This is a genomic window from Opitutia bacterium ISCC 52, assembly GCA_014529675.2.
Classification (GTDB): domain Bacteria; phylum Verrucomicrobiota; class Verrucomicrobiia; order Opitutales; family UBA2995; genus UBA2995.
The window spans coordinates 3,633,302-3,690,972 of record CP076040.1 but is presented as its reverse complement, the minus strand read 5'-3'; the positions used below and the strand labels follow the sequence as shown (position 1 = coordinate 3,690,972).

The 57,671-nt window shown below is 49.0% G+C and carries 51 protein-coding genes (2 of these 51 running past the window's edge); 29 read left to right on the top strand and 22 right to left on the bottom strand.

Annotation, left to right across the window (positions count from 1 at the left end; genetic code table 11):
- Both prfB and GA003_15650 read left to right on the top strand, forming a co-directional pair.
- The gene (gene prfB / locus GA003_15655; protein ID QXD27437.1) for a peptide chain release factor 2 occupies positions 1–358 on the top strand; it begins 786 nt to the left of the window's first position. Within the gene, positions 1–358 belong to an annotated coding region that runs on past the window's edge; the region does not span the whole gene.
- Between the two features lie 15 nt (positions 359–373).
- Positions 374–1,777, top strand: coding sequence for a hypothetical protein (locus GA003_15650; GenBank protein QXD30460.1), 1,404 nt, complete (start codon positions 374–376; stop codon positions 1,775–1,777).
- Here GA003_15650 and surE read toward each other — a convergent pair.
- Positions 1,725–2,567, bottom strand: a complete 843-nt coding sequence (gene surE / locus GA003_15645) for a 5'/3'-nucleotidase SurE (protein ID QXD27436.1) — start codon at positions 2,565–2,567, stop codon at positions 1,725–1,727. The two genes, GA003_15650 and surE, sit on opposite strands and share 53 nt — an antisense overlap.
- Positions 2,568–2,744: 177 nt before the next feature.
- On the opposite strand from surE, the gene GA003_15640 reads away from it, so the two are divergent.
- Positions 2,745–2,972, top strand: coding sequence for a hypothetical protein (locus GA003_15640; protein QXD27435.1), 228 nt, complete (start codon positions 2,745–2,747; stop codon positions 2,970–2,972).
- A gap of 99 nt (positions 2,973–3,071) precedes the next feature.
- On the opposite strand, the gene GA003_15635 is transcribed toward GA003_15640, so the two are convergent.
- The 6 genes from GA003_15635 to GA003_15610 all read right to left on the bottom strand — a co-directional run bounded on the left by GA003_15635 (position 3,072) and on the right by GA003_15610 (position 10,235).
- Complete coding sequence (locus tag GA003_15635) at positions 3,072–5,249, bottom strand: polyribonucleotide nucleotidyltransferase (GenBank protein QXD27434.1); 2,178 nt, start codon at positions 5,247–5,249, stop codon at positions 3,072–3,074.
- 176 nt (positions 5,250–5,425) lie between these two features.
- Positions 5,426–5,698, bottom strand: a complete 273-nt coding sequence (gene rpsO, locus GA003_15630) for a 30S ribosomal protein S15 (GenBank protein QXD27433.1) — start codon at positions 5,696–5,698, stop codon at positions 5,426–5,428.
- A gap of 245 nt (positions 5,699–5,943) precedes the next feature.
- Entirely contained in the window at positions 5,944–6,972 is a 1,029-nt protein-coding gene (locus tag GA003_15625; GenBank protein ID QXD27432.1) for a 2-oxoacid:ferredoxin oxidoreductase subunit beta, read from the bottom strand.
- A gap of 32 nt (positions 6,973–7,004) precedes the next feature.
- Positions 7,005–8,858, bottom strand: a complete 1,854-nt coding sequence (locus GA003_15620) for a 2-oxoacid:acceptor oxidoreductase subunit alpha (GenBank protein ID QXD27431.1) — start codon at positions 8,856–8,858, stop codon at positions 7,005–7,007.
- Positions 8,859–9,058: 200 nt separating this feature from the next.
- Positions 9,059–9,463, bottom strand: a complete 405-nt coding sequence (locus tag GA003_15615) for a DUF721 domain-containing protein (protein QXD27430.1) — start codon at positions 9,461–9,463, stop codon at positions 9,059–9,061.
- A gap of 61 nt (positions 9,464–9,524) precedes the next feature.
- Entirely contained in the window at positions 9,525–10,235 is a 711-nt protein-coding gene (locus GA003_15610) for an HAD-IA family hydrolase (protein QXD27429.1), read from the bottom strand.
- A gap of 253 nt (positions 10,236–10,488) precedes the next feature.
- On the opposite strand from GA003_15610, the gene GA003_15605 reads away from it, so the two are divergent.
- Positions 10,489–11,151, top strand: coding sequence for a S41 family peptidase (locus tag GA003_15605; GenBank protein QXD27428.1), 663 nt, complete (start codon positions 10,489–10,491; stop codon positions 11,149–11,151).
- Between the two features lie 156 nt (positions 11,152–11,307).
- Positions 11,308–12,111, top strand: a complete 804-nt coding sequence (locus GA003_15600) for a hypothetical protein (GenBank protein QXD27427.1) — start codon at positions 11,308–11,310, stop codon at positions 12,109–12,111.
- On the opposite strand, the gene GA003_15595 is transcribed toward GA003_15600, so the two are convergent.
- Together GA003_15595 and GA003_15590 are read right to left on the bottom strand one after the other, a co-directional pair.
- Positions 12,081–12,359: a hypothetical protein gene (locus tag GA003_15595; GenBank protein QXD27426.1), complete on the bottom strand. Its 279-nt coding sequence runs from the start codon at positions 12,357–12,359 to the stop codon at positions 12,081–12,083. The two genes, GA003_15600 and GA003_15595, sit on opposite strands and share 31 nt — an antisense overlap.
- A 262-nt stretch (positions 12,360–12,621) precedes the next feature.
- Complete coding sequence (locus tag GA003_15590) at positions 12,622–14,748, bottom strand: hypothetical protein (GenBank protein QXD27425.1); 2,127 nt, start codon at positions 14,746–14,748, stop codon at positions 12,622–12,624.
- A gap of 45 nt (positions 14,749–14,793) precedes the next feature.
- Here GA003_15590 and GA003_15585 point away from each other — a divergent pair, with 45 nt between their 5' ends.
- From GA003_15585 to GA003_15575, 3 genes are all read left to right on the top strand, one after another.
- Positions 14,794–15,246 (top strand): ester cyclase, encoded by a 453-nt coding sequence (locus GA003_15585; GenBank protein ID QXD27424.1) that lies wholly within the window; start codon positions 14,794–14,796, stop codon positions 15,244–15,246.
- A 3-nt stretch (positions 15,247–15,249) separates the two neighbouring features.
- Positions 15,250–18,333, top strand: a complete 3,084-nt coding sequence (locus tag GA003_15580; GenBank protein ID QXD27423.1) for a DUF1549 domain-containing protein — start codon at positions 15,250–15,252, stop codon at positions 18,331–18,333.
- Positions 18,334–18,587: 254 nt separating this feature from the next.
- Positions 18,588–20,003: a DUF1501 domain-containing protein gene (locus GA003_15575; GenBank protein ID QXD30459.1), complete on the top strand. Its 1,416-nt coding sequence runs from the start codon at positions 18,588–18,590 to the stop codon at positions 20,001–20,003.
- A gap of 70 nt (positions 20,004–20,073) precedes the next feature.
- Here GA003_15575 and GA003_15570 read toward each other — a convergent pair whose 3' ends face one another.
- The 4 genes from GA003_15570 to GA003_15555 form a co-directional block, all read right to left on the bottom strand.
- The gene (locus GA003_15570) at positions 20,074–20,817 is read right to left on the bottom strand and encodes a ThuA domain-containing protein (protein QXD27422.1); all 744 of its coding nucleotides are present in this window, start codon (positions 20,815–20,817) and stop codon (positions 20,074–20,076) included.
- Positions 20,818–20,934: 117 nt separating this feature from the next.
- Positions 20,935–21,597, bottom strand: a complete 663-nt coding sequence (locus tag GA003_15565) for a DUF1080 domain-containing protein (GenBank protein ID QXD27421.1) — start codon at positions 21,595–21,597, stop codon at positions 20,935–20,937.
- A gap of 24 nt (positions 21,598–21,621) precedes the next feature.
- Positions 21,622–23,385 carry an arylsulfatase gene (locus GA003_15560; GenBank protein ID QXD27420.1) on the bottom strand — a complete coding sequence of 588 codons (1,764 nt, stop codon included), beginning with the start codon at positions 23,383–23,385 and terminating at the stop codon, positions 21,622–21,624.
- 70 nt (positions 23,386–23,455) lie between these two features.
- On the bottom strand, positions 23,456–25,015 hold the full coding sequence (locus GA003_15555) for a sulfatase (GenBank protein ID QXD27419.1): 1,560 nt from the start codon (positions 25,013–25,015) through the stop codon (positions 23,456–23,458).
- A 267-nt stretch (positions 25,016–25,282) separates the two neighbouring features.
- On the opposite strand from GA003_15555, the gene GA003_15550 reads away from it, so the two are divergent.
- A complete protein-coding gene (locus GA003_15550; protein ID QXD27418.1) occupies positions 25,283–25,702 on the top strand; it encodes a transposase in 420 nt (139 codons plus the stop codon).
- 128 nt (positions 25,703–25,830) lie between these two features.
- Here the strand turns inward: GA003_15550 and GA003_15545 are convergent, their stop codons facing one another.
- Together GA003_15545 and GA003_15540 are read right to left on the bottom strand one after the other, a co-directional pair.
- Positions 25,831–26,319, bottom strand: a complete 489-nt coding sequence (locus GA003_15545; GenBank protein QXD27417.1) for a 2,4'-dihydroxyacetophenone dioxygenase family protein — start codon at positions 26,317–26,319, stop codon at positions 25,831–25,833.
- On the bottom strand, positions 26,316–27,959 hold the full coding sequence (locus GA003_15540; protein QXD27416.1) for a PQQ-dependent sugar dehydrogenase: 1,644 nt from the start codon (positions 27,957–27,959) through the stop codon (positions 26,316–26,318). The genes GA003_15545 and GA003_15540 overlap by 4 nt, the downstream gene beginning before the upstream one ends.
- A gap of 223 nt (positions 27,960–28,182) precedes the next feature.
- On the opposite strand from GA003_15540, the gene GA003_15535 reads away from it, so the two are divergent.
- The 6 genes from GA003_15535 to GA003_15510 all read left to right on the top strand — a co-directional run bounded on the left by GA003_15535 (position 28,183) and on the right by GA003_15510 (position 35,967).
- Positions 28,183–28,596, top strand: coding sequence for a sulfotransferase domain-containing protein (locus GA003_15535; GenBank protein ID QXD27415.1), 414 nt, complete (start codon positions 28,183–28,185; stop codon positions 28,594–28,596).
- Between the two features lie 16 nt (positions 28,597–28,612).
- Positions 28,613–28,996: a sulfotransferase domain-containing protein gene (locus tag GA003_15530; protein ID QXD27414.1), complete on the top strand. Its 384-nt coding sequence runs from the start codon at positions 28,613–28,615 to the stop codon at positions 28,994–28,996.
- A 188-nt stretch (positions 28,997–29,184) separates the two neighbouring features.
- Positions 29,185–30,201: an alcohol dehydrogenase catalytic domain-containing protein gene (locus tag GA003_15525; protein ID QXD30458.1), complete on the top strand. Its 1,017-nt coding sequence runs from the start codon at positions 29,185–29,187 to the stop codon at positions 30,199–30,201.
- Between the two features lie 201 nt (positions 30,202–30,402).
- On the top strand, positions 30,403–31,494 hold the full coding sequence (locus GA003_15520) for a ThuA domain-containing protein (protein QXD27413.1): 1,092 nt from the start codon (positions 30,403–30,405) through the stop codon (positions 31,492–31,494).
- Between the two features lie 31 nt (positions 31,495–31,525).
- The gene (locus GA003_15515; GenBank protein QXD27412.1) at positions 31,526–34,753 is read left to right on the top strand and encodes a c-type cytochrome; all 3,228 of its coding nucleotides are present in this window, start codon (positions 31,526–31,528) and stop codon (positions 34,751–34,753) included.
- A gap of 242 nt (positions 34,754–34,995) precedes the next feature.
- Positions 34,996–35,967, top strand: coding sequence for an aldo/keto reductase (locus GA003_15510; protein QXD27411.1), 972 nt, complete (start codon positions 34,996–34,998; stop codon positions 35,965–35,967).
- A gap of 9 nt (positions 35,968–35,976) precedes the next feature.
- On the opposite strand, the gene GA003_15505 is transcribed toward GA003_15510, so the two are convergent.
- The 5 genes from GA003_15505 to GA003_15485 form a co-directional block, all read right to left on the bottom strand.
- Positions 35,977–36,324, bottom strand: a complete 348-nt coding sequence (locus GA003_15505; protein ID QXD27410.1) for a DUF3127 domain-containing protein — start codon at positions 36,322–36,324, stop codon at positions 35,977–35,979.
- A gap of 422 nt (positions 36,325–36,746) precedes the next feature.
- On the bottom strand, positions 36,747–37,592 hold the full coding sequence (locus GA003_15500; GenBank protein QXD27409.1) for a sulfotransferase domain-containing protein: 846 nt from the start codon (positions 37,590–37,592) through the stop codon (positions 36,747–36,749).
- Complete coding sequence (locus GA003_15495; GenBank protein ID QXD27408.1) at positions 37,589–38,002, bottom strand: hypothetical protein; 414 nt, start codon at positions 38,000–38,002, stop codon at positions 37,589–37,591. The genes GA003_15500 and GA003_15495 overlap by 4 nt, the downstream gene beginning before the upstream one ends.
- Positions 37,954–38,253 (bottom strand): hypothetical protein, encoded by a 300-nt coding sequence (locus GA003_15490; GenBank protein ID QXD27407.1) that lies wholly within the window; start codon positions 38,251–38,253, stop codon positions 37,954–37,956. Before GA003_15490 ends, GA003_15495 begins: the two co-directional genes overlap by 49 nt.
- An 18-nt stretch (positions 38,254–38,271) precedes the next feature.
- Positions 38,272–38,889, bottom strand: coding sequence for a TetR/AcrR family transcriptional regulator (locus GA003_15485; protein QXD27406.1), 618 nt, complete (start codon positions 38,887–38,889; stop codon positions 38,272–38,274).
- 514 nt (positions 38,890–39,403) lie between these two features.
- Between GA003_15485 and GA003_15480 the strand changes: the two genes are divergently transcribed.
- From GA003_15480 to GA003_15425, 12 genes are all read left to right on the top strand, one after another.
- Complete coding sequence (locus GA003_15480) at positions 39,404–40,135, top strand: hypothetical protein (protein QXD27405.1); 732 nt, start codon at positions 39,404–39,406, stop codon at positions 40,133–40,135.
- 112 nt (positions 40,136–40,247) lie between these two features.
- Positions 40,248–41,012, top strand: a complete 765-nt coding sequence (locus tag GA003_15475) for a hypothetical protein (protein QXD27404.1) — start codon at positions 40,248–40,250, stop codon at positions 41,010–41,012.
- A 66-nt stretch (positions 41,013–41,078) separates the two neighbouring features.
- Entirely contained in the window at positions 41,079–42,701 is a 1,623-nt protein-coding gene (locus tag GA003_15470; GenBank protein ID QXD27403.1) for a hypothetical protein, read from the top strand.
- 225 nt (positions 42,702–42,926) lie between these two features.
- Positions 42,927–43,376 (top strand): hypothetical protein, encoded by a 450-nt coding sequence (locus GA003_15465; protein ID QXD30457.1) that lies wholly within the window; start codon positions 42,927–42,929, stop codon positions 43,374–43,376.
- Positions 43,377–43,466: 90 nt separating this feature from the next.
- Entirely contained in the window at positions 43,467–43,868 is a 402-nt protein-coding gene (locus GA003_15460) for a hypothetical protein (protein QXD27402.1), read from the top strand.
- An 81-nt stretch (positions 43,869–43,949) separates the two neighbouring features.
- Positions 43,950–44,357 (top strand): hypothetical protein, encoded by a 408-nt coding sequence (locus GA003_15455; GenBank protein QXD27401.1) that lies wholly within the window; start codon positions 43,950–43,952, stop codon positions 44,355–44,357.
- Positions 44,358–44,476: 119 nt separating this feature from the next.
- Positions 44,477–44,905 (top strand): hypothetical protein, encoded by a 429-nt coding sequence (locus tag GA003_15450; GenBank protein ID QXD27400.1) that lies wholly within the window; start codon positions 44,477–44,479, stop codon positions 44,903–44,905.
- 281 nt (positions 44,906–45,186) lie between these two features.
- Positions 45,187–45,339, top strand: a complete 153-nt coding sequence (locus GA003_15445) for a hypothetical protein (GenBank protein QXD27399.1) — start codon at positions 45,187–45,189, stop codon at positions 45,337–45,339.
- A gap of 290 nt (positions 45,340–45,629) precedes the next feature.
- Positions 45,630–47,879 carry a HEAT repeat domain-containing protein gene (locus GA003_15440; protein QXD27398.1) on the top strand — a complete coding sequence of 750 codons (2,250 nt, stop codon included), beginning with the start codon at positions 45,630–45,632 and terminating at the stop codon, positions 47,877–47,879.
- 30 nt (positions 47,880–47,909) lie between these two features.
- Complete coding sequence (locus tag GA003_15435; protein ID QXD27397.1) at positions 47,910–49,487, top strand: twin-arginine translocation signal domain-containing protein; 1,578 nt, start codon at positions 47,910–47,912, stop codon at positions 49,485–49,487.
- A 134-nt stretch (positions 49,488–49,621) separates the two neighbouring features.
- The gene (locus GA003_15430) at positions 49,622–50,914 is read left to right on the top strand and encodes a Gfo/Idh/MocA family oxidoreductase (GenBank protein ID QXD27396.1); all 1,293 of its coding nucleotides are present in this window, start codon (positions 49,622–49,624) and stop codon (positions 50,912–50,914) included.
- A 25-nt stretch (positions 50,915–50,939) separates the two neighbouring features.
- Positions 50,940–51,308 carry a hypothetical protein gene (locus GA003_15425; protein ID QXD27395.1) on the top strand — a complete coding sequence of 123 codons (369 nt, stop codon included), beginning with the start codon at positions 50,940–50,942 and terminating at the stop codon, positions 51,306–51,308.
- A gap of 173 nt (positions 51,309–51,481) precedes the next feature.
- Here the strand turns inward: GA003_15425 and GA003_15420 are convergent, their stop codons facing one another.
- The gene (locus GA003_15420) at positions 51,482–53,752 is read right to left on the bottom strand and encodes a carbohydrate binding family 9 domain-containing protein (protein ID QXD27394.1); all 2,271 of its coding nucleotides are present in this window, start codon (positions 53,750–53,752) and stop codon (positions 51,482–51,484) included.
- 80 nt (positions 53,753–53,832) lie between these two features.
- The gene (locus tag GA003_15415; GenBank protein QXD27393.1) at positions 53,833–54,087 is read right to left on the bottom strand and encodes a hypothetical protein; all 255 of its coding nucleotides are present in this window, start codon (positions 54,085–54,087) and stop codon (positions 53,833–53,835) included.
- A gap of 512 nt (positions 54,088–54,599) precedes the next feature.
- Between GA003_15415 and GA003_15410 the strand changes: the two genes are divergently transcribed.
- Together GA003_15410 and GA003_15405 are read left to right on the top strand one after the other, a co-directional pair.
- Entirely contained in the window at positions 54,600–56,870 is a 2,271-nt protein-coding gene (locus tag GA003_15410; protein QXD27392.1) for a PSD1 and planctomycete cytochrome C domain-containing protein, read from the top strand.
- Between the two features lie 8 nt (positions 56,871–56,878).
- Positions 56,879–57,671, top strand: the 5' portion of a protein-coding gene (locus tag GA003_15405) for a DUF1501 domain-containing protein (GenBank protein ID QXD27391.1). 701 nt of this gene lie beyond the right edge of the window; only the first 793 of its 1,494 coding nucleotides appear in the window; it begins with the start codon at positions 56,879–56,881; its stop codon lies off the right edge, out of view.

Sequence of the window (57,671 nt, the reverse complement as noted above, 5' to 3'; positions counted from 1 at the left end):
CATTCGTTTAACTCACATTCCAACTGGAATTGTTGTTACCTGCCAAAATGGTCGTTCACAGCATAAAAACCGCGCCACTGCCATGGGCATGCTAAAGTCCCGAGTTTATGAAAAAGAACAGGATGAAAAGCGGGCTGAGTTGGATAAGTTCTATGGCGAGAAAGGTGAAATCGGCTGGGGCAATCAAATCCGTAGTTATGTATTTCAGCCCTACCAGATGGTTAAGGACTTGCGAACAGGTGTAGATACTTCCGATATTAAAGGAGTCATGGATGGGGATATTAATCGATTTATCTATAGTTGGTTGCGTGCCGGTTGTCCGACTACGCGCAATAAGGACATTCAGATGGAGGATTGATAAATGACCACTCCCTTGGAACAAAGCGGTCACTCATTCGAGCATCTCAAAGAAACCTTTGAGCAGACTCCACTATTCGAGGACAAGACCTGGAAACTATCCCCTCACGCTTGGCCGATTACTCAGAACCAGTTGCGTGAGATTGAAACTCTGGGGCAAGCGTGTCTCGATTTTCACAAAGCCCTAGAAACGCTTTATCTTCGCTGCACTGAAGGAAAGAATCTCCTCCGGAATAAGAATCTGATAGCTCCCTGGGTGGCAGATTACTTGGACCGAGGTAAGCCGCATCACCTGATCAAGCACGGACGTTGTAAAGTAACTCGTGGTCAATTGCCTTCTGTTATTCGACCGGATCTTTTGGTCACTGAAGATGGCTTTGCGCTCACTGAAATCGATTCAGTTCCTGGAGGTATTGGCCTGACCGCCTTCTTAAACCGACTCTACTCTGATGTGAGCGACCAAATCATTGGAGATAAGGATGCGATGCTCTCTGGATTCTATAAGGCACTCGCCACGAAGGCTCCGGACAAACACGCTCCGATGATTGTTATTGTGGTGAGTGATGAAGCTGCGACTTACCGCCCTGAAATGGTTTGGGTGTGTGAAGAGCTTCAAAAACTGGGAAAACGCGTCTTTTGTTTTCATCCCGATGAGGTATATCCGCTCGGTGAAGCCTTGAATGTATCTATCGATGGAAATCCCGAGAAGGTGGATGTGATCTATCGCTTTTATGAGCTTTTTGATCTGCCCAACTTAAAGACCCTGCCTTACTTCTTTGAAGCACTTGAGCAGGAGTTGGTGGAATTAACTCCGCCCATGCGCGCTTTTCAAGAGGAGAAGTTGAGTCTCGGCTTATTTCACCATGGTATGCTCTCTCAGTATTGGCGGGAGCATTTACCCAAGCGATCGTTTCGAGCTCTATCGAAAGCTATTCCGAAAAGCTGGGTTATGGACCATACCCCGTTGCCTCCTACTGCTGTATTAGATGGGCCTCTCGTAGGAGGAAACCCGATACGTGAGTGGACAGACCTGAATGAGGCCTCCCAAAAGGAGCGAAACTTGATTATCAAAATAAGTGGCTTCCATGAGACTGCCTGGGGCGCGCGTAGCGTGACTCTAGGAAGTGATTCCTCTCGCGACGACTGGTCGGAAGGAATTCAACAAGCGGTGGAGATGAGTGACAACCATCTGCATGTGCTTCAAGAATACCAGAAGCCTCAACGATTGTCCCATCCAGTCTACGCGGATCCAGAAACTACGTTTCCTATGCAGGGTCGAATTCGCCTATGCCCATACTTTTTCGTCGATGGAGATAAAGCTGTGTTGTCTGGTATCCTGGCAACCTTCTGTCCAGCTGACAAAAAGATCATTCATGGAATGCGTGATGCGGCCATGTTGCCTTGTCAATTGGTGGACTAGCTTTTTTTTCGAGAGAAAAGCGTTTACCGAGCTGATTGAAGTTCAGAACTGAAAGGCTGATATTGCCGTTGAGGAAAGTCTCGTAATCGCTGGGTAGTTCACGTGCCTCCGAACCTGGCATGCGTTCTTCGTACGCAAACCGAAAAGAGGTATCGTCATATCTCTGGAATAGACTCTTGAAATGGATCTTTCCGGGTTGGGTAGCGATCCAAGGAGAATCCAGCTTGGGACTCATGGGGAAGTTTACGTTATACACCTCACTATCCTCATTGGCTTCGCCCACTTTTGTATTGGAGAATTCCGCTCCAAGTTGAGCTGCTATATCGATACCGTTTCGCACGCTTTCGTCAGGGTTTACAGAGTCCTCTTTAATTTTTTCAAAATGGTCCTCATGGATGTACATCGAGAGGGCTACGGCGGGAATTCCCCAGCTTGCTCCTTCGAGGGCTCCTGCAACAGTTCCTGAACTATACAAAACCGGTACCATGGCGTTCCAGCCCACGTTGATACCCGATACGACTACATCTGGCTTATGCGGCATCAAATGGCCCAATGCTATATTGATGGCATCACTGGGTGTCCCATCGATCTCCCAGGCTTCGGTCGCAGGGTAATCTTCCAGTTTGCGAACGGCAATGTCGCGGTTTCGAGACATGGCACGCCCTACCCAGCTTTGTTCATTTTTGGGGGCAGCGACGTAGACCTCTCCAAATTCCAATAAGGCTGCTGCTAGTGATCGGAGGAAGTATATCTGAATACCGTCGTCGTTTGTGATTAGAAAGGAAGGCATGGGCGTTGAAATGTGCTTAAAACACCTGTGCGATTAGTTTTCTGCAATGATTTATGGGAAAAAATGCAGAAAACTTCCGTCACCCCCTGATAAGGGTATGGGGGATACGCCTAAATAGGGGGTAGGGGAGGCTTAATCGATTGAGGTGCTATGGGGAGGGAGTTTCACTTAAATCTCATGTTGAAGAATTCGATGGTCGGAAAACGTATTATAGCGGCAGGCTTTGCCAGTCTTTGTCTGTTTGCTACGAGCGCCTACCAGTCGAATGTCTCCATCGAAACCGACCCGGAAGTGCCTTCGTCTTTCATCGTGGTTTCAGGTGAGGAATTCCTTGATCAAATTTTTGAAGAGGAAAAGTCCAACCGCATCTGCCGCTTTATTAAGGTAAAGAAGATGAAAGCCTGACCCTTCCCCGGTCGGAATACTAATTTTTGTTGCTGTTAGTTCGTAATAAAAAAGCCCGCCAAATTGGCGGGCTTTTTTAAAATCTTATAACTGTGCGACTTACTCGTCTTCGTTCGCTGATTCTTCTTCAGGTTCTGAATCATCGTTGTCGTTGTCTGTTTCACGTTCAGCCATAGCAGCCTTGCGGCTCAGCTTTACACGACCCTTGTCATCGATACCGATACATTTGACCCAGATCTCGTCGCCGAGTTTGGCAACATCCTCGGTCTTGCGAACGCGGAAGTCGGCCAGTTCAGAAATGTGAACCAATCCTTCTTTCCCTGGGAGCGCTTCTACGAATGCACCGAAGTCTTTAACTGACTTTACGGTGCCGCGGTAGATTTCACCTACTTCGATTTCAGCTGTGAGCATCTTGATTTCGTTGTGGGCGATCTCCAGCGATTGTTTGCTATTGCTATAAATATAGACCTTACCGCTGTTGTCGTCATCGATTTCGATGTTGGCTCCAGAGACTTCAGTCATGCGACGGATGTTTTTGCCGCCAGGACCAATCAACAGGCCGATCTTTTCAGGATCGATTTGGATGGTTTGGATACGAGGAGCGTTGTCCTTAACTTCCGCACGTGCTTCTGGCATCGCTTCAGCCATAGCATCGAGGATCTTCATCCGCGCATCGAAAGATTGCGCGATCGATTCTCTCATGACATCGGCTGGAAGACCATTAATCTTCAAGTCTAATTGGAATCCAGTGATCCCTTCACGAGTACCACAGATTTTGAAGTCCATATCGCCAAAGTGATCTTCGTCACCGATGATGTCGGTCATGATGATCTTCTTGGTGTAGTTTCCGTCAGCATCTTTTTCGGTTACCAGACCAGTGGAAATACCGGCTACTGGAGCGATGATAGGAACACCTGCATCCATGAGCGCTAAACAACCGGCACAAACAGAAGCCATGGAAGTGGATCCATTGGACTCCATGATTTCGGATACGATACGCATGGAGTATGGGAACTCATCTTCTGCCGGGATTACCGGAAGTAGTGAACGTTCTGCCAATGCACCATGACCGATTTCACGACGGCCAGGAACACCAAACCGTCCCGTCTCACCTACAGAGTAGGGAGGGAAGTTATAGTGTAGGATAAATGACTTTTCTTTGCTTCCGCCTGTGATGGCGTCGAGAGACTGAGCGTCGCTCATGCCACCCAAGGTAAGCAGTCCAAGTGATTGTGTTTCTCCACGTGTAAACACGGAAGAACCGTGAACCGTTGGAAGAATATCAGTTTTGCAAGTGATTTGGCGAAGATCCAATGGAGCTCTTCCGTCGGCGCGTTTACCGTCGTTAAGGATACCCCCACGATAAACTTCTTCCTGAAGCACTTCCATCGCCATGTTGAGTTGGCTGGCTTCGTAGTTTTCTTCCCCTTGTGCTTCCAACATCGCTTCACCAGCTTCTTCTTTCAGAGCCTTGATAGCTGCACGTCGTTCAGATTTCTTCGCAGTATTAACTGCTTCCTTCAAACGGTCTGCGATTAGCTCGCGGACAAACTGAAGGTTTTCTTCTGTTACGTTGTAGAGTGGGAATTCACGCTTTTCCTTACCGGCAATCTTAGCCAGCTCACGTTGAGCTGCGATAATGGGTTGGATGGCTTCTTGAGCAAATTCCAATGCTTCGATGAATCGAGCTTCAGGAAGTTGATCAGCAGATCCTTCAATCATGAGCATCTCTGTCTCGGTTCCTACATAGATGAGGTCGAGGTCAGAATCGCACTGCTGCTCGTTCGTCGGGTTGACTACGAATTCACCTTCGATTTGTGCCAGGCGGATACATCCTACAGGTCCATTCCAGGGAATGTCTGAAATCAATACTGCGGCTGAAGCTCCGTTTACCATCAGGATGTCTGCGTCGTTCACCAAGTCGGTGGAGAGCAGGATTCCGATAACCTGGATTTCATTCATGAAACCCTTCGGGAAAAGCGGACGTAATGGACGGTCGCAAAGGCGTGAAGTTAGGATTTCCTTTTCACTTGGGCGACCTTCGCGTTTAAAATAGCCACCAGGAAAGCGTCCTGCAGCAGAGTATTTTTCGCGATAATCTACAGTTAGTGGAAACCAATTTTGGTCAGGGCGCAGTTCTTCGGCCACGGTGGCGCATACGAAGAGACTGGTTTCGCCAAGCCCAACGGTTACGGCACCACTGGATTGTTTAGCTATATCGCCGGTCGAAAACGTCATTCCGAGTCCGTCGACTGTAACTGAGTGTGTCTGTTTCATTTATGTATTTTCTCTCTGTGTTACAGGCGGGGACTTACAAGATGGAGTGATATGAGGCTTAATTGCCTGCGATCACCGAACCCGCCATTCTTCTGTTTGTACGCATAGATAATCCGCCTGCCTCTTTGGGGATAGGGGATGCATCCATGCAATGGGTTGGTTGGGTAATTACGAAATTAGCGACGGAGATTCAACTCTTCCAACAATTGCTTATACTTGTTGAGATCGTGCTTTTTTACGTAATCCAGCAACTTGCGTCTACGGCTCGCCATAGCAATCAGTCCACGACGGGAGTGATAATCTTTACGGTGAACACGCAAGTGGTCAGTCAGGTGTGCGATCCTCGCAGTTAACAGTGCGATTTGCACCTCAGAGGATCCAGTGTCAGCATCGCTTTTGCGAAACTTCTCAATGATGGGTTGTTTATCAACTTTTACTGTATTCGACATAATAATAATTTAGATATTCACGACGTTTGGCGTAGATGCCTGGACTCAGCCGGAGCCAAATCCACCGTTTTCCTTGGAAGGTGTCGCGGAGAGAGGTCCTTGTCGGAGGCCTCCGCCCTAACGGTAAGCGCGTAAAAATGGGCGTGCTCTATTTTGTTGGCAAGTTTTTTCTGCCCCCAAACTAATGAGTAAAATCAGGCCTTCCGGCCCTGATCGAATGTTAGGTGGAAGCGCCTTGGACGATACTAGATTGTCCAGGTATTGGCGCCGTTTACCAAGCCTTGTAAATCGGGCTTTCCGTCCTGGCTGTCTATCGCTTCTTGGACCTGATTTTGAATCTGTGCGTCATAGGTCGGTTTTTCAACCTGACGAAGGGTTCCGACCGGGGTTGGGAATTCAGGATGGGTCATTTCAGCCAGCATGGCGGGGTAAAGGGATCCAGGGCGATCAGGTGTGTGAATCATGACCCCTTTTTCTTCAGGAGATGCGTCTCCCAGGGGAATTACCTCTGGTTGATTGCCATTCCAAACAATACCTTTTTTCTCTTCTTTGCCGAAAACCATGGGTTCGCCTTCTTTTAAGAAGAGCATATTGTCGTCTCGCGATCGGCGTCCGTATACAGGGTCCCAGGTCTTGTTGTTAAAGATGACACAGTTTTGGAAGATCTCTACGAAGGATACACCGTTGTGTGCCTGAGCCGCTTTGAAGGTTTCGATCATATGCTTCGGATTGGTGTCAATCGTGCGAGCAATGAAAGTAGCTTCGGCGCCTAATGCAAAGAGGATGGGGTTCAGCGGATTATCAATAGAGCCGGTCGGAGTGGTCTTGGTGCGGGTGCCAACAGGTGAAGTAGGGCTGTATTGCCCCTTGGTCAGGCCGTAGACCCGGTTGTTGAAAAGGAGGATGTTGATATTGATGTTGCGGCGAAGCGCATGCATCAGGTGGTTACCACCAATACTGAGTCCGTCACCATCGCCGGTGATCATCCAAACGCTAAGATCCGGATTGGCCACCTTGACTCCTGTTGCTACCGTTGGAGCACGACCATGAATGGTGTGGAATCCATAGGTATTCATATAGTAGGGGAAACGGCTAGAGCAGCCAATTCCACTTACAACCACGTAGTCCTCCTTGGGGATTCCCAGTTCGGGCAATGTGCGCTGTAGTGAGTTCAGGATGGCGTAATCGCCGCAACCTGGACACCAACGAACATCATTGGGTGTAACAAAGTCTTTTTTGGTCAGCGGGTTTTCTTCGATCGTTTCAGTTGCCATTGGGTAGGATTCTCCGGGTAGTAATTCAGGCCTTAGTCTTGTAGTAGTTCGTGGATCTTCTTGGTCAATTCCTTCACTTTGAATGGCTGCCCTTGAACCTTATTGTAAGCAACAGTGTCTACCAGGAATTGTGAACGCAAAAGGACGTCAAGCTGACCCATATTTAATTCAGGAACCAGAATCTGGTCGAAGCCGTCCATGATGTCCTTCAAGTCATTGGGCATTGGATGTAAGTGTTTTAAGTGAACACTGCTCACTGAAAACCCTTCCGCTTGCATAGCGCTTACGGCCGCGGTTATGGACCCGTAAGTTCCTCCCCAGCTGAGAACGAGCACTTTTCCGCTCTTTTCTCCAAGGATTTGAGTGGGAGGGAATGAATCTGCGATACGTTTCAGCTTCTCTGCACGGATATGAGTCATTTCCTCATGGTTGTCAGGATCATAGCTTACGCTGCCTCCTTCGTCTTTTTCCAATCCACCGATCCGGTGCTCATTACCTTTTTGACCGGGAATAGCCAGGGTGCGAGACAAGGTCTTTTCGTCACGGGCGAAAGTGGTGTAGTTACCTCCTTCTGCTGCGATCGGCTTTTGGATCTCATCTATCCCGTCCACTGATGGGATTTTCCAAGGTTCAGCACCGTTCGCTAGATAGAGATCACTAAGGACGATAATAGGTGTAGAAAAGGTGAGTGCAATGCGCACTGCCTCAATAGCTGTTTCGAAACAATCGGAAGGACTGTTAGCTGCAATGACCGGTATCGGAGCATCGCTATGGCGGCCGTAAACAGCTTGGAGCAAGTCACTTTGTTCCGTCTTAGTCGGGAGGCCAGTGCTGGGGCCTCCGCGTTGAACATTGATAATGACCAATGGGAGCTCTGTCGAAGTTGCCAGGCCGATAAACTCCGCTTTCAAGCACATTCCTGGTCCACTGGTTCCAGTAATTCCCAGATTTCCAGCAAAACTTCCTCCGATCGCGACTCCAATCGCAGCAATCTCATCTTCAGCCTGCACCGTCTTTACACCGAAGTGCTTGTAGTTCGACAGCATTTCGAGAATCGAAGAGGCCGGTGTTATAGGGTAACCCGAGTAAAGGAGCTTGCGGTCTGCCTTTTCGGCTCCAGCGATCAAGCCGAGTACCAGTGCTTCATTTCCAGAGATTTTGCGGTAGGTGCCTGTTTCTACTTCGGCCTTGGCGACCATGTAGCGGTTGCGTGATGTCTCGGTCGTCTCCCCGAAGTAATAACCGGCTTTAAGAACCGTGATATTGGCTTCCGCGAGAGCAGGTGCCTTGCGGCTCCATTTTTCCCGGATGAAATCAATCGTGTTGTCAATCGGACGGCTGTAGATCCAATACATGAATCCGAGGGCGAAAAAGTTCTTACAGCGAAGCTTATCTTTTGCTGTGAGCTCAGTATCCTTGAGTGATTCCTGGGTGAAATGATTGATATCAACCTGGATCAGCTCGTACTTGCTTGTGAGCTCTGGGTCTTCGAGAGGATTGCTTTCGAAATCCGCCATTTTGAGGTTTGCCTCAGTGAAGGCCGCTGAGTTGACCACTAGCATGCCGCCCTCAGTCAGGTCACGCAGATGAACGGCCAGAGCAGCCGGATTCATCGCTACCAGCGCATCGGGAGCGTCTCCGGGGGTCAGGATCTCCGTGCTTCCGAATTGTATCTGGAATGCAGATACGCCGGGAATGGTTCCAGCCGGGGCTCGAATCTCTGCCGGAAAGTCCGGAAAAGTCGCCAGATCGTTACCGAAAGCAGCGCTGCTGTCCGTAAATCGTTCCCCGATAGTTTGCATGCCGTCACCTGAATCTCCTGCGAAGCGGATAACGACTGTTTTTAGTTCTTTAAACTCGTCAGTAATAGTGGACTCTGTGCCCATGTTTTTAGTAGTATGCGGGGATTGAACTTTGGGTAAAACGCGCCAATCCAAAATGTTATTTCCTGTTAGTCAACCACTATAGGTATTAGTTTTGATTACTCTGGGAGGAACTGAAATTAAATCCGCTTTCAGGCGATTTTGGGCGATCCAAAAGAAGTTCAATTGAAGGGATGCAGTTTGATCCTCCATGCTACTTTGAGTTACCCCGCTCGAAAAATGATCTCCTGGATTTTCTCGCACCCCCGGAGGTTGTTTAGCCGTTTCAAGAGGACCTTTTTACTGAACTGCATTTCTTGTTTAACGACTGGATTGCTTACTTGTACGTAAAGCGTCCTGCCACGTTCTAGCCGCCAAGGGTTTGCATACTTGGCATTATTCTCACCCACAAGGGATACCCATTCATTAGTGATGGTCTCCTCTGGCTGGGTGCTTCCAAGTTTGAAGCGGTCTACCAGCGTATCCATCACGTCATCCAGATCCTTCACTTTCTTGTTCCACGCCCTTGATCGGTCGGGGGGAAGTCCTCTGAAGGAAGCAATCAGGTTATTGGTCTTGCGGCTAAAATAGTGGCGCATGGAGCGGTCGCTGGTTAGTTGAACTGCCACATAGGTTTAAGTGACCGTTCCCACCTGTCGAGGGAATCCCGTTACACGGGACCTGATTCGCTCAAATATCCGCAACTACTGCTTGCTCTGACTGCAAAATCTCTGGCAGTTGATCTACAGAGCCAAGAACCGTTCCGGGCTCCATGCCATGAGGAATCCGGTTGTGCAGGAGAAGAGCGTTCCATCCAGATCTCAAGGCCGGTTTGTAATCATTGGCCTGACTATTCCCCACATGAAGTAGATGAATTGGATCCACTTTAATTTCTTCGGCGATTTTGGAGTAAAATGCCTCCGCTGGCTTTTCGACCCCGAGCTCGGTTGAGAGAAATACATGGTCGAAATGAGACAGTAGATTCAGTTGCTTAAGTATAGAATAAAGGCGCTTATCCCAATTGGAAGACAGCACCAGCTTAAACCCGGCTTCTTTCAATGAGGTTAGCGTGCGTAATACTTTGCTCTTCGTTTTCCAACGAAAGCCTTCTCCCATGGTTTGCCAGAGATCCTCAAAAATAAAGTCGGAGAAGTCGTCACCCAGAATTTCCGCTATCACATTGTGCCAGCGATTCTTTTCGTGCGCTTCATTGATGACGGGCATCGGGCAAGAGCGGGATTTGTGGAATTCCGCCATAAAGCGCATTTCCAGTTCAGGTTCGCTTATGAATACACCGTGTTGGTGCAGCACCTCGGCATAGATACCTCCAATGGATGGTATTGGGTCAAATAAAGTGCCAGTGGCGTCAAAGCTGATAGTATGTATGGAATCGAAGCTCATAAGTAACAATGATGGCTCGAATAAAGATTTGCTTAGGTTAAACCGCAAGTTGAAGCCTTTAGATGATAAACATTTGAATTTTACCCCCCGAATTAGGAGTCTTTTAACCCTCAAATGTATAGGAAGTTTAAATATTGTACCAGGACGGCCTTGTTGAGCTTTTTATATATAGCGGTCACTCAATCGGTTTCTTGGGGGTATTTGTCGCGGCAAGAGGCGTTTGAAGTCAATCCATAGACGTACCATCAAAGGCTTGGTAAAACATTTCGCGCGCAAACCGTTACCAGATAAGATCAAATCCTTTTATATACAGCGTCACCTGAACGAAGTTATCCAAGGAGGGACCGTAAAACGAATTCGAACCGATTGGTATCCTCCCGGAAAGCGGGCGCTAAAAGTCTACATGATGCCGACCGCCGATTCACGGGAGCTATCTGATTCTGTCGGTCACCTCCCTTCTCATCGTATCGAATTTGAACAGCGCTATTTGGAGAACGACATTCTATATGTCCGCTTCAACTACTTCGTTCCAAATTTGATGGCCGAAATTCGAGCAAGTATTGAACAAGCTTCCGAGCAGGCCCAAGGACTCATTATTGATCTTCGATCGAATCTCGGGGGCTTAACCGTAATGGCCACCGGGATCAGCGGATTGTTGGTGGATGAGCCAACCAACCTGGGTAAACTCAATTTGAAGAAAGGGCACATGACCTATCAGGGCTTTCCACAGAGAAAGCGTTTTTCGGGGCCTGTGGCCGTGCTGGTCGATGGCTCGTCCGCTTCGACCTCCGAAATGTTTGCAGCAGGATTGCAGGAGGTGGGTCGTGCACGGGTTTTTGGAGAATCTTCGATGGGCAGTCCTTGCCATCGTTGTTCAAAAAGTTGCCGAGTGGGGATTTATTTCAGTACGCGGTAGGTGACTATCATACCCCGGGTGGCTATCGAATTGAGAAAAATGGAGTGGTTCCAGATGAAGTGTTGGTTCCCAGTTTCGATCAATTAGAACAAGGAGTCGATCTGCCCATGACAGAAGCTTTGGAGTGGATGAATCGACAGCGGATGGAGGATGAGGATGCAGCCTAGCCGGATATTCCTGATCGGTTGGGCTGGACTGTTTGTCATTCAAGGTCTCATTGCTTCAAGTGCTTTAGAGGAGGACGAGAAGGTCGATGCGGTGTTGCAGGACTATGTGGATTCTCAAGGGGGGCGAGACCGACTCCTGACAATTACCAGTATTGAAGTAGATGGAATCATGAAGCTCGAATCGCAAGGGTTGAGGATTCCTATGGCCCAAAAAATGCAAGCGCCGGACAGGGTATACTCCATACAACACTTCCCTGTATTGGGAGAAATAAGGAATGCTCTCAATGGCAACCAAGCTTGGGAATGGCATCCGATCGCAGGTGAGAGACCCCTTCATTACACAGAAGTTGATGAGCTCCTGAACGATGCTAATCTTCAGCGAGATCTCAACTTGCGAGGTGAATATTCAAGCATCCGTTTAGGGCCTCCGGAAATCATCGAAGGCAATGAGACCATTCAGTTGATTTTCACCGATCAAGATGGAAAGGAAGAGCATTGGTATTTTAAATCGAACGGTGATCTCTTCCAGAAGATACATTTGGTTTCAGCGGGCCCCGAAAGTGAATTTGAAGCGACTGAGCGCTACTACGATTTTGAAGAGGAGGAAGGCTTTCGTTTCCCTCGAAAAATTCGGTATCTCAATCCTGCCTACGAGGCCGAGTTAACCATCACTGAACTGGTCATCAATCGCGAGATTGATCCGAGCTTTTTCGAATTGCCCATCTACGCAGAGGAAATGGGGAACTTGGCACAAGATGAACCTTATGAGCGTTCCAGCACGACGGTTGATTGATCGGCCTTAATTCGTTTCTGATAAAAAGATTCAAGAACGGAATAGTCTTCCAAAGTGACGCGTTGGGATTGCAGCTTAATTGAGCGCTTGACGAATATCGTGTTATCCTTGACTTCAAAATGGAGTGAGTAGCTGCCAAACGATTCGCTGAGCTCTACATCTTCTGGTAGCTCGCTGATTCGCATTTTAAATGCGTTGCGACGCTCTGTACGAGATGCCTGCCCTATGTAAGCTTCTATGTTCTCCAATGGTTAGCACTTCTTTTCATTCAAGTGTATAAAAGCTTTAATCAACTGACAAAGCCAGGCTAAGAAAAGGCCGCATCCTCCCGCCATTGTAGCGGACTCATGCGGCCTGATCTTAAATCATGTCTATTTCTTTGGCGACTCAGCTACGCCATGCGGTTCTTCTGGGGGGGTACTGCCTTTTACTCCTTTGCTATTAATAGTGATTCTTCTATTTAAACCAATGAAAGGGTAACATATTCAAGCCACCCGTGATCTACTCGACTCAATCGATCCACACAGGTTGAGTGAAGGCACCATTCTTGGCGATGTCCCAAACTTCAATTCTTGCCCACGTGCGATTGGAAAGGTCCAAGTCTATTTGGATGTCCTTGCTTCCAAATTCTGAAGTATCAGATAGATCGATACGCTTGCGATAGATTTTTTCACCGTCGCCGGATACCACCTCGAGATGGGAAAGCGGGTAGGTCCATTCAAGAGATACTTTCAATGGTACTGCTTTCAGAGAACGTTTTGAGAGCGTTTCGCCGCTTTCTTTGCCATTGAAGCTACAGTCGGTTATCAGGACCTCGCCCGTGGTGACGAAAAACTGTCCTGCACGGAGGGTATCCAATACCGGTTGCCAACCAGCCTTATACTCGGGCACTTCATCGAGCTTTAGGTAGTTGATGTTCATCGCTCCAAAGAGTTCGTAGTCTTTAAAGATCTTAAAGATGTCCACCTCGCCCATCACGTATTTGGGATCTCCCCAGTTGCCCATGTCGTCGAGTAAGTCGAGCACTCGCCAGCCCAGGGTGTCTCGCGAATAATCAGCGGGCATAGCTTTCCAGGCTGCTCCTAGAAAGCGATCGCTTTTGAAAAATGGCGTTTCTTTGTAAGCATCTGGGAAGCCGGTCGAACCTTTGACCCGTGCATGTGCGGTCCAGGCAAGGCCACCTTCTCGTTTGAGTAGTTCATGAACATCCTCGGGACTGCCTACGTGATAGACCGTATCGTAACCCTTCATCTCTTGAACAAAGGGTTGACCCTCATTTCGGTTCAGAACCCAGTTTATGGGCTTGGGAAAGAAACTGATCCAGTGACCTCCGAAATGAACATTCGGTTCCTCGCCCGGGAGTAGGAGAAACCCGTCTCCGGATAAACGGGCACACTCGTCGTGCATGACCTGGAGTTGTGCCAGGCGTTGGTCAGTTGCCATCCTGGGAGTGCTTCCATTGTGGAACTCCGCCAGGTGAACAATATCGACACCCATGTCTCGAAACACATCGACGAATTCCGGATTCTGTAGTCCGAGAGGAATGTCATCCGTGCCTTGTTCTTCTTGTTTGGCGATGTAGTCGAGGGAGTGCTCGACGTGATAGTGACTAGTAAAAGTCTTGTAGCCTGGCAAGGGCTTGAAGCTGTCATTCCGTGTGTATTGTCGAACAGTATCCAAATTCTGGTGACCGGATTGGTTGGAAGGAAATAGCAGTACTCCCAGTTTTTGAATAGTGCCTGGAGGCGCATTGACCCAAGGCACATAGCGTCGATCACCCATTGGTGGTTGGCGAACCCCAAACGAGAATCCGTCGATCATGTCCTGGTATTCATCACCGGCCCAATTGAAACCAAAGTTATCGGCAAAATCCAAGGGATAGAGAAACTGGTGAGGGAAGGGCGAGATGGCGAGCGAGCCAGAAGGAGAACTGAGCGCCAGAGACCGGTAGCGTGTCTGGTAGACTTGAGCTGTTCCTGAACTCACCGGTTTATTCCATGGATTGCCCCTTGCATCGATCCCGTTCAATCGGTGTCCGTCTGTGTCTGGTTTTCTCAAACCTACATGGTAGAGGAAGGCCGTGGCTGGCCGTTCGGTGGAAACGCGTGCCTCCATATGGACAAAAGGACTGCCCTGATAGAAAATGAAAGCCAGGCACCCCGAAAAGTGGTGGCTCTTAAGTCCATCGATTTCGATCGTGGCTCGGTTGTTTTGCCGGCTAACCGTCACATTTTCTGCATCCAGAAATCCACTTTCTAACGAATACGGCCGGGTCGGCACGCGATCAAAAAAGATCATCCAACCGTCTTCTCGTTTCTCCAGGTCCCGATCTCCTACCCAGAATAAGTAATGCGGATCGACCCTCTTTATGACGGGTTGATTATCTACCCCGAATGCCTTAATCAGGGGAGGACGTGGATTGCCGCCGCGACGTTGGAGGAATTGCAGTTCGATAAAGGCCGTGCCATCCGCTGTTTGCCAGTCGAAGCGAAGTCCGTTTTCTTGGGCTTTCAGCTGGAAGCCATTACCCGCGCTAAAGTCCGATTGGTGGATAGCGATAGCCGAAAGCGAATGATATGTAAGTATCACCAATGCAAAGGGGAAACATTGGAACCAAATGTGTCTTAGGGATCTCATGGTTTTAGTTGAGGAATGAAGAAATGGCATTTAGGCATATTCGAAATGGTACCGCAAGACACAGTCATTCCTGAAGCCCTCCTCACTTATATGGAAGTTCTCAAGACTCACGACATTCATCTCATTGGATCGACATTTGCGGACTACATTCGCTTCGTTACTCCGGCCTGGACGGCTGGTCGCGAGCAGGTTTTGGATTTCCTGGGAGCCCTTTATCGCGCCTTTCCTGATTGGACCTACGATCATGAGCCTCCACAGAAGTTGGGGGACGAGCTGTATGCGGTTAAGTGGAAGCAAGGAGGAACCCATACCGGTCGACTCGAATTCCCAGGATTTGATGCGGTTGAGCCGACTCAAGTTTACGTCCGACTCCCCAAGCACTTTTTCTACTATAAGGTCAGAAATAATCAATTGACCGAGATTAAACCCGACCCGGTGCCGGGTGGAGCACCTCAGGGAATCTTTGATCAGATTGGGGTCGGGCAACCCTTTCAGTAAGCCATGCGTCTTTCTGTTTTAATAGTTGGTCTTCTCACAGGCGCATTGGCCTGTTCGACCCATGCGCAAATACCGGCTGCAGTTGAAGCGAGTCATGCTGCCCAAATGAAAGAAGGTCTTGAGCTCTTCAAATCTTCGGTTCGGGATATCTTGAAGAACAATTGCCTCGAATGTCATGGAGGGGACGAGATTGAAGGTGAGTTCGACATGTCGGATCGGGATTCACTACTCGCTAGCGGCTTGGTCTCCCATTCTTCTGAGGCGAGTGATTTGATGGACTCGATCCAACATACCTTTGGACCCTATATGCCTCATAAAAGAGATAAACTTTCGGAAGAGGAAATTGAGGCCATCGCGCGTTGGATTGATCTGGGCGCGCCCTATGACAAGCCACTCGCAGATAGTTCTCGCTTACTCAATGAGGAACCGATGGTCGTCAGTGGCAGAGATCGCGATTATTGGGCTTATCGTCCGCTCAGCAAACCATCGGTGCCTCGTAGTCGAAGGGACGGTTGGGCGCTCAATGGAATTGACCGCTTTATCGCTCAGTCCCATCGAGAGAATGACCTTGGTCCAAACGCCCGAGCCAATGGTCGCACCTTGATTCGCCGGGCTTACTTGAATACGATCGGTCTTCTTCCTTCGCCGGAGGAAGTAGCAACCTTTGTCAATGATCTGCAGCCGGGGGCCTACGAACGGATGATTGATCGGCTTCTCGAATCTCCGCATTACGGGGAACGGTGGGCTCGCCATTGGATGGATATCGCCAGGTATGCGGAAAGCACCGGTTTCGAAATCGATTTTGATCGCCCATACGCATTTCACTACCGGGATTTTCTCATCAAGGCTTTCAATCGGAACATGCCCTACGATCAATTCGTGAGTTGGCAGATTGCTGGGGACGAATTGATGCCGAGCGATCCCTTGGCCTTAATGGCAACAGGTTTCCTTGGAGCAGGACCGTTCTCATCTGTTTTGACGGAAAGAGAATTCGAATCTGCTCGCTATGATGAGCTCGACGACATCGTTAATACCATGGGTACCTCACTTTTGGGTACAACCATTGGGTGTGCTCGCTGCCATGATCACAAATACGACCCTATTCCGCAGAAAGACTACTATCATCTGGCTTCCAATTTTACCCGAACCGTTCGAGGCTATGTCGATCTTGATCCTGAAAAGGAAAGCTACGAAAACGATTTAGCATTTTGGAAATTTGAGAACGACCGACTCAGGCAAGAGCTAGAACAGTTTGAGGAAACCCAACTCGAGCCAGCCTTTCAGGCTTGGTTGAAAGAAGGCTCCTTTGAAATACCCCTCGAGCGCTGGCTGGTCTTGGATCCCGACAAGTACCATTCGGTTGAGGGTGAGGTATTGGAAGAGCAGTGGGATCAATCACTCTTGGTTTCAGGCCAAAATCTTGAACAGGAAAATGAGAACTTATTGATCCAGGCGGAAGTGGGCCTTCAGGATATCAAGGGTTTGCGCATGGAAACGCTGACTCATCCATCCCTTCCAAGCTTTGGGCCAGGACGAGACCATGAAGGTGGATTCACCATTCGAGGCATTGCGGTGAGTATTCAGAAAGCCGGAACGGATAAAGATAAGTGGCAACCAGTGGAATTAGCATCTGCAGAAGCCACGGCCCAGGAAAATGATGGATCCTGGGGAGCCGGAGCAGTGCTCAGTGGTGTCAGTCAGGGATGGTCGATCGAAAGGGACGCTTTTGGTAAAGATCAGGCGATCGTGGTTCGGTTTGCAGAGCCGGTTGGTTTTGCAGAGGGAACGCGATTTCGTATTCGAGTCTCCAGCGGTTATAATATCCAACAGATGGTGGGTCGTCCTCGTTTTTCAGTCACCCTGGATCCTCGCGCTCCGGTTGAAGTGAGCGAAGGGATTCCGGCCTTAGCTTACCAAGCACTCATTAAGCTGTTGGTTGGCATGGATGTGGAAAAGTTAACGCTGTCCGAGCGAAACGGCCTTCGAAAAGCATTCGCCAAAGGAAATGCGGAATGGCTTGCATTGCGCGATCAGCTGAAAGCACATCAGTGGAATAGGTCTGTCCCAACCAAAACTCGAATCATGGTCAGTAGTGATTCCGTTACACCTGCCTGGCACCGCAGTGCACAAAAAGGGTTCCCTTCCTTTTACAAAGATACTTATTATCTGGAGCGTGGAGATGTGGAGCAGAAAGGGGAGGCAATGGATCCCGGGATTCTGCAAGTCTTGAATCCGGCAGGGGTGAGCAGTACTCCTTTAGGCCGTCCGCGGAGCTCACTCGTCGCCTGGTTAACCGATACTAAGAATGGGGCGGGTAGTTTATTGGCTCGAGTCTTTGTTAATCGAGTCTGGCATTACCACTTTGGTCGAGGACTGGTTGCAACGCCGAGTGATTTTGGAAAACAGGGAGGCGATCCCAGTCATCCTGAGTTACTCGAATGGCTGGCTCATGATTTCGTTGAGCATGGTTGGAATGTAAAGCGTCTGCAGAAGCAGATTATGATGAGCGCGACCTACCAGCAGAATTCCAACTACGATGCTTCGAAGGCTGAGCCGGATATTGATAACAAATACCTGTGGCGTTTTTCTCCTCGCCGAGTGGAGGCGGAAGTGATTCGCGATTCCATGCTGCAAGTCTCAGTCTTGTTAGATACGACTCCCTTCGGTCTGGGCACTCGCGATCCCTCAATGAATCGCCGCAGTGTCTACTTCTTCCTCAAGCGGTCCGCCTTGATTCCTGAGATGTTGTTGTTTGATTGGCCAGAGCACCTGGTTGGTTTGGGGAATCGAGTAAGCACCACCATTGCGCCTCAGGCCCTACAGTTTTTAAATGGTCCTCAAACCCGACGGTATGCAGAAGGTTTCGCCAATCAATTAAACAAGTACCCCTCCGATCAATCTAAGATCAAGGCAGCCTACCAATTGGCCTTCAGTCGTTTCCCCACGGAAACGGAAATCGACCTTGCGCTTCAATTTATTGAATCCCAAGGCACCTCGTACCTGAATGACGGGTACGAATTGAGCCGTGCATGGGTCGACTACTGTCAGTCCCTATTTAGCCTAAACGAATTTTTGTATGTAAGATGAGCAATCCCAATCTCAATGCAGCAACGGTGGATACACCGTCGAAAAAGGTAGGGGCCGACCGCCGGGGCGGCCCGCCTCTCAGAGGAAAATGTAGCGGCCTTGGTGACAACGCCGAAAAGGGTAGGGCAAGAGCGTCCTCGCTCTGCCGCTTAGATTAGGATTAAGGTTAAGAGTAAGAGAAAGATAAAGATTTTATGACCACTCACAACCCATACGGCCAATGCGGCCCCGAGCATCACGACTCGCTCATGTCAATGACACGGCGTGAGATGCTCAAGCGTTGTGGTATGGGACTCGGAATGCTAGGACTCTCCAATCTCTTGCAACAGGAAGGTTTGTTAGCTTCGACGAGTGGACCTCTTGCTGCCAAACCTACGCACTTTGCTCCAAAGGCTAAACGCGTCATCTGGTTATTCATTAACGGCGGCCCCAGTCATATGGATACCTGGGAATACAAACCTGCGTTGGCAAAGTACCACGGAAAGGAGTTGGAAGGCTTCGATAAGTTCACTGGATTCTTCTCCAAGGAAGTGGGCTCCATTATGCAATCCCCCTTTGGGTTTTCACCCAAGGGAGAGTCAGGGAAAATGGTTTCTGAGATTTTTCCTCACTTGGGTGAGCATGTCGATAAGATGGCGTTTATTCATTCGCTCTATTCCGACTCGAATAATCATTCTCCTGCCTTGTTCATGATGAATAGTGGGCTGCCCAGAACGGGATTTCCCTGTGTAGGGTCGTGGGTGACTTATGGTTTGGGAACAGAGAATCAGGATCTTCCCGGATTTGTGGTGATGGGAGATCCTCTCGATCGTGGATTGCCCAAGGGTGGCCGGACCAACTGGAGTTCTGGTTTTTTACCGACCGTGTATCAGGGAACCTTACTGCGTCAGAAAGGAGACCCCATTCTCAATCTTCGAAGACCCGAGTCTCTGTCTGAATCACAACAACGGGCTCAGTTGGATTTAATTGGTCAGCTCAACCGGCACGACATGGAACAACAATCTGCAGATGCCGAGCTCTCAGCACGCATCGAAAGTTTCGAATTGGCCTACCGCATGCAGACCGCAGCACCTGAAGCCTTCGATGTGCAATCGGAGTCAGAATCGATGAAGGAACTCTACGGGCTCGACGATTCGCAGTGCTCTCACTTTGCCCGTCAGTGCTTGATGGGGCGTCGTCTTCTGGAACGTGGCACACGGTTCATCCAAATCTATTCAGGCGGTATGGCTAATCAAAGAGCCTGGGATGGTCACATCGACATCAAGGGCAACCACAGTCAGTTTGCTGGCGAAACCGATAAACCCATAGCGGCCTTGCTCACGGACCTTGAACAACGCGGCATGCTCGACAACACTCTTGTCATTTGGGGTGGCGAGTTCGGCCGTCTTCCTGTCGCTCAAATAGGTACCTTAAATCCCGGCCGCGACCACAATCCTCATGCCATGACTGTTTGGATGGCAGGTGGCGGAGTCAAAGCGGGAACCTCCTACGGCGAGAGCGATGAACTCGGTCACCAGGTCGGAAGCGATCCCGTCCACATCAATGATTTTCACGCCACCATCTTGCACCTTCTTGGGATGGACCACGAACGACTAACCTATAAATACAACGGTCGACGAATGCGACTCACGGATGTGGCTGGGAAAGTCATTCAGGATATTCTGAATTAAAAGGGTAGGGGTGGATCGCCGTTTCTATTTTTTAAACTGAGAGGCTCTCCAATCTTTACGCATTTAGGTTCTACTCTTGCTGTCCAACCGCCCAGACCATTCCACCGTAGATGTGCTGGAGGAAGGTATCATCACGGTAGGATTCGGCAACATGACCGATGGCTGTGTAGAAGACACGCGCTCCTTCAAATTCGTGATACCATGCAATGGGATGGTAGTCACCCATGGCGTGTTCTTTACTGGGTTCATAGGTTTTCTCGTCCACGGTGAGGAGCACGTTCAGGTGATCTGGGAAAGGGGTGTCGAATTCGTAATATTCGTCGGTCCAAAGCCATTTGTCCGGCAGGTGATAACAAGCCGGGAAATCTTTATCTACCACCGACATGACACCCGTTTGTTTGACCGGGTGTTTGCGAAAGACACGTCCCATCACATCTTCCCACCAGAGCCAACGATTGGGTTCGTTTTGGGTGGCTGAAGCAGAATGCACCCCAACGATGGCACCTCCGTTGTGAATGTAAGCTTGGAATTCCTTGCGCTTTTTCTCGTTCAGTTCGCATGGGTTGGCACTGATGAAAACGATGAGGTCGAAGTCGGCGAATTTCTGTTGAGCAAATTGTTTATCTGTATCGACAAAGGTGTGTTTGAAGAAGTGTTTGTCCGCCAAGGCCTCGAATGATTCTCTTGCAACCGGTACGTTTGGATAGTGCCAGGTATCGTGTGCATCGGCGAATATGAGTGCGTTGAATTGCTCGGCGGTGAGTTGGCTGGCCGCTAGCCAGATAAATGTGAGAATCAGGGTAAGTCTTTTCATGAGAAAAGATAATATGGAGTATGTGTCCGATGTGCGTCCAAAGCATTTGTTGGTTGATTCCAAAGAAAAAGGCCCGTCTTGCGACGGGCCTTTTGAAAGATTTGATGGAAGTGGGCCTTAAAGCTCTTTGATCTGGATGTTGCGCCAACGTACTTCGTAAGGACCGGTTCCGGCTTTGATGCCGTGAACTTGAAAGCCAATGCTTCCGGAAGGAGCTTCGCGGTAGATGTTATTGGGCAATTTCATTTCGGTCACTTTTTTACCGTTGATATAAGTTGTGATATGTGGGCCCTTGGCGATGATATGAAATTCGTTCCAAGCACCTTTTTTCATGTGTTTGTGCGCCTTTTCGTCTTGGGGCTCTTGAGAGATCCACCCGGTGTTTAAGCCTTCTCCATAGACAAACCCTGAGTAGCCATTTTTGTGTTCGATCTCTATTTGGGTACCGAAATAACGGCGGCTGCCAAAGTCGCGGGTATGGGAACGAATCTGAACACCTGAATTCAGGTCTGCATCGACCTTCACTTCGAATTTCAGTTCGAAATCTGAGTAGTGGTTATAGCTGTGAAGGAAAGTATTGTTACTTCCCTCAGCTGTGCGGCCCAGTATGGCTCCGTCTTCTACATAATAGTTTGCAAATCCTTGGACGACGCCAAAGCCCTTGAGGGTTTCCCCATCAAAAAGGGGCTTCCAGCCATGGTTGCCGTGAGAGGCTGCGAATGTCGAAGTAGCCACGCATAGGGTAGCGAGTAATATTAGTGATCTTAGGTAGTTTTTCATGAGTTTCCTGATTGTTAATTTAATTTATGGTACTCGATTCAGCATGACCAGTCGCATTTCGATGGATTCTTTACCTGGTATTTCAAGGGCTGAAAGAGTGAGTCGGCTTTTCCCCTTGTCTAATCGGATGGTGCCTAGGTCCATGGGGATAAAATCTTTTACGTAGGACTCTCCTTTGCGGAGAGATCGATCATCATCGGCTCCGACCCAAGGTGGATCATTGGCCACGGTGACTTCTTTAGTAATGGCAGAGTCACCACAGCTTAGTTCTAGTACCGTTCCCAGATCTTCTTCGGCACAGGTGTAGTAAACTTGAGCTTGGTAGTTTCCTGCCACTTGAATATCGGCGTCCCAATAGATGGTATCGTCTTTGTTTGTCCAGTTCATATAAAATGAACAATTCGGTGCTCTTCCAGATCGTTGGATGTCGCCGGTAGCAATGCCGTCTCGAGCCGGGAGTTGGGTGAAGGTAAGCTCGGGATGTCCGATGATAAAAGGGCGTTGGTCCGCGCCAGGTGGTAGTTCGCCTACCACTTCACGGTCAAACTGCTTTTGGGCCGCAACGAGTTCCTTGTAAACTTTTGGGAATTTGTCCCGCACGTCGATGCGCTGACCAGGATCGTTCTCCATGTCAAACAACCGTCCTTCGAATCCTAGTCTGAAACGTTGACTGCGCACACTAGTTTTTTCTTTGAAGTGATTCACGTAGAGCCGATCCGGCCAGTCCTCACCTGTTTGCATAAGTAGGGGCTTCAGGCTGATGCCGTCCATCGGAAGCGTACCCGTATTCTTAATACCCGCTAAATCAGTTAACGTAGCTTTGAGGTCAATGCTTCCGGCAATGGTATCAGTCTTGGTGCCTGATTTGATTTTATTGGGCCAGCGAATGAAGAAAGGCGAACGAACACCGCCTTCTTCGACACTGCCTTTACGGCCTTTCATATCGGCATTCCAGCGATAACCGTTGGGGCCGTTGTCTGAGAAGTAGATGACGATCGTGTTGTCTGCTATTTCCAGATCGTCGAGCTTCTTCATCAAGCGCCCTACATTCCAGTCGATGTTTTCGCACATCGCCAATGCAGCTTGGGAATGAGATAAGTTCTCCTGCTGATCGTCGCGAGCCCTCAGGGGTAGATCGTTGTCTTCGAATTTCACCCACCAAGGTTCTGGAACTTGCATGGGTGAGTGTGGGGTGCAATAGGGGAGGTAAACAAAGAAGGGTTCGTCTTTCTTCTCCTCAATGTAATCCATGGCGCGGTTGGTGAAGTCGTCGATTACGAATCCTTCGCCGGTCACAATCTCGCCATTGTGCTCGAGCATAGGTGAATAGTAGTGACCCCAGTGTCCGCTGCAAAATCCGTAATACTCATCGATGCCGCGAGCATTGGGATGATAGGGAGGCTGCATACCATTGTGCCATTTGCCAAATGCGGCCGTGTTGTAGCCCGCTTCCTTGAAGGACTCAAAAATAGTGGTTTCATCGAGGTCCATGCGCTCTTCGCCACGACTGGCAGATTTGACTCCAGTCCGTGGGTTGTAGCGACCGGTCATAAACTCGGCGCGAGTGGGTGAACAAATGGGGCACACGTAGAAGCGCTCCAGCTCCATGCCTTGCGCGGCCAGCCGGTCGATATTCGGCGTGCTGATGTTGGTGTTGCCGTGGACGCTCAAATCGCCCCAGCCCTGGTCGTCGGTAAGGATGACGATGACGTTCGGGCGGTCCGCTAAGGCGGATGCAAAGAGTCCGGAGCAGAGAGCTAAGAGTAGTAGTCGTTTGAAGAGTTTCATATTGAATTTTGAAGTTTGGGTTGGTTTCAGAAAAACTGATTACCGACCTCTGATTACTGAACACCGATATCTAGCTTGGTTCCTCCACTTCATACTCATGTTTCAGGCGGGCAAGCTCGGCTTTGAGTTCAGCGATTTTGCTTCGTGATCTGGAGTCGTTGATGCGGTTGTGCATTTCGTAAGGATCGGAAGTGCAGTCGAAGAACTCCCATTCGCCGAGTTCGTAGAAGTGGATGAGCTTATACCGACCATCGAATACGCCTTCGTGTTTGGGGACTTCGTGAGTGCTATCGTAGGATTCGTAGAAGTGGTAATAGACATGGCTGCGCCATTGCTGAGGTTTGATGCCGTAGAGCAGGGGTGTGATGTCTTCTCCTTGCATAACATCCGGAACCGGGGCTTTCCCCAGTGATAAGAAGGTGGGTGCCATATCGATATTTTGCACGAGTTCTTCTACCACCGTGTTGGGCTCGATGTGTCCCGGCCAGCGCATGAGCAGTGGGGTGAAGAACGATTCGTTGTACATGAATCGTTTGTCGTACCAGCCATGTTCTCCGAGGTAGAAGCCTTGATCACTTGAGTAGCAAACCAATGTGTTCTCAGCTAGTCCGCTTTCGTCCAGGTAATCGAGAATGCGGCCCACGTTTTGATCGTTCCCTTGAACGGTGCGCAGGTAGTCATGGATGTAGCGCTGATACTTTTCTTTTTTCAGGGCCGTTTCCCGCAAATCACCCTTGATAATCCTGCGATTTTCATAGCCAAAGAAATTGTTGGCTCGTTGAAGTTCTTCTTCTGATAGGCGGCCATAATGCGAGCTGGCTGGTTTCCCTTTGAGAAGTCTGTCAAATCGCTCGCCGACGAAATTGCCCAGAATTGTCATCTTGGACATGGCCGCTGCCTTTCTGCCACGGTAGCCGTCGTTGAAGGTAGGTGGTTCTGGGATTTCCACATCGCGCAGTAATTCCATATTGCGGAAGGCCGGTGACCAGGGACCGTGGGGTGCCTTGTATTGGCACATAACCATGAACGGTTTCCCCGAGTCTTTGTTGGCTTCAATAAAGTCGAGCGCTTCCGTCGTGGTTCGGTCTGTGGAGTAGCCTTCTAATTGAACGGTCTTTTCACCGGCGCCATCTTTTATGCGATAGTCCGGATTAAAATACTGGCCCTGACCAATGAGGATTTTGAAATCGTCGAATCCTTCTGGCTTGGTCTTGATGTGCCACTTGCCAAACACACCGGTCGTGTAGCCGTTTTCTCTTAGGATGGCAGGGAAGGTAGGCTGATCGAAGCTGATGGGGATGCGGTTGTCCAAAACGCCATTCTTGTGACTGTGAACACCGGTCAGGATATTGGCCCGGGCGGGTGCGCAAATCGAGTTCACCACATAGCTGTGCTTGAACAAGGCGCCTTCGTGAGCGATGCGGTCGATATTCGGAGTCGGCGCGAAGTTCGCAAATCGATCGTGGTAGGCTGTTATGGCCTGAAAGGCATGATCATCGGCATAGATCCAAATGATGTTCGGACGGCCGCGGATGGTTCCCTCATCGGTTTTGGTTGTCACCGTTGATTGGGCACAGAGTCCTACTAAAAAAGCGACAAAGATTCCCAGAGTAATAATTAAGCGATTCATTCAGGGTAATTTCAAAGGTAGAAAATTGAAGGATGAGGGCTGAATCGAAATTGTGAAGGGAGAAATTGTATTTGGGCATCATAAGATTAGGATCGGCGGCAAGCCACCTCCTACATTTATGGAGGGGGACTCTTTTTAATTGTAGGAGGGGCCTTGGTCCCGAAAATCAGTTTTGTGAGGAACGAACGACGGTCACTAGGATACTGTGCGTTGAGAAAGGGTCGCGTATCTATTTTGAATGCACGGTATTTTATTACCTGTTGCACTGTGAACCGGACATCATTGCTTTGCGAAAATGGAATACCTGCGAAGCTATTCGATCACTTTGAGAAGCTTGGTTCGAAAATTGATTTGGTCGCTCTTGTCAGAATGCCTGACCATACACATGCCGTAGTTAGGTTGATTGAGGGAGAGTTGGCAGAATCCTTGTGCATATATAAAAGTATGTCTGCTCGTGAAATTAACTCACTGCTGAACCGTTCTGGGTCGGTATGGCAGGCAGGATTTTTTGACCGCAAATTTAGAGGAGATGAAGATCTGGCGCCCATTTTGTTCTGCATGTGGAATAATCCTTCGACGCCTGGCAAAAACTTTCGATGTCGAAAAGAGGAATGGCTCTGGCTTAGGAGTATGGTGTCCGAAGATATGGATTATCCTGAATGGTTGAGTAACCATCCAATGGGGTGAAATCGGCGGCTACCGACGAACGGAGTGAGGACACATCTACAAGTGAAACGATGAATAACAGCCACCTCCTACAGAATTGGTGAGATCATGATTTTGAATGCAGGAGGGGCCTGGGTCCCGATTTGCGATTACCTGATAAACTGCTCAGCGTAATCCGCGCCCAGCCCCACCTTCTCAAAATGCTTCCGGCAAAGCTCCAGCTTGGTATGCACGTCATCGTAGCCGACCGTATTGTTGGCTTCATCCTTGTAGATCAAGGTGCCCTGCACGTGGAAGAGGGTGATCATTTCTTCCACGTCTTCATCGACCACGAGGGTATGAACTTCACCCGGTGGTTCATAGACAAAGCTGCCTTCTTTGGCCACCCAGTCGTGTTCGAGGTATCGCCAGGAACCTTTGATCACGTACCCAAAAACGGGGGCAGGGTGGAGGTGGCGGTTCAAGATGCCTGCTCGGGTCACTTTGAGTAGGTTGATCCAATAGCCATTAGAGACGTTAAACAGGATCGGTCTGAACGAAACGGTGTCGGTCTGTGGTACCCAGAGACGGTCGTCCTCGGGCATGGTGTCGATGACCAGGTCCTCGACCTGGAAAGGGTTGTGGGGTATGCTGCTCATGGAGTGAGTTTGGTGCGCATCTCTGCGACTTTTTCTTCTGTGATGGTTGATGCTTCCTGACCAAAGCGAGCTTTGGTGTAATTGAGAACGGTGACAATGTCGGCGTCCGCTAGGTACGAAAAAGTGGTCATGATGTTGGTGTATTCTCGATCATCCATCCAATCACTGCCCAGAAGCATGAGCTTCAGGAGGTGTTCATCATCGGCTAGTTTGGATGAAGCTATCAAGGGGGGCTGCATATTGGGAACCCCGCTGCCGTCGACCTGGTGGCAGGCCATGCAATATTGATTGTAGAGTTGCAGTCCTTTCGGATCGAGCTCCACCTGGGGTGCCGCTGAGGTGGCGGTTACTGTGGCTGCTGACGAAGTCGTTGTTGATTGGGAAGCGATATTGCCGGTGTATTCGATTTTCCATACCCGCCCTCCAGTATCTTCAGAAACAAAAAGCGATCCGTCTGGCCCAACGGCAATTCCGGTGGGGCGATAGGTAGCCGAAGCGGGTGTTAGTAATAGATCCGCTCCTTTGAAACCATCTGCAAAGATCTCGTGATCGCCCGACGGGTGTTTGCCTTCAAACGGGACAAAGGCTACATTGTAACCTTGCTGGGGAAGTGGGGCACGGTTCCAGGATCCGTGAAAGACGACAAAGGCGCCTCCTCGATATTTTTCAGGAAATTGATCGTCGTTATAGAACTGTAAGCCGACAGGTGCCCAGTGCCCTGGAAAGCTGTAGGCGGGTTTATCGTATTTGCCCTCCTCGGCGGCCTTTTTTCCATTTCCGCCATACTCTGGATTGATCAAATGAGCGTCCCGTTCGTGATCAAAGTAAACATAGGGCCAACCGAAGTCCTTACCGTCCTCAATCAGCTGGAATTGTTCGGCCGGTTTCTCTGCACTCTCCCTCTCATCATAGTAGTCGGGCCAGTTTTGCATGAGGCCATCCCTGCCATTGGAAACGGTATAGAGCTCTCCCTTGATGGGATCCCAATCGATGCCTACTGCGTTTCGAATTCCAGTAGCGACGAGCTGACCATCGACCAGTTGTTTTTGGTTTAATCGGTCATCGTCGAAGCGCCAAACACCGGCTCCCCATTCGAGTTCGTCACAGGGCATCTTTCCAGGTGAACCGTTGGTGCGGTCAACTTTCTGGCAGGAGTTGCTGGGTGCCCCGGCCGACACATACAGGTTTCCGGCATCGTCAAAAGCGATATTCTTACTGCGGTGCGAGCGGGGTGGGGGAAAGCCAGTGACGACAACCTCATAAAGGTCTTGGGGCAGGAGTTCTTCGTCATCGAGCTTATAACGGACGACTTGCGTAGTAGCTCCTACATAGAGGTAGCCTTTGTGGATGCGGATACTTTTAACCATACTTCCCACTTCACCGAAGTATTTTATGATATCCATTTTTCCGTCCTGATTGGTGTCACGAAGGGCAACCAGATAATTCAGGTCGATGCCTTGCCTTAAGGAAATATACATGTCCCCGTTTTCGTGTATGGCTATGCCTCTGGCCGTTCCAATATTGTCAGCAATGACCGTGGCCTTGAAGCCTGGTGGCACGCTTATTCCTGGATCCTGTGCGACCAGGGTGAAAGCAGAGCTTAGAATACTGAAAAGAAGAATAGGGTAGAGTCGCAACACGATTTAACTAAAGCTGGTTTGGCCTACATTCGGCAAGGTGTAAATGTGGATAGTATTCCTCTGAGGTTGGTGGTTCTGTCTTGCTAAGTTAAAAAATGTAAAAAGCATATCAATTGAAAATGGATTTGGTATAAAGCCGTAGACCGGCCTTGAGAGCTAGGCATTAACTGTCTCCTTTTCTATCTCCTATCCATCATCTCATCCAAAACACAATTAAACTAACATGAGCACACCGCTACAACGAATGGGTGCTAAAGGAATAGCTGGATTCCGACGGTTGACTGTGTGGAAAAGGAGACTTCCTGATTTCATAATCATTGGAGCCATGAAGGCTGGAACTACCAGTTTGTTCAGCTATCTGAATCAGCATCACCAGTTGAAGTCCTCGGTGTATAAAGAGCTTCATTATTTTGATTCTCCAAACTACCGGGAAAATAATCATCGTTGGTACCGGGCACGTTTTCCAATCGTATCCAATGAGATATTAACGTATGAGGCTTCTCCTCGTTATATTTTCAATCCCCTGGTTCCGGAACGGATTCATAAATTTAATCCTGATGTAAAACTCATTGCTATTTTAAGGAACCCCGTGGAACGAGCGATCTCGCATTACAACCACATGAAAAAGGGGGGGTAGGGAAACACTGGGGCTTATGGAAGCGCTCAAAGTTGAGGAAGAGCGTTTAGAGTATGCTCATAAAAACCAGGATTATTTGGATCCTAATTATGTGACATTCTCCTACAAGTTGAGAGGGCACTATGCGGAACAGATTGAGGCCTACTACAAACATTTTAGCAAAGACCAGATCCTTATCTTAAGTATGAAGCAGTTGCGGGAAGACGTGCACGGAACGTTGAAGGAAATTTTTGATTTCGTGGGCGTTGACAATAGCGTCGTCATTGAGGACGTAAAGCCGCGGCACGTTGCGGAAACCAAAAAGAAGGTGGATGATGAGGTCTACGATTATTTGAATAACTATTATTCAGAACCTAATCAAAGGTTGTACGATTTGCTCAACAAAGACTTTAACTGGTAGTCTTTTGTCAATCCATCCGCTGGGTTTGAGTGGAGGATCTTCGTTTGTTGAAAGAAGCCAGTAAACGCCAAGTTGAGTACTTGCTCAGTCCTAGTCCATGAACTGAACGCAGAGTTACTAGAGGGGCCAATCGGGAATACTTAAAACAGAGACTGGTCAATTCCGCCAAATGATGCAGCAATGCTAGAATCAAAGCAGCGCTTTATCAAGGTAACCGAACAATCAGTGTTGGAAGCAGTCAAATAATTGCCCCTACCAAAGGCGAGGTCAGGCTCGACGTGGCCTATTGTGGAATTTGTGGGACGGATATACATATCTTTCATGGTCACATGGATCAGCGGGTCAGCACACCCTTAGCCATTGGGCATGAAGTCTCAGCCACGGTTGCTCAAACAGGAGAGGGCGTAACAACGGTTTCGGTGGGCGATCGCGTCGCAGTGCGACCTTTAAAGTTTGGAGCACCTTCTGATTTTGACAAAGGGAATCTTCATGTAGGCAAGAACCTTAAATTTATTGGCATCGATTTGCCTGGCGGTATGCAGTCCTCTTGGACCGTGCCCGCCTATACATTACACGCACTGCCTGAAAGTCTTAGCTTGGAACAGGGTGCTATGATTGAACCGGCGGCCGTGGCTTGTCACGACGTCCGCTTGGGAGAGGTCCAGGCTGGCGAGACCTGTGTGGTGATTGGTGGTGGGCCCATTGGTCTTCTCATTGCCCTCGTCGCAAAAGATAAAGGTGCGCAGGTGATTCTATCCGAAGTAAACGAATCGCGTTTGGATCTGGCTGCTTCTCTTGGCCTAGGTGTGGTGAATCCAATCAAAGACGATTTGGTCGAAGCGGTTCGCTCTGCCACCGATGGATCGATGGCCGATTGTGTGTTTGAAGTTTCAGGATCAGAACCGGGTGTTGAGGTCATGACCGAATTGCCCAATGTGCGTGGCCGCATAGTGATGGTAGCCATTCATCCTGAGCCAAGACCCGTAAATCTGTTTAAATTCTTTTGGTCTGAGCTCAAGTTGATCGGCGCTCGCCTTTACGAAGAACAGGACTTCGATGAAGCCATTGAGCTGGCCGCCTCCGGTAATCTGCACCTCGACAAATTGATTACGCAGATAAACTCCATTGATGACGTGCAAGAGAGTTTTGAAACCATCGAGGCCAATCCGGATGGGATTAAGTATTTAATTGATTGTAGTTCCTGAGATCTCCTTGGAGTAGAAGAGTTATTGAGACCGGTCTCGGTCATGTTTGTCCATCTTTGGCTGAGGTCGTGACATTGCCAGAATGCGGCTTTCTCATTACGCTTAGGCGCTATAATAAATCGCTCAGGTTCCTGAGTTGACCCGAGACAGCTTACTGCTGATGATCTCGAATTTCTTCACCCAAGGATAAAATCCCTTACTATGAAACTGACTGTTTTTCTATCTCTTCTGGTTATGAGTCTTCAATTTGGATGTTCCCAAGAGTCCGCCTCTGAACAAGCTCCTTCTGGTCCAAAGCAATGGCTGGAATTCGAAGGATCTTCCGGAGTAGGAAAGGGTAAACACATTGTTCTGATCGCCGGCGACGAAGAGTATCGCTCCGAGGAGGCCATGCCTCAATTGGCTAAGATTTTATCCATCCACCATGGATTCAAGTGCACCGTGCTCTTTTCTCAGGATCCTGAGAAACCAGGTATCGTTGACCCGAACCACCAGACGCATATTCCTAATACCGAAGCGCTCGCTGATGCAGATCTTATGATTATCGGAACGCGCTTCCGTAACCTGGCTCATGACCAGATGAAAAACGTCGACGATTTTCTGATGGCTGGAAAACCAGTTGTAGGAATGCGGACCGCCACTCACGCTTTCAATGTTCCCGAAGGGTCTGCTTACGAACACTACAGCTTCAACTACGACGGACCTAAAACCGAATGGAAGAATGGCTTCGGCCAGCTGGTTCTGGGAACGACTTGGGTTTCCCACCATGGATGGCATAAACAGGAAGCTACGAGAGGGATTACCGTAGGAAACCATGAAATTAATAATGGTATCGGCGAGGGCGACATCTGGGGACCGACCGATGTGTATGGAGTCACCTGGCCTGCTGATAATGACTGTGTTCCAGTTGTGATGGGACAAGTGCTGGCGGGCATGGAAAAAGATAGTCCTGCCATGGGCCCTGGTCCCTACGAGAAAGTGCCCGGTTACGGAAAGCACCAAGGTTTTCACAAGAATGATCCCATGATGCCAGTTGCCTGGACCAAGTCCTACCAATTGCCGGGTGGCAAAAAAGGAAAAGCCTTTTGCACGACCATGGGAGCTTCCAATGAAATCAATGTCGAAGGCACCTGCCGCATGATTGTAAATGGAGTCCTTTGGAGCCTCGGCATTTCTGTCCCAACTGATGGAGCCAAGGTGGATGTCGTTGGAACTTACAGCCCTACGATGTTTGGTTTCCACAATGATCCTTACTTTGATGAAAACATCATAAATGTAACCGACTTTGAGTAAGTTGTAGCCTTAATATTTTTCTGCCCTGATTATGTTCAAACGACTATTCATTGCCGCCGCACTGTTGGCATGCACAACCGCCGTGGTGGGAAACCCGCTACCGCTTAAAGTTAAAAAAGGCGAAAACCTGGTTATTATCGGTAACGGCCTCGGAGAGCGTATGGTCTACTTCCCATACTTCGAGACTCAGCTGCAGCAGCGTTTTACTGATAAAAACCTGGTTGTCAGAAATATAAGTCATCCGGGAGATACTCCTGGATTTCGTCCCCATCCGTCCCGCGAGACACAATGGGCGTTTCCTGGAGCAGAGGCATTTCATCCGCACCATCAGATTCACACCGGTATCGGACATTATCCTTATCCGGATGAGTGGCTGACCATGCTGGAGGCTGACACGATCCTGGCATTCTTTGGCTACAACGAATCCTTCGATGGTATTGAGCAAGCAGACCGCTTTTACTACGAGCTGGATGCGTTCGTGAAACATACCCTGACTCAAAAGTATAATGGAAAATCAGCACCTCGATTGGTCCTGGTTTCTCCAACAGCCTACGAGGACTTGTCCGACACCATGGATTTACCCAATGGGGTAGAGGAGAACAAACGCCTGGCCGCCTACACCGCTGCTATGAAACGAGCAGCACGTGATAACAAAGTCGGATTTATCGATCTTTTCACACCGACCAGTAAACTCTACACGTCCGAAAAGAACCCGCAAACGATCAACGGTTTTGCCTTGTCCAACGAAGGGTATGCCAACTTGGCAACCATCCTGGCCGATGAACTCTACGGTGAATCCAGCTCCAATTCCTTCGCAAATGAAGCGCTCGTTTATGAAGCTGTAGCCGACAAAAACTGGTTCTGGTTTAATGACTACCGCATGTTGAATGGGGTTCACGTCTATGGTCGTCGGTACAAACCCTACGGTGACAAGAATTACCCGGAGGAAATTCAAAAGATCCGCGAGATGACGGTGCTTCGTGATAAGAAGATTCACGAAGTTGCGCAGGGTAAAACGGAAAACCTTAGTGTGGATGATTCCAAGACCATTGAGCTTAGTCCGACTGAAACGAATTTTGATTTCCCCATTGAGTTTCTCGATGTGGATAAAGCTCTGGAAGGATTCACCCTGCCCGAAGGTTACAAGATCGACTTGTTTGCCTCCGAATCAGAATTCCCTGACCTGCAGAATCCGGTGCAAACCGCTTTTGATAACAAGGGCCGCCTTTGGGTCTCTGTTCTTCCTTCCTACCCGCACTACAAACCGGGAGATGAACGACCCAATGACAAGATTCTGATTCTCGAAGATACCGACGGTGATGGTCGTGCGGACAAACAGACCGTATTTGCGGATGGGCTTCACCTGCCTATCGGGTTCGAGATCGCACCGGAAGGTGTCTACCTTTCTCAGGAACCGAATCTCGCATTGCTCGTTGATGACGATGGGGACGATCGAGCTGATCGTATGGAGCTGCTGCTGCACGGATTTGATTCGCATGATACCCACCATGCGATCTCCGCCTACAGTGCTGATGCCTCCGGTGCGTTTTACATGAGCGAAGGCCGTTTCCTTCATTCCCAAGTTGAAACTCCCTACGGACCTGAGCGTTGCACCGACGGAGGCAACTGGCGTTTCGATCCCAATAGCTGGCGTTTGGAACGCTTTATGCAAACGGACGTTTCCAACCCTTGGGGGATCACCTTCAACGAGTGGGGACAAAACTTTTTGTCCGATGCTTCGGGCGGTGCCAATTGGTGGTCATTACCACTATCCGCTAAGATTCCCTACGGAATGGAAGTCGAAAAAGTTGAGCAGTTTACCACGCATAGGGTTCGTCCCACCTCTGGAACCGAGTTTATGTATTCGCGGCATTTCCCTGATGAAGTACAAGGTGATTTTCTGATCGCCAACTCCATCGGTTTTCTCGGAATCAAGCAGCACAAGGTCTGGGAAGATGGCGCAGGCTACACCGGTGAGCTTCGGCAGGATATGATTTATTCGAACGACCCGAATTTCCGTCCAGTCGATATCGAAACCGCCCCCGATGGATCGCTCTATGTTATCGATTGGCACAACCCACTCATCGGGCATATGCAGCACTCCGCTCGTGACCCGAACCGGGACAACGACCACGGCCGTATTTATCGGATCACCTATCCGTCACGACCACTGCTCGAACCGGCCCAGATTGATGGAGCGTCTCTATCGAAACTCTTCGAAAATCTTAAGGCTCATGAATATCGCACCCGCTACCGTACCCGCCGTGAGATTCGTAGTCATGATGCCGACAAAGTTCTGCCTGCGATTAAGAAGTGGGCCGCCCGTTTGAAGAAATCGGATCCTGATTACAATCGTCACCTCTTGGAAGCGCTTTGGGTGACTTGGGGACAAAACCAGGTGGATGAAAAGCTACTCCAACAATGCTTGGACAGCAAAAGTTACGATCTTCGCTCGGCTGCCGTTCGTGTGCTTCGTTATGCCTACCGGAAAATCGATGGTTACGAAGCCCTGTTTATGAAAGCTGCGGTGGATGAGCATCCTCGTGTGCGTCTTGAGTCAGTAGTGGCTGCTTCCTGGATGGACAATGACATCGGTGCCCGCATCGCTGCCGAAGGCCTGAAGAAACCCATAACCAAATGGATGGGACCTGCCTACGAGTCGATCATGTGGACCCTAGGTGATCGTATTGAGTCTATGGCTCTGCTTGGAGAATTGAACATTTCTGGAAACGATAACCTCAAATCCTATCTCGCCGGAACTTTGGAATTTTACGACAAATCCAAAAGGGGGAACGCAAAGAATATTCCGCAAACCAACATCCCGGCTGCCGCTCTTGAAGTTTATAACCTGGGGCAGGAAGTCTTCAATCGGGATGCGCATTGTGCGACCTGCCACGGTGAAAATGGGAAAGGGGCGATTCAAGATATCTACCCGCCACTCAGTGATAATGAGTGGGTGATGGGCAATGAAGATCGTTTGATCAAGATAGTCCTAAAAGGCCTCTGGGGACCGATTGAAGTAGCTGGCCAGCAATATGACCCGACCAAGGGATTGCCGCCCATGACAGGATTTGAAGGCATTTTAACCGATGAGGAAATTGCCGCCGTTATCACTTATACCCGCATCCAGTTTGGTAATAAGAAAGTCCTCTCAAAAATCGTTGATCCAGCCGATGTCGCTCGTGTGCGCGAGGAAGTCAAAGATAAGGCCGGTTTTTATATGGTTGAGGAAATACTTGAAATGCACCCGCACAATTAAGTAGTAATAGAGTTTAACCTGTGGGAAAGCTCGTTGGACGAAAGTCTGGCGGGCTTTCTTTTTGGGAAAATTAAGTCCCGGTGTGCTCGGCGATCCCGCCCTGTCTTTAGCTCGATTAGGTAGGGCCCGATTGCCAAGCGGGCCGCCTTCATGGTTGTTTGCAATCTTCCAGTTGCAAAACGGAGCTCATGCGCATAGGTTATAATCTCAAACTCGTTTTACTCATCAACCCTTGAAATATTATGGAACGGAGAGATTTTCTTAAATATTCGGCCCTCGCAGGCAGTGGACTATTTGCCCTGAAGAATAGCAGCCCTTCAGCTTGGGCGGCGCCAAACGAAGCGATGCCATACAATCCACTAGGACGTACGGATGTGCCGGTTTCAAAACTGGGTATCGGCACGGCCCCTCTCGGGCGGCCCAACACCGATATTCCAAAGGTGAATGACATCATCGCCAAAGCCATCGACGAAGGCATCAATTACATGGATACCGCGCCGAACTATACCAAGGGAGAAGCGGAGCGTCGCTTGGGACATGCCTTAAAGGGTAGGCGAGACAAGGTCTTTATAGTGACCAAGACGGAGGCCGATACCTACGAAGGTACGATGGAATTATTGGAAAACAGCCTGCGGCACATTCAAACCGATCATGTCGATCTGGTCCACTTGCACAACCTGGGTCATTTGGACCGTTGGAGTGATCTCGATTTTGCATTCAGCGAGAAAGGTGCCATGGGTGCATTGCGCAAAGCGAAAGAGCAGGGCAAGATCCGCTTCATCGGCGCTAGCGGTCACTTGCATCCCAGCCGGTTTCATTACGCGATCGATTCAGGCGAGATCGATGTCATGATGCACGCCGTCAACTACGTCAACCAGCACACCTACGACTTTGAAAACAAAATCTGGGGTCGCGCATTAGAGAAAAATATTGGTCTGGTCTCGATGAAGGTGCTGGGAGGAAACCTTAATAACGAGTTTCGTCTCCCGAAGGAAGACTATGAAATGGCCATTCGTTACACCTTGAGTTTGAAAGGGCTCTCTACCGCTGTGGTGGGTGTGAACACCATGGAGCACCTCGATCAATTGCTCGAAACGTTTCGGCGGGTTGATGCTTTGGATGAAGAGGAATTCATCTCCTTGGCTCAACGAGGCCTCGATCTACTCAAGCAGGATCCGACCTTACGCGTGGCTCACGGATTGCCCGTAACGTAATTGTAATCCTCAGAACGGTGGCTCGTCGTCGAAGTCTTCGTCCGGATCCGCCATGGGTGGAGTATCGTCGTCTGCGCTAGCTGAACCACTGCTCTTACTATCGATCTTCCACGCTACCAGGTTCACGAAATACTTTCCGTTCCATTCCCGGCCATTGATATCGAAACTTACGGTGACTTTGTCGCCTTTGTTTAGACTATCAATCAATTCGATACGTTCCTTAAGGCACTCGAACTGAATGTCCTGAGGATATTTATCAGCTTCGCTTGTGACTACAAACGCGCGTTTGCTAAAGCCACTATCGAAAGTTTGAGTGTCGAAAATTTCTTTTACGGTTCCGTTTAATTCGTATGCCATGGTCCTCAAGAAAACAGTGCTTTTACGGGAAGCAAACTTTTATGAACTCAGGGGTGACTTTTTTGCAGGTCCAACGGAATGAGGCGATTAGGTTCTCGAGATTCAAGTATGAAAACTACGATTTAAAGCCTTTAATACCTGCGAATGAATAGAGAATCATTACGTCTTATCTGGCCGTATCCAAATACTGAAATCGAATCCTTTCAACTCCATCATTATAATCAACGACTTACAAAGAACATTTGCTTGTTTGTCAGAACAAGGAAGTAAGTGTTAGTGAATGAGGAGCGATCGTTTTTTGCTCGAAATTCAGTTTTCCACAACCTGGTATTAGATAGGATTTCCGAAACTTGAAATTGAATGAACCATATTGGAATCGATCCAAGTTTCTGAAAAAAATATGGATCAAGGAAGCAAGGATTTTACTTGGCCGCGGTCAGTCGTGAAGGAATCATTTCATCGGGAATTCCAAGGATGGTAAAGTCGATGTTTGGGTAAAATCGGGTGTAATAAACGATACGCTGGCGTTGCTTGTCATTCAGTTGTGATTTTCCCCGTCCGACAACTCCCTTGTTTTTGCGGGTTTGCAATCTTTTGGAAAGCTCTATGGCAGCTCGAATTTCGTCATCGGATTTTGGCTCTCCCAAAAATTTGCAGGTCTTTGAGACAACAGCCAAGATATCCTGCTTCATATCTTCATAGGTGACGATAAGTGCGCGCTCCTTGTCTTTTATGAAATCAGAATTCATCCAACCGGAATAAAAGTTAAAATACCAAGGCACTACCATATCCACGACAAAATCGAGCTGCTCGGTTTCGTTAAAGGATTTCCAAGTATCAGTATCCATGTAAGCCATAGGCCATTTGACGCTTTCATTATTCATATGGTCTTTAAAGCTCACGACTATATCAAAAATACTACGAAACTGAAGAATTGTGTGGGCATTGCTGAGTTTCAACAATTTGGTAGTTTCGCGACTATAACGTGTATGGACGCCCGGGGTAACGATGTTATTGCTGCGCTTAGTCAAAAGGAGACGATGAATGTCGAGCTCTTGCTCTCTTCTCCCAAAATGAGGAAGTAGATGCATAACTTGCCAGCCAAGTAAGGACATCAGTATTGAGCTGAGCCAAGTCGATCCTGATTTAGGCGCGGATATCAAAGCAGCGTGCTTTCTCTTTTTAGGGACAATGTATTCTATGACGGTGTCCGAATAAATTGCATGAGCCGGATTCATCATCGCCTTGAAAATAGTCGAGATTTTCATATCTTTAGGTAATACTTTTTTCCCTCTAACTGCAATAGCTTATCCATAGCCTCGAACCAGCCTTCTTGGGCGGCGATGATCTCATACATAGCTGCAAACGTGACTACCAAGAAAAACACGAAGACCATCGTATCGGTTATGATAATCCCACGGGATCCTGCGAAGAACGTAAAAGAAGTATAGCTTGCCCAACTGATGACCAGAGACTGACTGTAGGACAGAGGAGTTACACTCGAGATGATCAGTGCTGTACCTTGGGTCACGGCGATCAAATAGAATCCGAGACCTATGATTACTGTCAGCCCGGCGATGATTCGAACGGGACGGCTTTTGAATCGTTGCCCGAAATACTCAGCGACTGTTAGAGTACGGCTGCGGCGAATGAAGCGGCCAAAGTACACAGCACCCAAATATATCCACACAAAACAACTGCAGAAATCAGAATAATGGCGGCATTTGCGGCGTAGTTGAAACCAGCCTGGCCGATATAAACATTGGAGCTTAGAAAGCTGGCGACGAGCGTTCCCACTATAAGAAACACTGGGGCTCGCCGGCCCGCCACGAAGTAATCTTCGATTCCTTTTACTTTGCGGCCCACGTAATTCCCAACCACTACATAGGCCAGAAGGCTGAGAAGAATCGTTATCGTATAAACAGTCACAATTCGCTAGCAAACGAACTAGCGATCGCAGAATGGCCAATTACTTAAGGCCATCGAAACGGTCTTTAAAAGATCGGGTTTTGTATGGCCTGCCTTTGCTTGTAGGGCGAGTCCACGATCGATTGTCATAAGGTAGTTTGCGAGTGCTGACGGGGCTGCATTCTTTGGCAAATCACCCTCTTCTATTGATCTTTCGAATCGCTTAACATAACGCAAAGTAAGGTCAGACATTTTATCAGACAAATAATGTCTGACAGAGTCGGATTGAGGGCTAGATACAACTGCTCCCAAAATGACAAGGCAACCCTCAGGATAACCCTCAGATGTCATGATTTCAACCACACCTTCTAGACAACATTTAGCTACAAGGCGCGAATCTGGTTGACTTATTGCTTTTTCGTGGAACGGCCGAGATTTTTTCGCATAACTTTCAATGCACGTTTCAAAAAATTGCTTTTTGTTGCCGAATGCACCGTATATGCTCGGCGCTTCTAGGCCCGTCGCTGATACGAGTATGCGCATGCTAGTCCCTTCATATCCATGCATCCAAAAGGCTTTTAGTGCTTGATCGATGACTTTGTCACGATCGAATTTACGCGGTCTTCCGACTGTTCTCGTTTTGATGGATTGGGACATTATGATAGATTGTTACATTTCGGTTACGAAGTCAACAAATCCAATCAGAATATGCAATGATCATTAAAATTTAATTGACTCAGGATTTAAATCGCATTGGTCTTTTTCTAGGTTGGCATTTTTTGCTGACATTCATCATAAAAACCCCTGCCTTGTGGGCAGAGGTTTTTGTATAAAAACTCATCAATTGATATCGGTGAGGAAGCTAGCAATTAAACCTGTCATCGATTCAAGTAGAGTAATGTTGGTGCCGTCGTAACAGTGTTGCCAAAAGGTCTCTATCATAATTGCCAAATCCCCTTGGGATGCCAATGGATTGATAATCGGTATGGGAGGGTAAGCTCTAAGAGATATACTTCTCGGAAAGGACAGGTGGTTGCAAACAAAACTAGCGTAAATCCAATTTTATTGGAGTAGTATGGTCATCCAGAACTTGTGCAGCAATGCACAAATTTTTTATCTTTAGTTAAATAATTATTGACAAAACCTCTGTGGGGTTGAATTTCATGCCCCAATGATCAGAAATGTATCACCAAAATTCAGAATATCGTTAATATTGGCAGTTTTTCTAGCCGGTAGTGCGAATCTCTACTCGCAACAAACTGACCGATTAATTATCGTAAGAAAAATCGCGGTTAAGCACGATAAAATAGATGAGTTCACAGCGTTGCAGAAGGAAATGTCTGAGGCATACGAGAATGCTGGGAGAGGCAGACGCTGGGTTTGGAGACGAGTATATGGCGAAACGCACACGTTTCACATAATAACCGAAAGCGATAGCTTCGCCGAAAGGGAAAGCGGCCAGGAAGTAATGGATCAGGCTCATTGGGATCTGTGGTTGGGCGCTATGAGTCAGACTATTAAGAGCAGGGAACTGACCACCTTCAGGAGAGAGTTGGCGATCCCAGCGGACGATAGGCCTAATTTCGTTGTGGTTACCCAAAGAACGATCCGACCTGGCAGAATTTCCGAATACCTCGATTGGGTTGAGAATAAATTCATCCCAGCTGTGCAAAAGAGCGGGAGCAATGGTAGGGTTTGGGACAGACTTTTGTACGGAGGTAACCACCTAACTATCGCCAGTGGGCGTTTTATAGATTCCTGGGCGGAGCTAGACGAGCCGATACTGGACTTACCAGAGGATGAGAGAAGCCAATTATTGGAGGGATATCACGAGTTTTTCGAAGGAGATGTTGATAGGTACGTTTTAAGATTCGAAGAGGAAATGAGCACGGGGAACCTTTAGTTTTTTGCAGAGTTTTCCATAGCCAGGAAAACTATTGTGGGCGGTCCGTGCATCGACGGATCGGCTGCTCCGAATAAGGAAACAAATATAAATTCTAAACTGAAAAACAAAAATGAATCTGATAAAATTAATATTATCTATCCTCGCTCCGTTGGCAATCTCGGTGGATGTTGCTAGAGCTCAGGAAATAGCGAGCGTAGCTCACCGTTTCGTCGAAAGAGAGGACATGGCGGAATATATACAGCGAGAACAAGACTATTGGAAGCCAATCGCTGAAAAAGCGATAGAGGAGGGGCGTATGTCCGTTTGGTCTGTCTGGCAAAGAATAGGCGGTTTCAATATGGACGAAGAGCCGAATATACTGATCTATGCTGAATTCGATAAGACTAGTGACCTAGAGCTATATGGCAGCGGGGCACCAGCGTGGAAAAAGGTATTCCCCGATAAAAAGTTTTCTGACATATCAGTGAGAGACTTGTTCGAAGCCAAGGCCTACTTATATCAGAAGCCTTTGGTAAATATGGTCTCAGCAGGATCGGTTGAGATACCTGAAATAATTCGAATTAATTTCGTAAAGGCTCCAGGCACTTTGAGCGAATATCTGCGGCTGGAGAATGAAGTATGGGGACCCTTTATCGCTGGGCAAATTGAAAAGGGAAGTACTAGTATAGCAAGCTGGTACCTTGGGCAAGTGATTGAGCCAGGTGGATCAGAAAGGCCTTACGACGCAGTTACCGTCGACGGCTTCAGATCATTGGCTGAAGCTTTGGACCCGCACTTCGATGAAGGAATAGAAATGCCTGATCTTTCTGAGTTTGGGAAGGTTCATAAAAAAGTGAAAAGACACCTCTATCGCCTCGTAGCTCACGCGAGGTGAGGTTCGAGGCCTTCCAAGTGCTCGCGTCAAAGTTCCCCAGCCAAAAAGAGAAAGCTAAAAACTGATATGAGAAAGAAATGGTATACGAAATCACTCTACTTAGTATTATTGGCAGTACTGGTCTGCACATCGCAAGCGGCTCATCACTCTGCGTCACATGGAGAGAAAATGGAGCCAGGCTTCAAGGCGGCCAAAAAACCATATAATTATGTAGGGGTTGATTTTATGGAGGTTTTCTCTGGGCAGGAGGAAAACTATGTTAAAGCAGAGTCAGTTTGGTTGAAGGTGCACGAAAAATTGGCAAGCGATGGAAGGATTCTTGGATGGGGTCTTGCCAAGGCTAGGGAGAACGATCTCGGAATTGACTATATTACGTGGAAGCACGTCCAGTCTCAGGACGACTTAAACGGTTTATACGATATGGCTGAGATTGAAAATTGGCTTGGAGCGGAAGATTTTCAAATACTAAAAAATATCACGCAAAAATCTCGCAGGATCAAGGGTCGGGAGATTTTAGCTTTAAGCGATTATACTATCGATTCTATTTTTCCAGAGCCTTCTTCTGTTGCCTTTAACTGGAATTTCATGACTCCATCCGCGGGGAATAGGTCCGCTTACATCGCGGCCGAAAAAGCACACATCCAGCCATGGCAACAAGCCAAGGTTGAATTGGATCCTCGCTTCTTGGGTTGGGAACTCCAGGAAGTAGTATCTAGTATGGGCGACACACCCCAGGCAGCGCTTCGCACGGTCGATATTTTTAGGATTGATGTTAATCAGTCAGATGATGAGCGACAAGGGCTATGGCGAAAGGCTCGTGACTTAGCAGGGCCATTGCCAGAGGGTCTCAATTTTGGGCAGTTGCGGGAAATGCAAAGGGTTACGTTCGACGTTATATACATGACTGATCGAGGCAAAAATGCGGTTTCTAAGTTGTGGGAGCAATTAGAGGGGAGCTGGACAGCTCCGAGTAATGATGGGTACCGAACCAAAACGATAAGCCCTTTCACTGAAAGAATAGAGTACTTCAAAAAAGATGGCGAATCTAAGGGTAGGCAGATTAAGCCGATCTCTGTTGAAATAGTAAATAAGACTCCTAAATTCACGGTCTATGGAAACGATGGTGAAAGTCTGTTTTCTATACCATTCAGGGTAAAAGACGAAATTTGGTACGAGTATTCAGGAGTCGCGTTTTCTTCTGACCGTATATTTCGGTACGAAAAAACTTCCGAACCTGTGCTCAATGAGCAGTCGGCGATGGAAAGAGCTATAAAAAACAAGAAAATGGCCCTCGAGTTCTTTAATAAGTTACTCACCGAACCTGAAGCGCTAAAGCCGATACTACACAAAGACTTTGCATTTACTTACATGGGAAAAATCCCCGATACATTACTTCCTTACGGGGTTCCTTATGACACGAAGTCGCTTTTAGCCAATTGGCTTGGCCATATCCCGAAACTCGTGCCAGACGGAATAGAATTAAAAACCACTGATATTATTGCGGATGAAAATGGAGTGGCTGTAAGGCAGAAAGGAAAAGCCAAGGGTAAGTACGGTCCGTACAATAATGATTATTCATGGCTGTTTAAATTCAAGGAAGGCAAAATTTTATCAGTAGAGGAATTCAATAGCGACTACTTGGTAGCCAAAAGTCTTTATGGTAGAAATTTAATTCCGTTCTCTCCCTAAACAATTTTGGGGCTTTACGAAAATTGAGATAAAATTTGTGGGTTAATAGGAGAATCAATCGGGCGAATTTATATTCGCTTTTGTAATCAATCGAGATTCTTTACCAGAAGATCTGAAGAAAATAATGTAACTATGAAAAATAATATCGGGGCAATTTTAATCACTTTAATTTTATCTATATCAGCAATAGCAAATGAAAGGCCGGCTGTAATTGGAGGAGTAGAAATGGCATCTGGAGAAAAAAGTGCCGCTTTTGAGCAAGTTATAAAAAGACTAGGAAAGTGGGAAGGTACCATGACTCAAGGAGCAACGGGAGCAGTTTTCGATGTATTTTATGAATTCAAGCTCACGTCTGGAGGAAACACCATAATCGAAACTTTAGTAGAGGATGGTGTGGAGATGCTTACAACATACAGCGACGATAACGGCGAATTAGTAGTAAGACACTACTGTGCCTTAGGCACGGAGCCAGTTTTTTCTGTGAGTGGTCTTTCGGGTACGGTAATGTCTGTCGAATTGGATAATACAAAAGTGGATTTACACGCCGAACATGAAAGTTTCGTTACCGAGATGAAATGGAAAATGAACTCAAAAGATTCAATAACCTTTGAAGCCACGATTATGCTAGATGGAGAGCTAACAAAGAATAAGGCTCAGATAAAAAGAGTTCATTAACAAAAAAGCCCCATACGAGGCCCCTTCACCGGAGATCCGACCAAGGCGGGTCTCCGCGACCTTTCCGCCAAAAGCAAATTCCTAGCAATCATGGATAAAAAAAGTAATCAAAACGAAGAAGGGTCACATTGGTATTGTTACGTTGTCTTCGATGTCACGGACCCCGCGCAATTTCGTGATTACGTCGGCAAGCAGGTAGGCATTGAGCAGGAAAACGGGATGAGCAGCTATGAAATTTACGTTGATGATATGACAAGTCCGAAGCGTGCCACATTGATAGAATGCTTTCCTGATGATTCGACACAGCAAATGCATCTTGAGAACCTTAGAACTGAGCTGTTTATGGCAGGCATAGCAAACCCATCCATTACGGTTTTGGGCGATCCCCCTCAGGCAACTAAAGACCGCATGTTGCAATATGGGTTTTGGCCGCCCGCTTTCACTGGGCCTTTCCAGCATTTTAAAGCCTTAAAAGGCTTCCGAAGTCAATGATTGCAAAAGGGTTATTATAAATATCATTCATACAGAAGAAACGAAGCTCTCAGTCAAAATTTTTAGAAAAGAAATTTAATTATGTCAGACAATCCACAATTCAGAGATGAAACTGGTCAGGTAACTGGGGTTCGTGTTTTGCCACCTAATGCTGAGGGAGCCCATTACGAAGTCTCACTTTCCACACAAGGGATATTAGAAAGCTCAAAATACAATGCTCTCTGGACCTACACACAAGTGCAACGCAATGATGGCAGTATTTACGGCCAGGGCGACGGGGTTCTAACCACCGAGTGTGGAGAGGTTATCTATCTCAAAGGGAGCGGCTCTGCCCCGGGTAAGGAAGCTGATGGAGGAGTGATATTCAAAACTATCAATCATCATCACACAGCCTCCGAAAAATTTAAGCACCTGAATGGAGTTGCTGGTGTCGGCATCTACAACGTCTCTCCGGAAGGGAAAACGACCGCACAATTCAGTATTCTTTAATCAATCTCAGAATCAAGAAAATGAGTCCAAGGGAGAGCTGAAGTTCCTTTCATTCTCAATGGGCTCGATGCATGACCGGTAATCCAAAAGCAATAATGAAAACTTCTATGACCAAGATAATGAAAAATGTCGCCCTCACCCTCGCCATGCTGGTAAGCGCGCTCGCAGCGCCCCTCCATGCCTTTGAGGTGAGCGGCGAGTCCTTCGATGCGGACTTTAATATTACCAGCTGGACTAGTAACGTTGACGGCATCACCCTGACGGCTGAAGGCGAGGTTGGTGAAGGTTACGGCAAGGTCTACCTAAGCTACGATTTTGTCAGCAGCAGTGCGGACAAGAACCAGGGCGACTTCTCTGGAGATGTTCGAACCATTAACAACGACGGCGTCATGGTCGCAGGCACCCTGCAGGGTATTTGGAAACGTAACGGCAAGATGGTCACCATATACACCCTAGACCAGTTCTCCAATGGTGACATGATCTATGCCAAGGGCGATGTGGACCTCGTCAAGGGAACGATGTCCTTTACCGCCTACCCCATTCAGTAATCTCTCGCCGCGAACAAGCGCAGTGTCTGCACGCTCTCAGTACAACGTCGGCGGGTTCTAAGAACAAGGCAAACGCGTTCTTCAGGATTACAAGCAAGCGGTTAAGTGGTACACGAAAACGCCCGGCCATCACATCGCACAATCAGGGGAATTACTCCATCGTCAATGAACAGTGGCGCTACATCCGCTATGTAGACGGCGCCGAGGAACTCTACGATATCGTCAACGATCCCCACGAATGGACCAACCTCGCTTCCCAAAAACCAGGGATCCTGAAATCCATGAGAAAGTGGATCCCAAAAATCGACAATGGTCCCACCCCTGGCAGCCGCGCGCGCATTTTGACCTACTATGACAAGGTGCCTGTATGGGAAGGACAAATCATTGGAGAAAACGACCCGGTCCCTCAGGACAGCAAGGACTTTCGTGACTGATCGTTATTTCGACCTGGCATTCTTATGCTCCAGAAGGCCTCCCAAGGAGTGTAATTGTCGATAGATTAACCTTTTAAGCACATTATGCCGATTGATTACTGGAAGCGAAATAGGCGATCATTGTTAAATCCACCACCACCATTTCATTGCTTCGCCACTTTTCAGGAGGTCCATTTTACTGTGGTCGGGGATTGGACAGTCGCATAGTCTTTTCAATTCCTCCCTATGATGGATTTCAGTTCACTTCTTATTACCCCACTCAGTTTCAACCCTAAGAACTCCTTTTTGCCATGAAGCAGGTTCGCATTCTTGTAGCTCTTTGGGTCATTGCGTTTACACCTGTGGTCATGGTCGGAGAAACCGTTTCTTTCCCTCCGCACAACTTTACCCTGCCGGACGGCTACACGCTCGAACTTGCTGCAGCACCACCTCTCGTCGAAAGACCCGTCCACATGTATTTCGCAGAGGATGGCAGTTTGTATATCACAGATAGTTCCGGCGACACCCGAGAGGGGCCGATTCAGCTGGCGGAACCAAGCCACCGCATTCTGAGTCTGGTCGATACCGATGGCGACGGGGTCTTTGATGAGTCGAAGGTGTATGCGGAGGAGGTGCCCTTTCCGGAAGGTATTCTGGTTTATAAAGGAGACGTTTATGTAGGAGCCCCACCCAACATATGGAAATTCAGTGATACCGATGGCGACCATGTAGCTGATGAACGGGTGTCCTGGTTTAACAGCGGATCCATAGAACGCTGTGCCAATGACCTGCATGGACCTTATCTCGGTCCGGACGGCTATTTCTATTGGACCAAGGGAGCTTATGCTGAGCAGAGCTTTGTCCTAGGAAATGGTAAGCTGCATCAGTCAAAGGCGCCTCATGCCTTTCGAGCCCGACCGGATGGCAGTGAATTGGAAGTCGTCATGACGGGGGGTATGAATAATCCGGTTGGCCTGGCTTTCAGCGAAACGGGAGAGCGATTTCTCAGCGGAACATTTTATGTCCTTCCGGCTACTCACCCCGGACAGCGAGACGGTATGTTGCATATGGTTTACCGGGGGATGTACGGCAGAAAGAATCCTGCAGCCCTGTCGGGTCACCCTCGTACGGGAGACTTTTTGACGGTCATGACGCATACAGGAGCTGCGGCCCCTTCCGGAGTAATCATGGCTCGGAATAATGCGTTGGGACTCAAGGGAGATTTACTTTGCGCCGACTTTAATCTGCGAAGGATATCCAGATACCCCTTGAGTCGTTCCGGATCAACCTTTGCTTCAGAAGCGGAGGTGCTTCTCGAAGGCGATCAGACGGATTTTCATCCGACCGATGTGATTGAAGATGCCGACGGCAGTTTGCTCGTAGCAGATACGGGAAGTTGGTATCTGATGTGTTGTCCCACCTCGCAGGTGGCCAAACCGCATGTCCTCGGTGGTATTTACCGTATCCGAAAAACGGATGCAGCAATTCAGGAAGATCCGCGAGGCTATAAACTGAACTGGGATCAACCCTCCATCGCTTACCTCTCCGATGAACGACCAGTAGTTGTGAACCGCGCTATCGAGGCGTTGGCTAAGAAAGAATATATCGATGACCTAAAATCTGCCAAGGCCGGCGTGCCTGCCTTGTGGTCGCTCCATCGCATCGATCGCCCTGCAGCTCGCAAAGCTTTACGGGAACGAATCAATCATGGCAGTGCGGACGAGCGCTCGGTGGCTATCCAAAGCGCCTCCCTTTGGCGGGATCCGGCTGCGGTGCCAGCACTGCAGAAGGCTATCACTTCGAAGGATCTCCATATTCGCCGCCTGTCCGCCATGGCGCTTGGCAGAATCGGCGACCGCTCATCGATTAGCGCGTTGCTGGAAGCAGGCCTCGGAGAACTCGATCCCTTTTTAAAGCACGCTGTCACCTACGCACTGTTTGAAATGGGCGTCGCGGATGAGGTTCCCGAAAAACATCCCCTGGCGAAACAACTCCGAATCATGGCAGAGGTTGCCCGGAGTGGTCCCAATCCCAATATCCGGCCCGATATTCTCCAGGCCGATCCGGTCAACACCGATCCTATCAAAGTAGCTCATCAGTTTAAACGCATGGGTGAGCTAAGAAAACATTTCAACCAGACAAAGGGAGATCCCAAGCGTGGAGAGAAAGTCTTCGCTGACGCCTCCAAGTCGCTGTGCATCACCTGTCACCGAATGGGAGATCAGGGTCTGCACTTCGGTCCGGATCTAACGAACATTGGTGCCATGCGGGGCAAATGGGATTTATTGGAAGCCATCCTTTTTCCAAGCGCTTCCATTTCCCGTTATTACGAGTGGGTGCATGTCCGAACCAAAGACGGCGAATTTTCCGGAGTTATTACAGATGAAACCGAAGAAACCATGGTCCTCTCTGCATCACCGGGAGCGGAAGTTACCATACAGACCGCGGATATAATCGAAGCTAAATATTCACATACCTCCCTCATGCCTGAAGTGTTTGATACTCTTTTGAGCCCCGACGACCTTAACGATATCGTCGCCTACTTGCAGCAGGCTCGATAGAGCCCACTTACTCTTACTCTTAATCTCGACATGAACGACTCAAACAACCCCAAACCCGGCATCCATCGTCGAGATCTTTTAAAAGGAGCGGCCGCGGCAGGTATCGGACTAGCATCAGGCGCGATAGGTATTCCTAAATCCTTCGGACAAACTTCTGTAAGTAAAAACAGGATACAGATTGAAAACGAGAAACCCGGAACACGTGACTGGCTTTTAACCAATACCCTCACCGATCCGACCATAGGGAGAAGTAACGTGACCAGTGGGCGTTGTCCGTGGATTGAAGGGTACTGCTCGGCCAACAGCATCCGGGCGGGTGAGAAGTTGAAGATTATGGTGAGCACGGATCCGGAGACCGAATTCAAATTGGAGATCTTCCGCACCGGTTACTACAACGGAGACGGCGCTCGACTGGTTCGACGTTACGACGCACTCAAAGGTACTCCGCAACCCGTCCCGGAAGTTGGCGAAAACTACCTGCACGAATGCAACTGGGAGCCGTCGGTAGAATTGACCATCCCCGAAGATTGGTTGAGCGGAGTTTACCTGGGGAAACTTACGGGAGAGTTCAGCGGCATACAAAGCTACGTCATTTTCATCGTGCGTGATGACCGTCCCTGCGACTTGCTGTTTCAATGCAGCGACCTGACCTGGTCCGCCTACAACCGGTGGCCTGTCGATTTCTCGATTTATTCCCGGCATGAAGGGCGATCCAGCACCAGCGTGCCCAGTGGATCCGTGAGCTTCGACCGGCCTTATGCCTTGTTCACTCACCCGGTTAACAAGATCAAAGCGTCTGTAGGTTCCGGCGAATACCGGCCCTGGGAATTCCCCTTGGCCTTTTGGCTGGAACAACACGGTTACGATATATCCTACATTTCGAACGTCGACACTCACGCCGATCCGAAGGGATTACTACGTACGAAAGGTTTCATTTCAGTGGGGCACGACGAGTACTGGTCCTTGCAGATGTACGAGAACGTGCTCAAAGCCCGTGACGAAGGCGTGAATCTGGCCTTCCTGAGCGCCAATGCCGTTCTGTGCGTTGTTCCCATGCTTCCTTCCGGAAACGGTCAGCCCAACCGGGTAATTCGCCGGGAAGGTTGGTTCTTTCCTCCCGAATATGGAAGCGGAGATGCCAGGCGAAACGTCAATCAGGAAGGCTTCGAACCCGTCATGGGGCCGGATGGCGCTTTATTGATGGGGAACCGGACGACTCCCCCCGTCATGGGAGCCGGCGATTGGACCTGCGCGATGCCGGAGCATTGGCTCTTCGAGGGAACCGACATGAAGAAGGGAGATTCGATCGAAGGCCTCGTCGGCTGGGAGTGGCATGGAGCACCCATGATGTCTTTGCCCGGTATGCAGATCGTTGCAGAAGGCGAAACACTAATGAGCGGAAGAAATCCCGGCCATTACACCGCCACCATTTACGACGGCCCCAAGGGCAACATCGTCTTCAACGCCGCCACCATCTGGTGGGCCAATGGTTTATCCAGCCCCCCGGGCCACAAAACTCCAGTCAGACATGGAGTCGCTCAACAAGGCGTCGATCCACGTGTTCAGCAAATCACCCACAACCTCTTCCAGCGCTTTATAAACTCTTAATCCTAATCTTAATATCCCAAATAACTCTCTATCAACCATGCCCCAATTCTCCGGATCGTGATGTTTGACTGGATTAAGATTTAGAGTAAGATGAAGATTCAGAAAACTACCCTAATGTTTAAAATAAATACCCTATGAGTACCAAATCTACCCGTCGTACCTTTTTAAAAACCGCTGCGGTTGCCGGGATCGGCATGCCCACCATCATTCCTGCCAGTGCGCTGGGTAGTGATGGAACCGTAGCTCCGAGCAATCGGATTACCGTGGGAGGCATTGGACTGGGTCCGCGAGGACGCAAGGTCCTGGACGGTTTCTTTAAGCATAAGGACTGTCAGTTCGTTGCCATCGCTGATCCTCAGAAGGAGCGGCGCGAAATCATCAAGCGCAAGACCGACCGTCATTACGGGAACTCGGATTGCGTAACTTATAATGACATGGCCGGTGTCCTGTCACGGGATGACATTGACGCAGTCGTCATCGCCACGGGTGACCGCTGGCATACCACGGCCTCCATTCTCGCTGCACGGGCCGGTAAGGATATTTATTGCGAAAAGCCCTGTGCCATGAACATCCAGGAATGTCAGGAGTTAGATGATAACATCAAAGAGCACGAGCGCGTCTTTCAGGCCGGAACCCAACGTCGTAGTGTTCCCAATTTCAAACTGGCTGCCCACCTCGCCCGCAAGGGTAAGCTGGGGCAAATGAAGGAAGTGCATGCCGGCATCCTGCAATTGCAGCAATACCTGGAGCCCTTACCGGCTCAGCCCATGCCCGATCCATCTGAGATCAATTGGGATAAGTGGGTGGGTCCTGCACCCATGGTTGATTTTAACGAAGACTATTGCGTGCGAGGTAAGTGGCGTAATCACAAGGGACTCTATGCCGCATGGCGACTGCCCGAGTGGGGATCGCACACCATTGATCTTTGTCAGTGGGCAGCCGATGCCGACGGAACGACCCCTATTGAATATGAAGCTGTATCCGATAGTCTGTTACACGCTACCTACGCCAATGGCGTCAAGCTGGTCATGCGACTATCTTCGCGCAATGGAGTGGGGGAGTGGATCGAAGGACTGGGTACTTGCCCCGTGCGCTTTGTCGGCGATGAGGGTTGGGTAGAAGCTGGGGATTTCGACCGTATCGAAGCCAGCAATCCAAAGCTGGTAGCCAGCAAGCCTGCTGACCAGATCTACGGTACCGATCCAGTCCACCATGTGCGTAACTTCCTCGATTGTGTGAAGACCCGCGAACAACCGGTATGCAACTCGACCGCGGTACGCTACGGCCACATGGCCTGCTTCGCGGCCGCCATCAGTTGGAAGCTGGGCCGTAAAGTTACGTTCGATCCAAAGAAGGAGAAATTCGTCAACGACGCCGAGGCCAATAGCTTGCGCACGTATCAACGTCGCGCCGGGTATAGCATTTAATTAATGAACGAAATCAAAGATCTATATGAAAATTAAAATTGTATTCTCTATGGTCGTTGCGATCCTGCTGGGTGCTTGCGCGAGTCTGCAAACGCAGGTCGATCCAGTGCTTGGTGAATGGCAGTACGTTATCGAAAACCTTCCCCAAGGAGAACCTGAAGGAATTTTTACTATCGTGAAGGAGGGTGACGGCTATTCTGGAACGCTTCAGAGAAAGGGTGACCAGGCTGTTCCTCTCGTGGATATAATCATGGGAAGTGGCGTTCTCGAAAGCAGCGGCTTTAATACGCGGGGTTATTCTGTAGTCATGAGCGGAACCTTTGAAGGTGCTTCCTTTACCGGAACGCTTTCTACCATCGGACGAACGTTTCCGATTTCGGCTGAAAAAAAGTAGTGGAGTAGCGAAACAGTGCCATTCGGGTCAAACGTAGTTTCTAGGAAGCAATGACGACAGTGGCAAATAGAAACAGCCGGAAGGTATTTGTAGTGGTTAGGAGTGCGGTCTCGTACTGGGAAAACAGAGAAAATTCTAGAGTCTACGTTTGACCTTTGGCGACGGCTGAAGACTCAGAAACGGTAGGTATACTGAAGCTTGGTCGCAATTTTAGTATCAGCAGATACGAACCTCAAACTGCCCATCGATTCGTTGATCCAACCTTGGTTAAAGGATAAAAATAAATCGTTGCCGGGCTTTGGCGTCCAACGAATGCGGCTCTGCAAACCGAGGTTTCGGCTGCGGTTATCGTATTGAACGAGGTTCGAAAACGTAAGCCGGGGTGATATGGAAAAGTCTAAGTTTGTAGTAAATACGCGAGCGGAGAACTTGCCTTCCGGTAAATTGGCCAAGGTATATCGGACACTGGTTTCCAAGGTAAACCTGGGAGGAAGTTTGTAGACGAAACTGGCTCGAATTTGTTCGCTTGATCCCGACCAGAAATCACCAAAGGTCACTCCTATACTCGCGTACAAGGGTCGCTTCCTGGCCGAGGCCAAAAATATACTGAATTGATCCATCTTGTACCGACCCACCGGGAGCACAATTCCATCGGAGATTTCAAAGGGCTCAAACAACTGTTCTTCGTCTCGGTTGTAGTTCATGAAGGAATGAATCGAATCACCGGATTTGAAATGCCAATGAAACCAATCGACATCGAAAGTTGAGCTCTCGAGTTGTCCATCCTCCAAGCGCTCGAACCGGGTGTAATAGACACTGTGAATCATGTCTTCGACGTTTAAAAAATCCTCCGGGCGAGGATTAAAGTTTCCGCCGATCCGGTACATCCGAACATTATTCCTCTGCACAAAGCCCAAAGCAGGATCGAAGTTTTTTTCAATTTCGCTGTAGGCAAGGATACCTTCCCAGATTTCGTTCGGATAATGAGCGGCCGCACCGAATGCCATGTCATCTCCCTCGACACCTTCATTGTCAGATTTGAGACCGAAGCCACTCAAACGAAAATCGCGCGGATACCCCAGGAACTCAGAGGTGGACAACATCACGTCCGCCCCGTAGGTCTTGCTCGACACACCAGGAGCTGGATCTCCATGGGTAAAAATGCCGCCGACATAAGACTCCTCCCAGAAATTCTGTTTCACGCGTCCAACATAGAGCTCCTTATCCTCGATCAAAACGGGATCCCCGTTGCCGTCCAAGGTGGTTTCGCCTGACATCACTCCCAGAAATCCGACCTCTGTCTGGCCCACTCTACCTGTCAGCTTTGCCCCCACTTCAATAGGTACTTCGGCACCTCGATAGAGTCCGATCCGCCGACTGAAAAATGGGATGATATCCGCATCGGCATCCGGAGCCCCTGGAGGGCCCTCCGGAATGGTACTGGCGAAATTAAACACTCCAATATCCTCTAAAAAGAACGATCGTTTTTCCGGGAAGAAAAGCGAAAACCGGTCGAGATTGATCTGCCGGGCATCCACTTCAGTTTCCCCGAAATCGGTGTTTATCGTTCCCGATAATTTCAAACTAGGAGTGATATTGTAAAATAGATCCAGGCCGGGTTCAAAATCAATGTCATCGTCGCCCGTGCTCTTAGTATGCAACCAACTTGACGCCAAAAAAGGGCGTATATCGAGACCCACGCCCTGCTTAAGGCCCGTCATGTTTGTTAAGGCACCCGCGTTTGAAACATTGAGGAATGTGCTCTCGACGCTGGCACCGGACCATACGGACTCCTCGATTTTCCGGAGAATGCTCCGTCGAATGTTGAAACCCCAGGTGTCGTTGTTCTCTGGAAAATTGAGACTCTTGAAGGGGATAGCAAATTCAGCGGTCCACCCCTCGTCAGTAAGTTGAGTCCGTACGTCCCAAATGGCATCCCAATCGTTGTTAAAATCCTGGCTCCCATACAACAATCCATCGCTCATCGATCCGACCGGATTGGTTCCGAAATAGTAGGCGTTACGTTGATCTCGAAACGTATCCAAAATAATAGTTACCCTGTCCTCAGATCGAAGGCGGGCATCCCTCGCCATGGTAGTGCCGATAATCCTATCTGGTTCAGAATCATACGCGATTACTCCGACGTACAAGTTATCCGTATCCCGTAATAGAATAACCTCAGTTTTTTCAGACACCACTTGCCCGGTGTCTGGAATACGCTGAATCAAATCTTCTAATGGGTTTGCGGAAGCCCAAACAGTTTCATCCAAAAAACCGTCCAAGGTTATGGGCGAACTGATTTCGGTGACTTCTGCAGTTTTGAGTTCCGCGTGATCGTTTCCATGCAACGGATATAATAAAGAAACAAGGCAGGTAAACAGTACTGCAAATTTGCAGTTACCTGTTCGATCAGCTATAAAAAATCCGAATTGGGTAGGAGGCACGGGTAGGTCTAGTCAGTGATTTTAAGGCCAGAAACTTCTACGGGTAAAGCTTAGGCGTTGAAAGAAGTCGAGCAGCAATCCTAATCAAATAAAAACCAATACTGCCTGGCACCTCTAGCCCTCTCCCCCTGATCCGCAATTTTTAGCTCTTCAATTATCTTGTCACCCAAATCAATTTCTCCAGTGGGTTGGTCTGGATCGTAGAGCTCGATAAATTCCTTGAACCAATGGATATCACTCACCTGCGTGAGGTTCTCCTCAATAGGACGATTTTCAGATTGGGGAACCGCCTCAGAATCTTTTCCTTCACCCCATGCCGAACATTCGTTGGCCACAGGATAATTTCAACTTCCTGCAGGTAAGTTTTGATCAAGTTGATATTCCCCACCGTATGCCCGATGTCACCAATATTGATTGTATCAGGAAACATTCCCGGCGGTCCCTTCCGCAGGGTACAGCTACTCACAATCGATCATTCGAAATGGGGGCCTGGCCGCGGAGTAGGACAGGAAATCCGTTGAGATTTCATGCCAGTAGCCCCGCAGAAGGATGCGTGAACTCTGTGGTGTCATGCTATTTTTTTCCAAGGCGGATTACTTGAAGCCCAACGCCGTACCAGAAACACCCATCAAGCTGGCTTGAAGAAAATGTCGTCTGCTGAAACTCATAGATCTAAGCAAGGTTCTTAAAAATGGGTGGGTCAAGAATGGCCAAAGCGGTTACCCATCGACACCAAACATTAAGGGCTGACCTCATTCACCCTCTCTGCGGTGGAAGCCTTTTTTGATTAAACACTTTGAGCGTTAATACTTGTCTTTAGCTATGTGTCACTGGTTGATTTAATGGAATGATCAATGCGAGGCAGTTATCCATTGCAATTTCTGTTCTCGTTATCCTGACGGGGGTGGCTGTTGTAGCAAAGACGCCGGAACCCGATTTCGCACGGGAAGTGCTACCGATCCTATCAGAAAAGTGCTTTGTCTGTCATGGGCCTGACGCCAAAGCAGATGAGCGGAAGCTTACCAGTTACGAGGAAGCGGTTCTAATTCGAAACGGAATACAGGCGATTAATCCTCATGAGCTGAAGGACAGTCTTCTGCTTGCTCGCATCTCGGACCAAGAAGATCCGATGCCACCGCTCGATGAAAAACCATTGAGTGACTCGGAGCGCGACATTCTTGAGAGCTGGGTCCTTTCTGGCGCGAAGTACGCCAAGCACTGGGCGTTCGAGAAACCTCAAAGAGATACTCGCTTCGATTCGGTCGATGAATTCATCCAGGCCGACATGCGAGCGAATGAAATCGATTTTTCGCAGGAGGCGAATCTAACAACCTTGGCTCGCCGGGCGTCTCTGGTCCTCACCGGCTTACCTCCGACCGTCGAATCGGTAGAGGCTCTAGTGTCGTCAAAAGATCCTTACGCCTTCAACGGTTACGTGGGTCAGTTGCTGCAAAGCGAACATTATGGGGAACATCGTGCCCGGTATTGGCTAGACGCGGTTCGATACGGAGATACGTCGGGTCTGGCCCGCGATGTTCGGAGGGGACTCTATCCCTACCGCGATTGGGTCATACAGGCGTTCAATGACAATCTGCCGATGGACCAGTTCATTACCTGGCAGCTGGCGGGAGATCTATTGCCAGAGCCGTCGCTCGAGCAGCGGGTTGCCACCGGTTATGTGCGAATGAATCCGACGACCAATGAAGGTGGGTCAATACCGGAAGAGTTTCAGGCGAAAAACAACTTCGACCGTGTCGAGAATTTGGGTACCGTGTTTCTCGGGCTGAGCTTGCAGTGTGCCCGTTGCCACACTCACAAGTACGACCCCATCACTCATGAGGAGTATTTCCAGCTCTTTGCGTTCTTCAATAATACCGCCGAGAAACCGCTTGATGGTTATAAATATGATCTTCCGCCCGTTGAGAAGGCTCCGCGAGACATTGCGGACTGGAAGCGGCACAAACATCTGAAGTCACTGGGTTTCGAGCTGTCGGGTGAGGAGGCCTTCGAGCTTGCCGAGATCGAAGGCCGTATGTCCACGACCCTGGTGGCCGAAGAGGGAGAGCCAAGGCCGACTTTTCTATTAGAGCGAGGCGATTATTATTCTCCATCGGGTCCGGCTCTCCAGCCCGGTGTCATTGCCGCGATTGGAGGCATGCCCAAGGACGCCCCTCGAAATCGCCTCGGTCTGGCGCGATGGCTAACGGCTCCGGACAATCCTCTCGTGGCCCGCGTATTGGTGAATCGACTTTGGCAACAGGTGTTTGGAGTCGGGCTTGTGAGAACGCCCGAGGAGTTTGGGCTTCAAGGCGAGCATCCAACCCATCCTGAGCTGCTGGACTTTTTGGCCCTCGAGTTTCAGTCCAGCGGTTGGGATCAAAAAGCCATGTTGCGACGGTTGGTGCTCAGTAGGACGTTTCGACAGTCATCCGTTATGCGGCTCGACATCGATGATCCTGAAAACCGGCTTTACGCTCGTGGACCCAGCTTCAGGCTCGATGCAGAGGTTATTCGCGACTCGACGCTCCTCGCCGCAGATTTGCTCGATCCGTTCATGGGCGGCGAAGGAGTGAAACCTTATCAGCCGCCAGGACTTTGGGAGTTGATCGGTCATCAGAAAAGTAATACCCGTGTGTACGTTCCCGATACGGGACCCAAAGTCTATCGCCGCAGTATTTATGTCTACTGGAAACGAGCCAGCCCTCATCCCATGATGACGATATTTGACGCGCCAAATCGCGAATCTGCTTGTGCTCGTAGGTCTCGCACGGATACGCCGCTGCAATCGCTGGCACTTCTAAACGAACCTCAGCGAATCTATTCTGCGAGGAAATTGGCCGAGTCGATCATCGATTCTCGGGAAAACGACGAAGCCCTGGTTGACCGCCTCTTCGAGACGCTGGCAGGCCGGGAAGCGAACCTGGAGGAAAAGACCGCATGCACATCGCTGTTCGAGAAAACCAAAAGCGCTTATTCAGCGAATCCTTCGCTTGCTGAATCATTGCTCGAAGTGGGTGGAACGCAGCGAAACGAATCTCTCGATCCTATAGAAGTCGCCGCTTGGACTCAGGTCGTCGTCGCGGTCATGGCAAGTGATCCGTTTATACTTCTTTACTGATAACCACGATGGAAACCGATCCGATCCGCGAACATAAATTGTTGATGACCCGTCGTCAGTTTTTCGGGCGAGCGCGGCTAGGCATTGGAACGGCAGCGTTAGCGAGCTTACTGGGGCCGACTCTCTCGGCTGCTCCGTATCAAGCTGCCGCTCATCATAGGCCACGCGCAAAGCGGGTCATTTACTTGTTCATGAATGGAGGGCCGAGCCAACACGACCTTTGGGACTATAAACCAAAGATGAAGGAGCATGCTGGTAAGGAAATCCCCGCTCACATTCGCGATGGTCAGCGTGTTACCGGAATGTCCAAGGGCGCACTGAAGATTATGCCCAGCGAGTATTCGTTTAGCCAATACGAAAATAACGACCGTGGTATTTGGGTGAGCGAACTTCTGCCTCATACCGCCAAGGTGGTGAAGGAACTCTGTGTTATCCACAGTGTTCATACTGAGGCGATTAATCACGATCCGGGAGTCACCTATATCCAGACTGGCAGCCAGATACCGGGACGGCCGAGTCTGGGCGCTTGGTTGAGCTATGGCTTGGGCAGCGAGAATTCCGATTTGCCCAGTTATGTGGTGATGCATTCGATGGGTTCTCAGCAGGGAGCAAGTCTGTTCGGGAGACTTTGGGGAAGCGGTTTCATGCCCTCCAATCATCAGGGCGTCATTTTTCGAGGAGGCGAAGATCCGGTGCTTTATCTTAATAATCCGCCAGGCGTTTCGCGTACCCATCGCCGTCACCAATTGGATGCCCTGGCTGCGATCAATCAGAAGCAATATAAGGACTTTGGCGACCCCA

Coding starts and splice junctions, on each gene's coding strand:
- GA003_15545 (QXD27417.1), bottom strand. CDS start 26,319: ATGAGCAGCATACCCCACAACCCTTTCCAGGTCGAGGACCTGGTCATC.
- GA003_15500 (QXD27409.1), bottom strand. CDS start 37,592: ATGAAAATCTCGACTATTTTCAAGGCGATGATGAATCCGGCTCATGCA.
- GA003_15560 (QXD27420.1), bottom strand. CDS start 23,385: ATGAAACTCTTCAAACGACTACTACTCTTAGCTCTCTGCTCCGGACTC.
- GA003_15640 (QXD27435.1), top strand. CDS start 2,745: ATGTTGAAGAATTCGATGGTCGGAAAACGTATTATAGCGGCAGGCTTT.
- GA003_15585 (QXD27424.1), top strand. CDS start 14,794: ATGGTACCGCAAGACACAGTCATTCCTGAAGCCCTCCTCACTTATATG.
- GA003_15445 (QXD27399.1), top strand. CDS start 45,187: ATGAGAAAGTGGATCCCAAAAATCGACAATGGTCCCACCCCTGGCAGC.
- GA003_15470 (QXD27403.1), top strand. CDS start 41,079: ATGAGAAAGAAATGGTATACGAAATCACTCTACTTAGTATTATTGGCA.
- GA003_15570 (QXD27422.1), bottom strand. CDS start 20,817: ATGAAAAGACTTACCCTGATTCTCACATTTATCTGGCTAGCGGCCAGC.
- GA003_15515 (QXD27412.1), top strand. CDS start 31,526: ATGTTCAAACGACTATTCATTGCCGCCGCACTGTTGGCATGCACAACC.
- GA003_15430 (QXD27396.1), top strand. CDS start 49,622: ATGAGTACCAAATCTACCCGTCGTACCTTTTTAAAAACCGCTGCGGTT.
- GA003_15575 (QXD30459.1), top strand. CDS start 18,588: ATGACACGGCGTGAGATGCTCAAGCGTTGTGGTATGGGACTCGGAATG.
- GA003_15580 (QXD27423.1), top strand. CDS start 15,250: ATGCGTCTTTCTGTTTTAATAGTTGGTCTTCTCACAGGCGCATTGGCC.
- GA003_15625 (QXD27432.1), bottom strand. CDS start 6,972: ATGGCAACTGAAACGATCGAAGAAAACCCGCTGACCAAAAAAGACTTT.
- GA003_15530 (QXD27414.1), top strand. CDS start 28,613: ATGGAAGCGCTCAAAGTTGAGGAAGAGCGTTTAGAGTATGCTCATAAA.
- GA003_15455 (QXD27401.1), top strand. CDS start 43,950: ATGTCAGACAATCCACAATTCAGAGATGAAACTGGTCAGGTAACTGGG.
- GA003_15600 (QXD27427.1), top strand. CDS start 11,308: ATGCAGCCTAGCCGGATATTCCTGATCGGTTGGGCTGGACTGTTTGTC.
- GA003_15510 (QXD27411.1), top strand. CDS start 34,996: ATGGAACGGAGAGATTTTCTTAAATATTCGGCCCTCGCAGGCAGTGGA.
- GA003_15465 (QXD30457.1), top strand. CDS start 42,927: ATGGCATCTGGAGAAAAAAGTGCCGCTTTTGAGCAAGTTATAAAAAGA.
- GA003_15505 (QXD27410.1), bottom strand. CDS start 36,324: ATGGCATACGAATTAAACGGAACCGTAAAAGAAATTTTCGACACTCAA.
- GA003_15620 (QXD27431.1), bottom strand. CDS start 8,858: ATGGGCACAGAGTCCACTATTACTGACGAGTTTAAAGAACTAAAAACA.
- GA003_15485 (QXD27406.1), bottom strand. CDS start 38,889: ATGTCCCAATCCATCAAAACGAGAACAGTCGGAAGACCGCGTAAATTC.
- GA003_15435 (QXD27397.1), top strand. CDS start 47,910: ATGAACGACTCAAACAACCCCAAACCCGGCATCCATCGTCGAGATCTT.
- rpsO (QXD27433.1), bottom strand. CDS start 5,698: ATGTCGAATACAGTAAAAGTTGATAAACAACCCATCATTGAGAAGTTT.
- surE (QXD27436.1), bottom strand. CDS start 2,567: ATGCCTTCCTTTCTAATCACAAACGACGACGGTATTCAGATATACTTC.
- GA003_15610 (QXD27429.1), bottom strand. CDS start 10,235: ATGAGCTTCGATTCCATACATACTATCAGCTTTGACGCCACTGGCACT.
- GA003_15535 (QXD27415.1), top strand. CDS start 28,183: ATGAGCACACCGCTACAACGAATGGGTGCTAAAGGAATAGCTGGATTC.
- GA003_15440 (QXD27398.1), top strand. CDS start 45,630: ATGAAGCAGGTTCGCATTCTTGTAGCTCTTTGGGTCATTGCGTTTACA.
- GA003_15425 (QXD27395.1), top strand. CDS start 50,940: ATGAAAATTAAAATTGTATTCTCTATGGTCGTTGCGATCCTGCTGGGT.
- GA003_15635 (QXD27434.1), bottom strand. CDS start 5,249: ATGAAACAGACACACTCAGTTACAGTCGACGGACTCGGAATGACGTTT.
- GA003_15410 (QXD27392.1), top strand. CDS start 54,600: ATGATCAATGCGAGGCAGTTATCCATTGCAATTTCTGTTCTCGTTATC.
- GA003_15475 (QXD27404.1), top strand. CDS start 40,248: ATGAATCTGATAAAATTAATATTATCTATCCTCGCTCCGTTGGCAATC.
- GA003_15590 (QXD27425.1), bottom strand. CDS start 14,748: ATGAGATCCCTAAGACACATTTGGTTCCAATGTTTCCCCTTTGCATTG.
- GA003_15460 (QXD27402.1), top strand. CDS start 43,467: ATGGATAAAAAAAGTAATCAAAACGAAGAAGGGTCACATTGGTATTGT.
- GA003_15480 (QXD27405.1), top strand. CDS start 39,404: ATGATCAGAAATGTATCACCAAAATTCAGAATATCGTTAATATTGGCA.
- GA003_15565 (QXD27421.1), bottom strand. CDS start 21,597: ATGAAAAACTACCTAAGATCACTAATATTACTCGCTACCCTATGCGTG.
- GA003_15520 (QXD27413.1), top strand. CDS start 30,403: ATGAAACTGACTGTTTTTCTATCTCTTCTGGTTATGAGTCTTCAATTT.
- GA003_15450 (QXD27400.1), top strand. CDS start 44,477: ATGAAAAATGTCGCCCTCACCCTCGCCATGCTGGTAAGCGCGCTCGCA.
- GA003_15555 (QXD27419.1), bottom strand. CDS start 25,015: ATGAATCGCTTAATTATTACTCTGGGAATCTTTGTCGCTTTTTTAGTA.